The sequence below is a fragment of the Geodermatophilus sabuli genome (assembly GCF_010686765.1).
Taxonomy (GTDB): domain Bacteria; phylum Actinomycetota; class Actinomycetes; order Mycobacteriales; family Geodermatophilaceae; genus Geodermatophilus; species Geodermatophilus sabuli_A.
Window position 1 is genome coordinate 112,379 of the sequence record NZ_JAAGWF010000012.1, and the last position, 57,671, is coordinate 170,049.

A 57,671-nucleotide genomic window follows, 5' to 3' on the forward strand; every position below is an offset into this window, starting at 1 on the left:
TCGCGCTGCCGCCCGACCTGACGCCCACCGGGAGCGTCACGGTCGGCGGGCGGGAACGGCCGCTGTACGTCATCGAGCAGCGGCAGTTCCAGGCCCGGATCCTGCCCCGGTTCCAGACGACGATGTGGGGCTACAACGGGACCTTCCCCGGGCCCACCATCCGCGCGGTGCGGGGCACCCCGATCGTCGTGCGTCAGATCAACAAGCTGCCGCAGCGCCATCCGATCCTGCGTCACGAGTCCACCACCTCCACGCACCTGCACGGGGCGCCGTCGCTGCCGCAGTACGACGGCTACGCCAACGACCTCATGCGGCCGGGCCAGTACAAGGACTACCTGTACGACAACATGGAGGAGGAGCGCACGATCTGGTACCACGACCACGCCGTGCACCACACGACGGAGAACGTCTACTCGGGGCTGGCCGGCCTCTACATCACCCGCAACGCCGCGGAGGGCCAGCTGCCCAGCGGCCGGTACGACGTCCCCCTGGTCATCTCCGACGCCGCGTTCACCAAGTCCGGCCAGTTGCTCTTCGAGGACCACAGCGAGTCGGGCCTGGCCGGTGACGTCATCCTGGTCAACGGCAAGCCGTGGCCGGTCCTGCGGGTCGAGCGCCGGCAGTACCGGTTCCGAGTCCTCATCGCCTCCCTCGGCCGCGGGTACAAGCTCCAGCTCTCCCCTGCCGCGCCGATGACCGTGGTCGCCACCGACGGCGGTCTGGTCCCCGAGCCGCAGCCGGTGACCACGCTGACCGCCGGCATGGCCGAGCGCTACGAGATCGTCATCGACTTCTCGAGGTTCCGCATCGGCCAGCGCGTCGAGCTGCGCAACCTCGGGGTGGACAACGCGATCGACTACGACCACACGAACAAGGTGATGGCGTTCCAGGTCGTGGCCGAGGCCAGTGCTCCTGACCCGGCACTCGCCCTGCCCCCGATCGCCGAGCCGGCGCTCCCGGAGAAGCCACTCATGCAGCTGACGGCGGCCGACGCCGTGCGCACCCGGCGGCTGCGGTTCGAGCGCCAGGGCGGCGAGTGGACGATCGACCGGAAGACGTGGGCCGACGTCGAGGCGTCCGGGTTCCGGGACGTGCTCGCCAACCCCCGGCCGGGAGACGTCGAGCTCTGGGAGCTGGAGAACAACTCCGGTGGGTGGTTCCACCCGATCCACCTGCACCTGGTCGACTTCAAGATCCTGGACCGCGACGGGCGGCCACCGGAGCCGTACGAGCGGGGACCCAAGGACGTCGTCTACCTCGGCGAGAACGAGACGGTGCGGATCATCGCCCGGTTCGGCGGGGCGTTCCCGCAGCCGAACGGGGAGCTGGTCCGCCGGACCGGCCGCTACATGATCCACTGCCACAACACCAGCCACGAGGACCACGACATGATGAGCCAGTTCCGGGTGGGCGCCGACGACCCGGCGAACGACCCGCTGAGCGACCCGCCCAAGCCCTGGCCACCGGCGGCGTCCGGGAGCTCGGCCGCGTCGTCCTCGGCGTCCCCGTCGCCGTCGGCGTCCTCGTCGCCTGCGCCGTCCTCCTCGTCCTCCACCAGCACCCCGACCGGGACGGCGACCACGACGTCGCCACCCGCGACGTCCGCACCGCCGAGTCCGGGAAGCTAGGGGCGGGGGCCGGTCGCCGCCGGGCGATCCGGGTCGGCCGACCACTGGGACCAGGACCCGGGCCACAGCGCCGCCTCGATCCCGGCCACGGCCAGCGCCGCCACCTCGTGCGCCGCGGCGACGCCGGAGCCGCAGTAGGCGGCGACCCGGCGGCCCGGCGTCACGCCGAGGGCGGCGAACCGGTCCCGCAGGGCGGCCGCGGGGAGGAAGGTGCCGTCGTCGGCCAGGTTCCCGGTGGTGGGGGCGCTGACCGCGCCGGGCACGTGGCCGGCCCGCGGGTCGACCGGTTCGGTCTCCCCCCGGTACCGCTCACCCGCCCGGGCGTCGAGCAGCACGCCGCCGGTGCGGGGCAGGGCGCCCGCCGCGTCGATCGACAGCACCGGCAGCCCGCCGGCGCGCAGGGACACGTCGCCCGGCTCCGGGAGGACGTCGCCGGTCTCCAGCGACCCCCCGGCACGGCACCACGCGGCCAGGCCACCGTCGAGCAGCCGGACGTCCCGGAGCCCCGCCCAGCGCAGCAGCCACCAGGCGCGCGCGGCGGCCACCCCGCCCGCGTCGTCGTAGGCGACCACCGGGTCGCCCGTGCCGATCCCCCACCGCCGCGCGGCCGCCTCCAGCCGGGCGACCGACGGCAGCGGGTGCCGGCCGGCCGCCGGGGACGGCGGGTCGCCGAGCTCGCGGTCGAGGTCGACGAAGACCGCGCCCGGCAGGTGCCCGGCCCGGTACCGCTCGCGGCCGTGCGGATCGCCGAGCGCCCAGCGGACGTCCAGCAGCACCGTCCGGCCACGCCGTGCCAGCAGGTCCGCGGCGGAGACCAGCACGGGGGCGGCCGCCGGGCCGGTCACGGGGCGGCGAGCAGCCCGCGCAGCTCCTCGGTCAGTGCCTCGCGGGCCTCCGGGTGCTGGTGCCACCGGGCCGGGGTGGACTGCAGCAGGGAGATCCGCCAGCGGCCGTCCTCGTCGACGGCCACCAGCGTGTGCACCACGTGCAGCCGGGGGTCGAAGTCGTCACCGCCGGGCGGGACCATGCCGGCGTGCGCGAGCAGCACCGCGACACCCGGCGCCATCGGCCGGACGGAGCGGACGACGCCGACGTAGGTGGGCGTCGGGTGGTTGCCGAACACCTGGCGCAGGTCGGCGGCGATGGACAGCCGGCCACGGTGGTGGCTGCCGTCGAAGCCGACGATGTCCCCGTCGTCGGTGAACCCGGCCGCGACCGCCGCCCCGCTGCGCCGGTTCCAGCCGTCGAGGAACGAGGCGTAGAGCGCACGGATCTGTGCGTCGTGGGGGTGCGCTGCCGTCAACTCGACTCCTTCAAAGGACCTGGGACAGGAGTGACGGTAGTGGTCAGGCCGCGCCGACCGTCCGACCCTCGCCGACGGCGAACTGGGTGCGGTACAGGTCGGCATACCGACCCCCGAGCGCCAGCAACTCTGCGTGCGTACCCGATTCCGCGATGCGACCGTCGTCCACCACCAGGATCTGGTCGGCGCTGCGGATCGTGGACAGCCGGTGGGCGATCACCAGCGACGTCCGGCCGGCCAGCGCGCTGTCCAGCGCGTGCTGCACCGCCATCTCCGACTCGCTGTCCAGGTGCGCGGTCGCCTCGTCGAGGATGACGATGCCCGGGCCCTTGAGCAGCACGCGGGCGATCGCCAGCCGCTGCTTCTCGCCCCCGGAGAGCCGGTAGCCGCGGTCGCCGACCACGGTGTCCAGCCCGTCGGGCAGCGAGCGCACCAGACCTGCGATCCGGGCGCCGGTCAGCGCGGCCCACACCTGGTCGTCGGTCGCGTCCGGACGGGCGTAGCGGAGGTTGGCGCCGATGGTGTCGTGGAACAGGTGCGCGTCCTGGCTGACCACGCCGATCGCGTCGCGCAGCGAGTCCAGGGTGACCTCGCGGACGTCCACGCCGCCGATCCGGATGGCGCCCCCGGTCACGTCGTAGAGCCGCGGCACCAGGTTGGCGATGGTCGACTTGCCGGCGCCGGAGTGCCCCACCAGGGCGACCATCTGGCCGGGCTCGACGCGGAAGGACACGTCGTGCAGGACCGCGGTCGGCCCGCCGTGCTCGGGCAGCGAGACGTCCTCCAGCGACGGCAGCGACACCTCCGCGGCCGACGGGTAGCTGAAGGAGACGGAGTCGAACTCGATGGACCGGTCGCCCGCCGGCACGGGGACGGCGTCGGGCGCCTCGCGGATCATCGGCTCCAGGTCGAGCACCTCGAAGACCCGGTCGAAGCTGACCATCGCGCTCATGACGTCCACCCGGACGTTGGCCAGCGCGGTCAGCGGCCCGTAGAGCCGGGAGAGCAGCAGGGCGAGCGCGACGACGTCCCCGGCACTCAGCGAGCCGGCGAAGGCCAGCCAGCCGCCGAGGCCGTAGACCAGCGCGGTGGCCAGCGCCGCGACGAGGGTCAGCGCGGTGAAGAAGGTGCGCCCGTACATCGCCGACAGGACGCCGATGTCGCGAACCCGGGCGGCCCGGCCCCGGAAGGAGTCGGCCTCGGTGTCGGCCCGGCCGAAGAGCTTCACCAGCAGCGCCCCGGCGACGTTGAACCGCTCGGTCATCGTCGAGTTCATCGACGCGTTGAGGCCGTAGGACTCGCGGGTGATCTCCTGCAGGCGGCGGCCGATCCGCCGCGCGGGGAGCACGAACAGCGGCACGAGCACCAGCGACAGGGCGGTGATCTGCCAGGACAGCGCGAACATCACGCCGGCGGTGAGCACCAGGCCGATGGCGTTGGACACCACCCCCGACAGCGTCGAGGTGAACGCCTGCTGCGCACCGATGACGTCGTTGTTCAGGCGGCTGACCAGCGCGCCGGTCTGGGTCCGCGTGAAGAAGGCCACGGGCATGCGCTGCACGTGCTCGAAGACCCGGCTGCGCAGGTCGTAGATCACGCCCTCGCCGATCCGGGCGGAGTACCAGCGGGTGGCCAGCGAGATGCCGGCGTCGACCACCGCGAGGGCGGCGATGAGCAGCGCGATGCGGACGATGCCGCCCGCCGTCCCCTCGAGGTCGGCGATCCGGTTGACGATCCGGCCGGCCAGCAACGGGGTGAGGACGCCGATCACCGCGGAGGCCACGACCAGGAGCAGGAAGGCGACCAGCTCGCGCCGGTAGGGCCGGGCGATGCCGAGGATGCGGCGCACGGTGCCCTTGGGCAGCTGCCGCTCCGTGACCGACGGATCGCGGCGGAACGACCGCATCGCCGACATGGAGGTCATCGAACTGTGCACGGGACGGACCTCCTCTCTGCCGCCGCCAACACCGGGCGGGCGGCGGCTGTTCCGGCCCGGCCGGCCCGCGTCAGCGACCGGCGAGCTCGGCCAGCCGGCGGGTCTGCGCGGCGCGCTCGGCGGCGTCCTGGGCCTCCGGGTCGTTGCGGACGGCGGAGCGCACCAGGGCCGCGGTCTCCCGGCTGGCGCCGACCGGAGCCGCGGTGATCGCGGCGACCAGTTCCGCGACGGCGGCGTGCAGCTGCCCGGCCGGGACGACGGCGGTGGCCAGCCCGATCGCCCGCGCCTCGGCAGCGACGACCGCCCGTCCGGTCAGGCAGATCTCCAGGGCCCGCGAGTAGCCCACCAGCCCGACCAGCGTGCTGGTGCCGGTGAGGTCGGGGACCAGCCCGAGGGTCGCCTCGGGCAGCCGCAGCACGGCGTCCTCGGTCAGCACCCGCAGGTCGCAGGCGAGCGCGAGCTGCGCGCCGGCGCCGATGGCGTTGCCCTGCACCGCGGCCACCGACACGATCCCCGGCGAGCGCAGCCACCGGAAGCCGGCCTGGTAGCCGCGGATCCGCTCCTGCAGCTCCTCGGCCGGCAGCCGGGCCAGGTCCCCCAGCCCGCCGGCGGTGCGCGGGTCGACGAGGGTGCGGTCCAGGCCGGCGGAGAACGACCGGCCGGCGCCGCGGACCACCACCACCCGGACGTCGTCGGGAAGGCCCGCTCCGACGGCGGCCAGGGCGGTCCAGGTGGCGGGGGTCTGCGCGTTGAGCTGGGCGGGCCGATCCAGGGTGACGGTGAGGACGGCGCCGTCCCGGTGCGTGCGCACCCAGCCGTCGCCGGTCGCGGGACGCCCGCCGGGCTGCGGGCCCCCGCTCAACTCTTCTTGCTGTTCCGGTTGGCCCCACCACGGCTGCGGAGGGTGGCACCGGACTCCGACAGGAGACGGTGGACGAACCCGTAGGACCGGTTGGTCGACGTGGCCAGGGACCGGATGCTCTCCCCGCCGTCGTACCGCTTGCGCAGCTCGTCGGCGAGCGTCGAGCGGTCACCGCCCGTGATGCGCTTGCCCTTGCCGAGGTCCGCAGTGCTCGAGTCGACCATGACTCCCCTCCGTCAGCCGCCCACCGCGACGGTGCTGCGCGGTGGTCCGCTCGTCCCCTTGGCGCCGGACCCCACTGGCCTCGGCGTCCCGCATCCCATGATCACCCAGGGCCGCGACGTCGGCCACGCGAGAGGAACCGGTCGGTGTCGGCCGGGGGCGGGGTCCCGCGGACCGCCGGCCGGGTCCTGCCGGCCCGGCGGCCGACGGCGTCGTCGCCTACGCGAGCTCGACGAGGTCGGCGAGGTCCTCGCTCCAGGCGTCCTCGGTGCCGTCGGGCAGCAGGATCACCTTGTCGGGGTCCAGCGCGCGCACCGCACCCTCGTCGTGGGTGACCAGCACGATCGCGCCGGCGTAGGTGCGCAGCGCCTCGAGCACCTGCTCGCGGCTCGCCGGGTCGAGGTTGTTGGTCGGCTCGTCGAGCAGCAGCACGTTGGCGCCGGAGACGACGAGCGTCGCCATGGCCAGGCGCGTCCGCTCGCCACCGGAGAGGGTGCCGGTGCGCTGGTCGACCGTCTCGCCGGAGAACAGGAACGCGCCGAGGATGCGCCGCAGCTCGGTGTCGGTGCTGTCGGGCGCGGAGGAGCGCATGTTCTCGAGCAGGGTGCGGTCCATGTCGAGGGTCTCGTGCTCCTGGGCGTAGTAGCCCACCCGCAGCCCGTGGCCCGCCTTGACCTCGCCGGTGTCGGGTGACTCCGTGCCGGCCAGCATGCGCAGCAGCGTCGTCTTCCCGGCGCCGTTGAGCCCGAGGACGACGACCCGCGCGCCCCGGTCCACCGCGAGGTCCACGTCGGTGAAGATCTCCAGGGAGCCGTAGCTCTTCGACAGCCCCTCGGCGGTCAGCGGCGTCTTCCCGCAGGCCGCCGGGGTGGGGAAGCGCAGCTTCGCGACCCGGTCGTGCACCCGCACCTCGGCGAGACCGGCGGCCAGCCGTTCGGCCCGCTTGTCCATGCTCTTGGCGGCCTTCGCCTTGGTGGCCTTCGCCCGCATCTTGTCGGCCTGGGCGCTGAGCGTGTCGATCTTGCGCTCGGTGTTCGCCCGCTCCTGCTTGCGGCGGCGCTCGTCGGTCTCCCGCTGCTGCAGGTAGCGCTTCCAGCCGAGGTTGTAGATGTCGACGGTCGCCCGGTTGGCGTCCAGGTGCCACACCTTGTTGACGACGGCCTCGAGCAGCTCGACGTCGTGGCTGATGACGATGAGCCCGCCCTTGTGGCCGGACAGGAAGCCCTTCAGCCAGGTGATCGAGTCGCCGTCCAGGTGGTTGGTGGGCTCGTCGAGCAGCAGCGTCTCGGCGTCGGAGAAGAGGATGCGGGCCAGCTCCACGCGGCGACGCTGGCCACCGGAGAGGGTGCGCAGCGGCTGGGCGAGCACCCGGTCGGGGAGGCCCAGGTTGGTGCAGATGCGGGCGGCGTCGCTCTCGGCGGCGTACCCGCCCATGGCCGCGAACTGGTCCTCCAGCCGGCCGTAGCGGCGGACGGCCTTGTCCCGCTCGGCGTCGTCGGCGGGCTCGGCCATGGCGACCTGCGCCTTGACCAGCTGGGCGCGCAGGACGTCGAGCCCGCGGCCGGAGAGCACCCGGTCGCTGGCGGTGATGTCGAGGTCGCCGCTGCGCGGGTCCTGCGGCAGGTAGCCGATCTCGCCCGACACGTCGACCTTGCCGGTGTGCGGCTGCCGCTCACCGGCCAGCGTGGTGAGGGTGGTGGTCTTCCCGGCGCCGTTGCGACCGACCAGCCCGATCCGGTCGCCGGGCTGCACGCGCAGGGAGGCCTCGCTGATCAGGATGCGGGCGCCGGCGCGCAACTCCAGACCCGTCGTCGTGATCACTGAGCCCAGGGTAGGCCCTCCCGGGCCGCGGCACGCCCGATCTCCGGGTGACATGGGCGGCATCGCCGTCCACAGATCGGGTGGCAGCTCCCCCACCTCGGCCCCCCGGCAGGCCACCATCCCCCCATGACCTCGGCGTACGGCGTGTCGTGGCAGCTGCCCTGCCCGGTGTGCGGCCGCGCCGGTCCCGCCCCCGGCCAGGACCCGTGCCCCTCCTGCGGGTTGCCGGCGGCCGGCCAGGCCGCGTTGGTGGTGGCTCGGATCGGCGCGACCATGGACGAGCTGGCCCGCGAGCGCGACCAGCTGCTGGTGACCCTCCGTGCTGCGGCGGCCCCACCTCGCGGAGCGGCCGCACCGGCGCAGCCTGCCGCCGCGCCCGTGGCCCCGCCTCCGCCCTGGCAGCCGCCCGTCGCCCCGCCTCCGCCGTGGCCGCCGTCCGGGGCCCCGCAGTTCCCCGGCCCGCCGTCCGCCCCGCCGCCGATCCGGCGGATCAGCCCCCAGCAGGTGCTGCTCGGACTCGGTGCCCTGCTCGTGGTCGCGGCGGCGATCGCCTTCGTCGCCGTGGCCTGGACCCGGCTGGGGCTGGTCTTCCAGTCCGTCGTCATGGCGACCGTCACCACCGCGACCTGCGGAGTCTCGGCGTGGACGGCGCGCCGTGGTCTGCGGGCGACCGAGGAGGCGCTGGCCGCCTCCGGGGCGGCCCTGCTCGCCGTCGACCTCGGCGCCGCGCACGCGCTCGGACTGGCCGGTGTGGACGCGGTGCCGCTGCGGCTGTGGACGCCGCTGTCCTGTGCCGTCGTGGTGGCGGCGGCGGTCGGCCTGGGCCGGGGGACGCGCAGCACCGTCGCCTGGCCGCTGGTCGCCCTGCTCGCCGCACAGCCGGTACCGCTGCTCCTGCTGCCGCCCGACGTGGTGCCCGGCGCCGCCGGCGTGGCGGTCGCGCTCGCCGTCGCGCTGCTCGACCTGCTGCTCTGCCTGACGCTGCGGCCGGTGCTCGCGCCGGTGGCGGTGGGCCTGGCTGCGGTGTGGGCCGCCGGCGGCGCGCTGGCCGGGGTGGCCGCCGCGTGGGAGCGCGGCCCGGTGGACTCGTGGGCGTCGACCGCGCTGCTGGCCGCCGCCGGCGGGCTCGCGCTGGCGGTGCTCCGCGAGCCGCGCCTGGCCGGGCGACTGCCCGGTGCCGCCGTCGTCGCCGGGACGGCGGCGGGGGTGGCCGCGCTGGCGCTCACCGGGTCGCTGGCGGCCCAGGGCGTGCCCGGGTGGGTCGCGGCCGCACTCCTCGGGGTCGGCCTGCTGACCGCGGCAGTGCCGGCGTCCGGGTCGCCTCCGCTGCTCTGCGCGCTGCTCGCCGGCGGTGCGGTCCTCGGTGGGGGCGGCGGCCTGCTCCTGCTGGACGGCGAGCGGTTCGGCCTGCTCTCCCTGGCGGTGCTGGCCGCGACCCTGCCGCCTGCTCTGGCCGCCGTCCGGGTGCCCGCGCTGCGGCCGGCCGCCGTCGCGGCGGCGCTGCTGTCACCGGCCGCCGCCGTGCTGCTGGCCGTGGCCGGGGAGGTCGTGACGACCGTGGTCGCCGGCCTGCTGCTCAGCGTGCTGGCGGCCATCGCCTTCGCTCTGGCCGCGCTGCGCGCACCGGCCGCCGACGAGCGCACCGCAGCGGCGGCCGGCGCGGTCGCCGGGCTGTGCGCCGCGGGGACGACCGCGGTCGCCGGTGCGTGGGGGCAGACGGCCCTGGCCCTGGCGGTGTCCGGAGCGGCCGCCGGCGGCTACGCGCTGGCCACCTCCCGCCGGGACGTCGGCCAGGCCTCGGTCGCCGTCCTGGTCGCGGCGGCCTGGATCGCCGTCGGTGGTGCGGGCGTGCAGACGCCGGAGGCCTACACGCTCCCGGCCGCCGCCGGGCTGCTGGTCGCGACAGTGCCGCGGCTGCGTGCCGGTGCCCGGTCCTGGGCGGGTGAGGGGCCGGCCGTGGCCGTCGCGCTGGTCCCGTCGGCACTCGTGGTCGTCGCCGAGCCGTCGGCGCTGCGGCTCGTGCTGGTGGTCGCCGCCGCGGCGGCCACCACCGTCGCCGGCACGCTCGTCCACCGACAGGCGCCGTTCGTGGTGGGCGCCGGGGCGCTGGCGTTCGTCGTGCTGGGCCGGCTGTCGCCCTACGCGCCGCTGGTCCCGCGCTGGCTGACCCTCGCCGTCGTGGGCCTGGTGCTGCTCGTCGTCGGCGCCACGTACGAGCGCCGCCGGCAGCAGGCCCGCGAGGCGGTCGCCTGGGTGACCCAGATGCGCTGACCCGGGGCCAGGGCGGGCGGCCTCGGCCCGCCCTACGGTGGACCGGACGCACGGACGCGGGAGGGGGACGGACATGACCCCGCCTCCGCCGCTGCCCTACCAGGCGCGCGGACTGGAGTGGCTGCTCGCCGTCGGCGTGGTCCTCGTGGCCAGTGCGGGAGCGGCGACGACCGCGGCGTTCGGCGGCGACTGGGTGCAGGTCCTGCTGGTGGGGCTGGCGCTCGCGGTGGCCGCGGCGTCCTGGGGTGCCGCCGTCGTGCCGCTGCCCCGCACCGAGGAGGCCCTCGCCGCCGTCGCCGTCACGCTCGCCGCGCTGGGCGCCGATCCCGGCAGTGCCCTCCTGCGCGGGAGCGTGCTGCCCCCGGTGGTCGTGGGCGCCGCGTTCCTCCTGCTCGCCTTCCTCCTGCCCGGTGCCGCGTCCTGGCCCCTCGCCGCCTGGGGGGCGGCGCAGGTCGCGGCGCTGCGGGCGCTCGACGGGATCCCGTCCGGCCTGCCGCTCAGCACCCTCACCGTCGGCATCGCGCTGGCCGGCCTGGCCACCGCGTGCGTGGGCCGCCCGCTGGTCGCCCGACTGGCCCTGCTGTCGGCGCTCCCGTGGTGGGTGACCGGGGTGGTCACGGCGATCCGGACGGCGTGGCTGGGGGCGGGCCCCGGGCGGTGGCTGCCGGTGGCTCTCACCGCGGCCGCCGCGGTCGGGCTGCTGCTGGCCCGGGAACGCCGGCTGCTCGGCCGGCTGCTGCGGCCACCGGCCGCCGTGGCGGTGCTGTCCGGGACCGCGTTCGGCGCCGCCGTCGCCGCCGCCCTGCACTCCCCCGGCCCCGTGCCGGTGCCGCTGGCCGGGTACCTCGGCGTCGGCCTGGCGTCGGCGGCGGCCGCCACGCTGCGGGTCGGGTGGCGCCGCGTGCTGCTCCCGGCCGCGGTCGCGGCCGGAGCGACGCTCACCGTCGTCTGCCTCGCCCAACTGCTGGCCGGCGAGCGCTGGACGGCTCTCACCTGGCTGCTCGTCACGACCGGCGCGATGAGCCTGGGCACGGCGGTGCTGCGGCGCGACGAGCGGCCCACCGCCATCCCGACCGCCGTGGCCTGCTGGGGCCTGGCCGCCCTCTGCACCGTCCCGACCGGCGATCTCGGCGGCACCCGCGGCTCCGCGGTCGCGCTCACCGTCCTCTACGTCGGCGCGCTCGCCGGCGGCCTCGCGCTGGCCACCGACACCCGCCGGGCGACGGTGACGACCGGTGCCGCGTGCGCGGTCGGCGCCGTGGTGCTGCTCGTGGTGATCCGCGCGCGGGGGCAGATGGCCGTGCAGCTCGCCGTCCAGGGGGCGCTGACCTGTGCGTGGGCCTGGCTGCTGTGGCGACGGGCGGTCCGGACGGCGCGGGCGGGCCCGGGGCCGGAAGTGCCGGCGGCCGAGGCGACCGACGCCGACCGACCCGCGGAGGGCCCCGTGGTGGTGGAGCCCGGGCCGCCGCACAGCCTGTTCGCCGTCGCGCACGCCGCCCGGGCACGGGTGCGGACGGCGCGCCGCGCGGTGCACGACCTCCTCGGCGTGGCCGTTCCCGACCCGGACCCCGGATCGACCCTCGCCCCCGAGGCCGAGCGCCAGGAGGCCCAGCGGGAGGAGGCCGAGCGTCGGGGAGCCCGGCGTCAGGAGGCCCGGCGGGTGGAGGCCCAGCGTCTCGCCGCCCACGGCCGGGCCGCACGCCACGAGGCGTCGGTGCCTGCGGCCGCGGGCCCCACCGCCGCGCCTCAGGACGACCCGGAGGCGACGGTCCCCGGTGAGGAGTCGTCTCCCGCCTGGCGGGCGGGCGCCGGCCAGCTGGTGCTGGCGACCTGGACCTGGGCCGCCCTGGAGGAGTGGCACGTCCTGGAGTGGTACACGCTGCCGTTGGCGCTCGGTCTGCTGCTGGCGGCCGGTCCGCGCCTGGTGCGCGGCCGGTCGGCGCCGGCCTGGGGCCCGGGACTGTGGGTCGCCGCTGCGCCGTCGGTCGCCTGGGCGGTCCTCGGGCCCGGCAGCGAGCGACCGGTCGCGGTCGTCGCCGTCTCCGGGGTGGTGCTGGCCCTGGCCGCGTGGCGGTCGGTCCGCGCCCCGCTGGTGGCCGGCGCGCTCACCGCGGTCGTATTGGGCCTCGGGCTGCTCGCCCTGCAGCTGCCGGTGGCGCTGGGGGGAGCCGTCGTCGTCGGCGGCGCGCTGCTCGGCGTGGGGGCGTGGCGGGAGCTGGTCGCCCGGCGGCGGCGCCGCGAGGAGGAGGCCGACCCTCAGCCCGCGCCGGACGCGGCCGACGGGTTCCGCCGCCGCCTCGCCGAGATGCGCTGACGCCCCCGGACGCGCGACGACCCGCCTCCCGGACGGGAGACGGGTCGTCGTGGTGGTCCACGGCCCGCCGCGAGCGTGCGAGCGGTGGGGGGCAGCGGCCCCCTCCCCGGGTCAGGGCCTGAGCAGGCCGGGGAGGAAGGGCGGCCCTCCTGCAGGGGCCCGCCGCGAGCGTGCAAGCGGTGGGGGGCAGGAGGGTCCTTCTAGACGCGGAAGCCCAGGGCGCGCAGCTGCTCCCGGCCGTCGTCGGTGATCTTGTCCGGACCCCACGGCGGCATCCAGACCCAGTTGATCCGGATGTCGTCGACCAGCCCGGGGCCGGGGCCGCCGGTGAGGGCCTGACGGGCCTGGTCCTCGATCACGTCGGTCAGCGGGCAGGCCGCCGACGTCAGCGTCATGTCGATGATCGCGACGTTGGACTCGTCGACGTCGAGGCCGTAGACGAGGCCCAGGTCGACGACGTTGACGCCGAGCTCGGGGTCGACGACGTCGCGCATGGCCTCCTCGAGGTCCTCCAGCAGCGCCGACTTGTAGGCCGGCAGCTCGACGGGAGCGTCGCCGGTGGTCACGTTCTCGGTGGTCTCGCTCATGCCTGGCCTCCGGATGGGGTGGCGGGGTGGGTGACCGACAGGGCTCGGGCGGAGGCGTCCTTCAACGCCATCCAGCTCATCAGCGCGCACTTGATCCGCGCCGGGTACTTGGACACCCCCGCGAACGCGACGGCGTCCTCCAGCTCGTCCTCGAGCTCCTCGGCGACGGCGGCATCGCCCTTGCTCTGCATCAGCGTCATGAAGTGCTCACCGGTCGCCAGCGCCTCCGGCACCGACTTCCCGATGACCAACTCGTACATCGCCGAGACCGACGCCTGGCTGATCGAGCAGCCCATGCCCTCGTACGAGACGTCGGCGAGGGTGTCGCCGTCCAGGTGCACCCGCAGGGTCACCTCGTCACCGCACGTCGGGTTGACGTGGTGGACCTCGGCCTCGAACGGCTCGCGCAGACCGCGGCCGTGCGGGTTGCGGTAGTGGTCCAGGATGATCTCCTGGTACATCGACTGCAGTTGCATCAGCGGATCGCCCTCACACAGTCCCGAAGAACTTCTGCGCCGCACGAATTCCGTCGGCGAGGGCGTCGATGTCGTCGTACCCGGTGTGCACGTAGAACGTCGCCCGGGTGGTGGCGGGGACGCCGTAGCGCCGCACCACCGGCCAGGCGCAGTGGTGCCCCACCCGGACGGCGATGCCCAGGTCGTCGAGCACCTGGCCGACGTCGTGCGGGTGGATGCCCTCGACGGTGAAGGAGATCGCGCCGCCGCGGGCGACGGTGTCGGGCGGGCCGACCACCGTGACGCCGGGGATCTCGGCCAGCGCCGCCAGGGCGTAGCCGGTCAGCGCCTCCTCGTGGGCCAGCACGCGGTCCATGCCCAGGCCCTGCAGGTACTCGACGGCGGCGCCCAGCCCGATCGCCTGCGCGGTCATCGGCACGCCGGCCTCGAAGCGCTGCGGCGGCGGCATGAAGGTGCTGCCCTCCATCCGCACGACCTCGATCATCGAGCCACCGGTCAGGAACGGCGGCAGCGCGTCGAGCACCTCGTACCGGCCCCACAGGACGCCGATGCCCGTGGGCCCCAGCATCTTGTGGCCGGAGAACACGAGGAAGTCCGCACCCAGCGCGGCGACGTCCACCGGCTGGTGCGGCACCGACTGCGCGCCGTCGACCAGCACCAGGGCGCCGACCTCGCGCGCCCGGGCGACGATCCCGCCGAGCGGGTTGATGGTGCCCAGGATGTTCGACTGCTGGGTGACCGCGACCAGCTTGGTGCGCTCGTTGACCACGGTCGTCAGGTCGGAGAGGTCCAGCCGGCCGTCGTCGGTGAGCCCGAGCCAGCGCAGGGTCGCGCCGGTGCGCTCGCACAGCTGCTGCCAGGGCACCAGGTTGGCGTGGTGCTCCATCTCGGTGACCACGATCTCGTCACCCTGGCCGACGGCGTACCGGCGGAACTGCTCCTCCTTGGCCGTGGCCGCGTTGGAGAGGGCGTAGGCGACGAGGTTGATCGCCTCGGTGCTGTTGCGGGTGAAGACGATCTCCCGCTCCGGCGCCCCGATGAACGCGCCGATGGTGGCGCGGGCGGCCTCGTAGGCGCCCGTGGCCTCCTCGGCGAGCTGGTGGGCCCCCCGGTGCGGCGCGGCGTTGACGTTCTCGTAGAACCAGCGCTCGGCGTCGAGCACCTGGCGCGGCTTCTGCGAGGTGGCCCCCGAGTCGAGGTAGACCAGCCGCTTCCCGTCCCGCACGGTGCGGGTCAGGATCGGGAAGTCCGCCCGGATCGCCTCGACGTCCAGAGGCAGGGGCGCCGGCTGCGCCCCTGTGGGACGCGAGACGGTCTGGGTCATGACGGGACGACCTCCGCGGCGGCCTTCTCGGCGCTCGCCTGCTCGTTGGAGTCCTTGACGTAGGCGGCGTAGCCCTCGTTCTCCAGCTTCTCCGCGAGCTCGGGGCCGCCCTCCTCGACGACCCGGCCGGCGACGAAGACGTGCACGAAGTCGGGCTTGATGTAGCGCAGGATCCGCGTGTAGTGCGTGATCAGCAGGACGCCGACCTCGCCTTCGGCGCGGGTCCGGTTGACGCCCTCGGAGACGACCCGCAGCGCGTCGACGTCGAGACCGGAGTCGGTCTCGTCGAGGATCGCGATGCGCGGCTTGAGCAGCCGCATCTGCAGGATCTCGTGGCGCTTCTTCTCGCCGCCGGAGAAGCCCTCGTTGACGTTGCGCTCGGCGAACGCCGGGTCCATCTCCAGGCCGGCCATCTCGGCCTTGACGTCCTTGACCCAGGTGCGCAGCTTCGGCGCCTCGCCCTTGACCGCGGTGGCCGCGGTGCGCAGGAAGTTCGACACCGAGACGCCGGGGACCTCGACCGGGTACTGCATGGCCAGGAACAGACCGGCGCGGGCCCGCTCGTCGACGGTCATGGCGAGGACGTCCTCGCCGTCGAGGGTCACCGTGCCGCCGGTGATCGTGTACTTGGGGTGGCCGGCGATGGAGTAGGCCAGGGTCGACTTGCCCGACCCGTTCGGGCCCATGATCGCGTGGGTCTCGCCCGCGCGGACGGTCAGGTCGACGCCGCGGAGGATCTCCTTGGCGTCGTCGCCCTCGCCCACGGTGACGTGCAGGTCGCGGATCTCCAGCACGCTGCCGTTCTGGGGGGTGGTCACTTCTCGCTCCTCAGTTGCTGGCCATGTCGTCGGTCCGCAGGGCGGGGACGGCGGCGTCGGACTCGGTGTCGACGTACACGTCCTCTCCCTCCACGCGGACCGCGTAGACGGACACCGGCTCGGTGGCCGGCAGGTTGGTGGGCTCGCCGGTGCGCAGGTCGAAGCACGACCCGTGCAGCCAGCACTCGATGGTCGGGGCGCCGTCGAGCTCCTCGACGTCCCCCTCGGACAGCGGGACCTCGGCGTGCGAGCAGAGGTCCTCGACCGCGTAGACCCGGCCCGCGAAGCGGACGACGGCCACGTCCACGTCGGCGAGCTCGACGCGCAGCGCGCCGGGCTCCGCGACGTCGGACAGGGCGCAGACCCGCTCGAAGCTCACGCCGGCTCCACGGGCTGGTCGTCCAGGCCGGGCAGCCCGCCGAGGCGGGCCTCGATGCTGCCCATCAGGCGGTCCTGTAGCTCCGGGATCCCGATGTGCTGGACGACGTCGGCGAAGAAGCCGCGCACGACCAGCCGGCGGGCGGTCTCGGCGTCGATCCCCCGCGAGCAGAGGTAGAACAGCTGCTCGTCGTCGAACCGGCCGGTGGCGCTGGCGTGGCCCGCACCGACGATCTCGCCGGTCTCGATCTCCAGGTTGGGCACCGAGTCGGCGCGGGCGCCGTCGGTGAGCACCAGGTTGCGGTTGAGCTCGTAGGTGCTGGTGCCGGTGGCCGTGGGGCGGATCCGGACGTCGCCGATCCACACCGTGTGCGCGTCCTCGCCCTGCAGCGCGCCCTTGTAGAGCACGTTGCTGGTGCAGTTGGGCACCGCGTGGTCGACCCAGAGCCGGTGCTCCTGGTGCTGGGTCTCGTCGGCGAAGTAGACGCCGAACAGCTCCGCCGTCCCACCGGGGCCGGCGTACTGCACGTTGCTGACCAGCCGGACGAGGTCGCCGCCGAGGGTGACGACGACCTGCCTGAAGGTGGCGTCCCGGCCGACGACGGCGTCGAACTGGCCGCCGTGCACGCTGCCGCGGGCCCACTCCTGGGCGGCGACGAGGGTGACCTGCGCGCCGTCCCCGACGAGGACGGCGACACCGCCGGAGTACCGGGCCAAGCCCGCGTGGTCCAGGACGACGGTCGCCTCGGCGAACGCGCCGACCTCGACGACGAGCTGGCCCCAGACGACCTCCTCGGCGCCGGTGCCCGACAGGCGCAGCGTCACCGGGCGGTCCAGCCGGGCCTCGGCCGGCACCCGGACGACGGCGGCGCCGCCGCTGCGCGCCCGGGTCAGCGCGGCGAGCCGGTCGACCGGCTCGGGCAGGCCCTTGAGCAGCGGGTCGTCGGCCTCGACGCTGGTCAGCTCGACACCGTCGGGGAGGTCGGTGTCCCACTGCAGGTGTGCGTCGCTCGGGGCGCCGTCCAGCAGGGGGCGGATGCGGCGCATCGGCGTGAAGCGCCACTCCTCCTCCCGGCCGGTGGGCGCACCGAAGGCCTCGGGGTCGGTCGAGGTGAACCGCTCGGCCGGGGAGCCGGTCGGCGCCGGACCGCCGTGCGAGTGGGCGCCGGGCGTGGCCTCCCCGGCGGTGCCGGTACCGGCGGCCGGGGTGGTCGGCGGGCCGGCCTGGGTTCCCACGCCGGGAGCGAACAGCTCCCCGGCGAGGGTGGTGGTCGTGTTCTCTGCCGACATCAGCCGACGGCACCTTCCATCTGCAGCTCGATCAGGCGGTTCAGCTCCAGGGCGTACTCCATCGGCAGCTCGCGGGCGATCGGCTCCACGAAGCCCCGCACGACCATGGCCATCGCCTCGTCCTCGGACATCCCGCGGCTCATCAGGTAGAACAGCTGGTCGTCGCTGACCCGGGAGACGGTCGCCTCGTGACCCATGGAGACGTCGTCCTCGCGGACGTCGACGTAGGGGTAGGTGTCCGACCGGCTGATCGTGTCGACCAGCAGCGCGTCGCACTTCACCGTCGACCTCGACCCGTGCGCGCCCTCGTCGATCTGGACCAGGCCGCGGTAGGACGTGCGGCCGCCGCCGCGGGCCACCGACTTCGACACGATCGTCGAGGAGGTGTTCGGCGCGGCGTGCACCATCTTGGCGCCGGCGTCCTGGTGCTGCCCCTCGCCGGCGAAGGCGATGGAGAGCACCTCGCCCTTGGCGTGCTCACCGGTCATCCACACGGCCGGGTACTTCATCGTGACCTTGGAGCCGATGTTGCCGTCGACCCACTCCATGGTCGCGCCCTCGTGCGCCACGGCGCGCTTGGTGACCAGGTTGTAGACGTTGTTCGACCAGTTCTGGATGGTCGTGTACCGGCAGCGCGCGTTCTTCTTGACGATGATCTCGACGACCGCCGAGTGCAGCGAGTCGGACTTGTAGATCGGCGCGGTGCAGCCCTCGACGTAGTGCACGTAGGCGCCCTCGTCGATGATCATGAGCGTCCGCTCGAACTGGCCCATGTTCTCGGTGTTGATCCGGAAGTAGGCCTGCAGCGGGATCTCGACGTTGACGCCCGGCGGCACGTAGATGAACGAGCCACCGGACCACACCGCGGTGTTCAGCGCGGCGAACTTGTTGTCGCCGGCCGGGATGACCGAGCCGAAGTACTCGCGGAACAGGTCCTCGTGCTCGCGCAGCGCCGTGTCGGTGTCGAGGAACAGGACGCCCTGCTCCTCGAGGTCCTCACGGATCTTGTGGTAGACGACCTCGGACTCGTACTGGGCGGCGACACCGGCGATCAGCCGCTGCTTCTCGGCCTCCGGGATGCCCAGCCGGTCGTAGGTCGTGCGGATCTCCTCGGGGAGCTCCTCCCACGAGGCGGCCTGGGCCTCGGTGGACTTCACGAAGTACTTGATGTTCTGGAAGTCGATCCCGGACAGGTCCGAGCCCCAGTCGGGCATCGGCTTGCGGCCGAACAGCTTGAGGGCCTTGAGCCGGCGCTCGAGCATCCACTCGGGCTCGTTCTTACGGCGCGAGATGTCCCGGACGACGTCCTCGTCGATCCCGCGACGGGCAGAGGCACCGGCGACGTCGGCGTCAGCCCAGCCGTACTGGTAGCGGCCGAGCTGGTCGATCTGCTCGTCCTGCGTCAGCGGCGTACTGGTCACCGGCTGCTGGGTGCTGGTCATACGGGCGTCCTCTCCCGGTCGAACGTGAGGGTGGGGCTGGTGGACGGCGCGGTGCGCGGCCCGGCGGAGAGCCGGTGCGCTGCTCGCTCACCTGGTACAGGGCGCACAGGGGACGATCTGTTCCCCGCGCGGATGTGAGTCGGGCCCTCGGCCCGCAGCGGGCCGGGGATGTGCGTGGTGCAGATCCCGTCGCCGTGCGCGATGGTCGCCAGCCGCTGGACGTGCGTGCCCACCAGCCGGCCGATCACCGCGGTCTCTGCCTCGCACAGCTGCGGGAACTCCGCCGCCACGTGTGCCACCGGGCAGTTGTGCTGGCAGAGCTGCCCGCCGCTGGAGATCGCCGAGGCCGAGGCAGCGTAGCCCTCGGCCGTGAGCGCGGCGGCGAGCACCTGCGCCCGGTCGACGGCGCCACTGCCGGCGGCCTGCTCCACCGCCGTCGAGCACCGCTGCTCGAGGCCGGCGAGCTGGGCCTCGGCGACGGCACGGACGGCGTCCGGGCCGCCCTGGGCGGCGACGTAGCGCAGCGCGGTCAGCGCGAGGTCGTCGTAGGCGTGCGGGAACGCCGAGCGCCCCGCGTCGGTGAGGTGGAACAGCCGCGCCGGGCGGCCGCGTCCGCGGGGGGCCGCGCCGCCACCGGACCGCTCCTCGGCCCGGCCGGTGGCCACCAGCGCGTCGAGGTGCCGGCGGACGGCGGTCGAGGAGACGCCGAGCCGGGCGGCGAGCTCGCTCGCCGTCAGCGGCCCGTGCTCCAGCAGCAGCGCGGTGACGCGGTGCCGGGTGCGACCGTCGTCGGCACCGGCCGACGCGCGGGCAGCAGGCGGGGCACCTGCCGATTCGCTTTCCACAACACGAGTGTTACCTATTTCGGGCGACGCGCAACCAAGCCCGTCCTAACTCCCGCGGCACGGCCCCAGAGGTGTGACCAGCACCACGGGGCTCGCCCGCCGGGGCCAGCCGGGAGCCTGCGGGCGGTGGGGGGCGGGCGGGTCCGGTGACTAGCATCGGGACGTGCCGGTCTCTCCTGCCGCCGTCTCGCGGATCACCCTCGCCAACGCGGTCGCCAACGGCGCGATCGTCGTCACCGGCGGAGCCGTGCGCCTGACCGGTTCGGGACTGGGTTGCCCCACCTGGCCGCGGTGCACCGACGAGAGCTTCGTGGCCACGCCGGAGCTGGCCGGGCACGGGGCGATCGAGTTCGGCAACCGGCTGCTCACCTTCGTGCTGGCCGCCGTCGCGGTCGCCACCGTGGTCGCCGTGTTCCGCTCCACCCGGCGCGACCTGCGCGCGCTGGCCGTCCTCGCCTTCCTCGGCATCCCCGCGCAGGCGCTCCTCGGTGGGGTCACCGTCCTCACCGGCCTCAACCCGTGGACGGTCGCCGCGCACTTCCTCGTCTCGTCGGCCCTCGTCGCGGTCACGACCGTGCTGTGGCTCCGGTCGCGGGAGGCGGGGGTCGGCCACCCACTGGTCCGCCGTCCCTTCGCGCTGCTCGTGACGGGGATCGCGGTGGCGACCGCCGCCGTCCTGGTGCTCGGCACGGTGGTGACGGGCAGCGGTCCGCACAGCGGCGACCCGGGGGCCGGCCGTACCGGGTTCGACCCCGAGCTGGTCAGCCAGCTGCACGCCGACTCGGTGTTCCTGCTGCTCGGGTTGACCGTCGCCCTGCTGGTGGCGCTGCACGCCACCGACACCCCCGGGCGCATGCGCCGGGCCGCGCGCGACCTGCTGCTGGTGCAGCTGGCCCAGGGCGTGGTCGGCTACGTCCAGTACTTCACGGACCTGCCGGTGGCCCTCGTGCTGGTGCACATGCTCGGCGCGGTCCTGGTCACCGCGTTCACGGCCCGGCTGGTCTGGTCGGTCCGCGGCCCGTCGTCCGAGCTGCCGCTGGACAGCGCGACCGTCCCGGTCCCCGCCACCCGCTGACCCCTCACCGGTTGGCGCTGACGACGGCCGTCTCGAACGGGAAGACGACCCCGTCGTCGTCGGTGTGCGGAGTCAGTGCCGCGCCGAGGTCGGCCACGAGCGCTCCTGCGGCGGATCGGTCGAGCCGACCGACGACGTCCCCCAGCGGCGAGCTCGCCGTCTCACCGCGGAGCAGGGCCTCTGCCGAGGGGACCCGGACGGTCGACACGACGATCCGGGCGTGCACCCGGGTGAAGCCCGCCCCGGCGACCAGGGCGTGGAGGCGGTCTAGCTCCCCGAGGGCGTAGGGCGAGGCGACCACCACCGCTGCCGCCTGCCCGAGGTGGCGGGCCAGGACGTCGACGAGCAGGCGGTACCCGGGTTGGTGGGAGAGGCTGCGGCAGGTGGACACGCCGAGCCGTCCGCCCGGCACGCCGACCCGGTGGAACTCGGCCAGCGCCGCGGCCGGATCGGGGAAGAACTGCAGGCCCTGCTGGCAGAAGACCACGTCGGCCGTGCCGTCGGGCAGGGGCAGCGCGTCGGCGGCACCCACCTCGTAGCGGATCTCCGGGACGGTCCCCGCACTGACCCGGCGGGCCACCGCCAGCATCGCCGGGTTGAGGTCCACGCCGGTGATCGCACCGGCCGAGCCCACCACGCGGGCCGCCGTGCGGGCGACGATGCCGGTACCGCACGCGACGTCGACGACCCGCTGCCCGCGTCGCGGACCGGCGGCGGCCACGAGGTCCTCGGCCCAGGGAGCGAGCAACGCGGGGACGAGGGTCTCCTCGTAGGCGGTGGCGCCGGCCTCGTCCACCTGCCAGCCGGCGTCGGAGGAGCGGGCTCCAGCTGCCTCGGTCATCGGAGGTCACCTCCGGGTGGTGCCGTCCGAGGTGGACGCCGTCGATCCTCCTCCGGGCGGGGTCGTCCCGGAACGGGGTCCGCCGCCGGCTACACCAGGACGTCGACGATGATCGCGACCGACAGCAGGGCCATGTAGCTGATCGAGGTGTGGAACAGCTGCATCGGCCGGGTCGGGGCGCCCGAGCGGATCCGGCCCAGCAGCCGGTGCGCCTCGACGACGAACCAGAGGCCGAGCGCGGCCGCGGCGGCGGTGTAGATCCAGCCGATGCCGTACCCGTCGGCGACCGGCCACAGCAGCAGCGAGACGGCGACGGTCAGCCAGGTCCACGCGACGGTCTGCCGGCCCACCGACAGGGGGGTGGCCACGACCGGCAGCATCGGGACGTCGGCCCGCGCGTAGTCGGCCCGGAAGCGCATCGCCAGCGCCCAGAAGTGCGGCATCTGCCAGCAGAAGACGACGCCGAAGAAGACCACCGCCGGCCAGGCCAGCGAGCCGGTCACCGCGGCCCAGCCGATCAGCACCGGTGCGGCACCGGGCACGCCGCCGAACTCCGTGCTGCGCCGGGTGTAGCGCTTGAACACCATCGTGTAGAGCACGGCGTAGTAGAAGATCGCGGCGGCGGCCAGGCCCGCGGCGAGCAGCGTCGTCGTCGCGGCGAGCAGGGTGACCGACACGACGGTGAGGACGATCCCGAAGACCAGGGCGCCCCGGGGGCTGACCACCCCCATAGGCAGCGGCCGGCGCTCGGTGCGGTGCATCAGCCGGTCGATGTCGCGGTCGTACCAGCAGTTGACGACGTTGGCCGCGCCCGCGGCGAGGGTGCCGCCGACCATGGTGGCGGTGAGCAGCCGCCAGGAGGGCCAGCCGCCGGCGGCCAGCAGCATCGCCGGCAGGGTGGTGATCAGCAGCAGCTCGATGATCCGCGGCTTGGTCAGGGCCACGTAGGCGCGGACCGTGGCGGTCAGGCGACGGGCCTGGACGGCCGGGCGCTCGGACAGCGCCGTCACCGGGACGCCTCGGGCGCACAGGCGCGCGGGCAGGGCACCACCGGGCACCTGGACAGCACGGGGTCCCTTCCAACCGGGGACAGGAGAACGGGGCAACTGTAGCCCGGCCCCACCCTCGGCCACGGCGGGCATGACTAGGGTCTCGTCACGTTGGTGCTGCGCCTGCAGCGGGTAGGGCCTCGTCGACGACGACGGTGCGTCCGGGTCCTCGGCGAGGGGTCGGGGGCCGAGTCCAGGCCGGATCGCTGGAGCCGGAGCACCGTCGTCCGCCCGGGGTCGGAGGGTCCCCACCGGTCGTCCCGGGCGGTCCCCGCACAGGCCGACCCCGAGGGAGCACCGCCAGATGGGAACGCAGAGCACCGAGTCCGAGGCCCCGGCCGAGGCCGCCACCGACTCGCCGACCGGCAACCCGGCGCAGCCCTCGCCCACCCTCCCCGACGACTTCGGGGACCTCGACCGCCGGGCCGTCGACACCGCCCGCGTGCTCGCGATGGACGCCGTGCAGAAGGTCGGCAACGGCCACCCCGGGACGGCGATGAGCATGGCGCCCACCGCCTACCTGCTGTTCCACAAGTGGCTGCGGCACGACCCCACCGACCCGAACTGGGTGGCCCGGGACCGGTTCGTCCTCTCCATGGGCCACTCGAGCCTGACGCTGTACGTCCAGCTCTTCCTCGCCGGTTACGGGTTGGAGCTCGAGGACCTGCAGGCGCTGCGCACCTGGGGTTCGAAGACCCCGGGCCACCCCGAGGTGAACCACACGCCGGGCGTCGAGACCACCACCGGCCCGCTCGGCCAGGGCGTGGGGAACGCGGTCGGCATGGCGATGGCCGCCCGCCGCGAGCGCGGGCTGCTCGACCCCGACGCACCCGAGGGCCAGAGCCTGTTCGACCACACGATCTGGGCCTTCGCCTCCGACGGCGACCTGGAGGAGGGCGTCAGCGGCGAGGCCTCCTCGCTGGCCGGGACCCAGCAGCTGGGCAACCTCGTCCTGGTCTACGACGACAACCGGATCTCCATCGAGGACGACACGAACGTCGCCTTCACCGAGGACGTCGGCAAGCGCTACGAGGCCTACGGCTGGCACGTGCAGCACGTGGACGACGGCGAGGACCTCGCGGCCGTCGACGCCGCGTTCGCCGCCGCCAAGGCCGAGACCGGCCGCCCCTCGATCATCGTGCTGCGGACGATCATCGCCTGGCCGGCCCCGAACAAGCAAAACACCGGCGCGGCCCACGGGTCGGCCCTCGGCGACGACGAGGTGCGAGCCACCAAGGAGATCCTCGGCTTCGACCCCGAGCGCACCTTCCAGGTGGACGACGAGGTGCTCCGGCACGCCCGCTCGGTCGTCGAGAAGGGCCGCGCCGACCACGCCGAGTGGCAGCAGCGGTTCGACGCCTGGACGCGGGAGAACGCGGACGCCGCAGCCGTCCTGACCCGGATGACCACCCGCACCCTCCCCGACGGCTTCGCCGAGGCGCTGCCCAGCTGGGACGCCGACCCGAAGGGCGTGGCCACCCGCAAGGCCTCCGGCGAGGTGCTCGCCGCCCTCTACCCGGCCCTCCCGGAGCTGTGGGGCGGCTCGGCCGACCTCGCCGAGAGCAACAACACCGCGGTCAAGGGTGAACCGTCGTTCCTGCCGGCCGACCGCCAGACCAAGATGTGGTCGGGCGGCCCCTACGGCCGCACCTTGCACTTCGGCGTCCGCGAGCACGCCATGGGCGCGATCATGAACGGCATCGCCCTGCACGGCGGCACCCGCGTCTACGGCGGCACCTTCCTCACCTTCTCCGACTACATGCGCGGAGCGGTCCGCCTGGCGGCCCTCATGCAGCTGCCGGTGGTCTACGTCTGGACGCACGACTCGATCGGCCTGGGCGAGGACGGCCCGACCCACCAGCCGATCGAGCACTTCGCGGCGCTGCGCGCCATCCCGGGCCTGGACGTCGTCCGGCCCGCGGACGCCAACGAGGTCGCCGTCGCCTGGCGCACGATCCTCGAGAACAACGACCGCCCGGCCGGCCTGCTCCTGTCGCGGCAGAACCTGCCGGTGTTCGACCGGTCCGCCTTCGGGTCCGCGGAGGGCACCGCCCGCGGCGCCTACGTGCTGGCCGACGCGTCCAACGGCGACCCCGAGGTGATCCTGCTCGGCACCGGCTCGGAGGTGCAGATCGCGGTGGCCGCCCGCGAACGGCTCGAGGCCGACGGCGTGCCGACCCGGGTCGTCTCGGTGCCGTGCGTCGAGTGGTTCGCCGAGCAGGACGACGCCTACAAGAACGAGGTGCTGCCGCCCTCGGTCCGTGCCCGCGTCAGCGTCGAGGCCGGCGTGCCGATGGGCTGGCGGGAGTTCGTGGGCGACGCCGGGCGGATCGTCGGCCTCACCCACTACGGGGCCAGCGCGGCGTACTCCGTGCTCTACGAGGAGTTCGGGCTGACCGAGGAGGCCGTCGCCGCCGCGGCCCGGGAGAGCATCGAGGCGGCCGCGTCCGGCCCGGGCGTCCCGGCCGGACCGATCCGGGCCACCGGCGGCCTCCCCCACCCCACCGGCGACCAGTAAGGACCCCGGCCTCCCCACCCTTCGCGAGCTCGGGGCGGGACCCGGGCCGGGGCCGGCATCGCACCCACTTCCTCGAAAGGACCCATTGATGGCACAGAACGAGAACCTGGCCGAACTCTCCGGGGCGGGGGTCGCCGTCTGGCTGGACGACCTCTCCCGTGACCGCATCCGCAGCGGCAACCTGCAGTCGCTGGTCGACGAGCACAGCGTCGTCGGCGTCACGACCAACCCGACCATCTTCGCCGCGGCGATCAGCGGCTCGGAGTCCTACGACGACCAGCTGCACGCCCTGGCCGTCCGCCGGGTGAGCGTCGAGGAGGCGCTCCGCACCATCACGGGCGCCGACGTCCGGGACGCCTGCGACCTGCTGCGACCGGTCGCCGACCGGCAGCCCGGTGACGGACGGGTGTCGCTGGAGGTGGCCCCCGGCCTGGCGCACGACACCGACGCGACCGCCGCCGAGGCGGCGCACCTGTGGTGGCTGGTGGACCGGACCAACCTGTTCATCAAGATCCCGGCGACCGAGGCCGGCCTCCCGGCCATCACGACGTCCATCGCCCGCGGCATCAGTGTCAACGTCACCTTGATCTTCAGCCCCGAGCGGTACCGCGCGGTGATGGACGCCTACCTCTCCGGCCTGGAGCAGCGGCTGGCCGACGTCCCGGACGCCGACCTGTCCGGGATCGCGTCGGTCGCCTCGTTCTTCGTCTCGCGGGTCGACACCGAGATCGACAAGCGGCTGGACGCAGCCGGTGCCGACCCGTCGCTCAAGGGCCGGGCGGGCATCGCGAACGCCCAGCTGGCCTACCAGGCCTACGAGGAGGTCTTCTCCTCCGACCGCTGGCGGGCGCTGGAGGCGAAGGGTGCCGTGCCGCAGCGGCCGCTGTGGGCCTCGACGGGCGTCAAGAACCCCGAGTACTCGGACACGATGTACATCTCCGAGCTCATCGCGCCCGGCACCGTCAACACGATGCCGGAGAAGACGCTGATGGCCTACGCCGACCACGGCAGCGCCGGCACCCCGGTGCAGAAGGCCTACGACGAGGCGACGGCCACGATGACGGCCATCGCCGACGCCGGCGTCGACCTCGACGACGTCTTCCGGGTGCTGGAGGACGAGGGCGTGCAGAAGTTCGTCGACTCCTGGGACGAGCTGACCGAGTCGGTGCGCACCCAGCTGGAGGACAAGGCGTGAGCTTGGCGTTCTCGTGCGCCGGGCTGGACGTGCCGCAGGCCGTCCGGACCCAGCTCGCCGAGGACGACGTCGCCGCGCGACTGGTGGCCGAGGACCCGACCCTGTGGGGCCCGGACGCCGAGAGCGAGGCCGCGGTGCGGCTGGCCTGGCTGGACCTGCCCGCGACCTCGAGGGAGCTGGTCGCCCGCCTGACCGGCCTCCGCGCCGAGCTGCTCGCCGAGGGCCTGGACCGGGTCCTGCTGTGCGGCATGGGCGGCTCCTCGCTCGCGCCGGAGGTGATCTGCCGGACGGCGGGGGTGCCGCTGGTCGTCCTGGACACCACGGACCCCGACCAGGTGGCCGCGGCGCTGACCGATCTCGACCGCACCGTGGTCGTGGTGAGCTCGAAGTCCGGCGAGACCCTCGAGACCGACAGCCACCGGCGGGTGCTCGTCGCGGCCTTCGCCGCGGCCGGGCTGGACGAGCGACAGATCGGCGCCCGGTTCGTCGTGGTCACCGATCCGGGCTCGCCGCTGGCCGACACCGCCGCGGCGATGGGCGCCCGGGCGGTGTTCCTCGCCGATCCGCACGTGGGCGGCCGGTACAGCGCGCTGTCGGCGTTCGGGCTGGTGCCGTCGGCGCTGGCGGGGGCCGACGTCGGCACCCTGCTCGAGGACGCCGCCGACCTGGCCGAGCACCTGGCCAAGCCCGACAACGCGGCCCTCGAGCTCGGCGTGGCGCTGGGGGCGGGGTTCCGCACGGGCCGGGACAAGGTGGCCCTCGCGCCCGGGGACGGCGACCTGGTGGGCTTCGCGGACTGGGCCGAGCAGCTGGTCGCCGAGTCGACCGGCAAGCAGGGGCGCGGGCTGCTGCCGGTGGTCCTCGAGTCCGTGGACGCGCCGGGCGCCACCGCTGCGGACGTGCTGCTCGCCGTCGTCGGGGGCGAACCGGTCCCGCCGGGCCCGTCGATGGGGGTGACCGGCCCGCTCGGCGCCCAGTTCCTCGGCTGGCAGTACGCCACCGCGGTGGCCGGCCGGATCCTCGGCATCAACCCGTTCGACCAGCCCGACGTCGCGGCGAGCAAGGAGCACACCCGGCGGATCCTGGACAGCGGCCCGCCCGACGAGCAGCCGGTGGCCACCATCGGGGCCATCGCGCTGTACGGGGCCAACGGCGCCCTCGACGGCGTGGACCTCTCCCAGCACGACGGGGTGTCCCTGGCCGTGGACGCCCTGCTGGCCGCCGTCCCGCCGCGCGGCTACCTGGCGGTGATGGCCTACCTGGACCGCGCCGGGGATGCCCGCGCCGGCGAGCTGCGCGCGGCGCTGGCGGAGCGCACGGAGCACGCGGTGACGTTCGGGTGGGCTCCCCGGTTCCTGCACTCCACCGGCCAGTACCACAAGGGCGGTCCGCCGACCGGCGTGTTCCTGCAGGTCACCGGAGAGGTGTCGGAGGACCTCCCGGTGCCCGACCGGCCGTACAGTTTCGGCATGCTGCAGGCCGCCCAGGCCGCCGGTGACCGCCAGGCGCTGGCCGACCGCGGCCGGCCGCTGCTGCACCTGCACCTGACCGACCGGGCCGCCGGCATCGTGCAACTGCTCGACGCGCTCTGCTGAACGACGCTCGACGCGCTCTGCGCGACCATCTCGGTCAGGATCAGGTCGAGGATGCGACGCACCTGATCCACCCCGCCGTCCGGTCCACCGCCGCGCCGGACGACGGGTCAACCTCCGACCACGAGGACGGACGATGACTCTCTCGCCACACCGCGGCCCGCGATGATCTCCAACCCGCTGCGCGATCCGCGGGACCGGCGGCTGCCCCGTGTGCCGGAGCCCTGCGCGCTGGTCGTCTTCGGCATCACCGGCGACCTGGCCCGCAAGAAGCTGCTGCCGGCGGTCTACGACCTGGCCAACCGCGGCCTCCTGCCCACCAACTTCGCCCTGCTCGGCTTCGCCCGGCGCGACTGGGGCGACCAGGACTTCGCCGAGCTCGCCCGCGACGCCGCCCGCAAGGCCGCCCGCACCCCGTGGCGCGAGGAGGTGTGGGAGCGGCTGGCCGCGAGCGTCCGGTTCGTGCAGGGGTCGTTCGACGACGACAACGCCTTCGACCAGCTCGCCGACACCCTCGGCGAGCTCGAGGGCAGCCACGGCATCGGCGGGAACGCCGCCTTCTACCTGTCCATCCCGCCGGCCATGTTCCCGACCGTGCTCAAGCAGATGCAACGCACCGGCATGGCCGACAGCACACCCGACCGCTGGCGGCGGGTGGTGGTGGAGAAGCCGTTCGGCACCGACCTGGCCTCCAGCCGGGAGCTCAACGCGCTCGTGGACTCGGTGTTCAGCGCCGACGACGTCTTCCGCATCGACCACTACCTGGGCAAGGAGACCGTCCAGAACCTCATGGCGCTGCGGTTCGCCAACACCCTGTTCGAGCCCATCTGGAACGGCCACCACGTCGACTCGGTGCAGATCACGATGGCCGAGGACGTCGGCATCGGCGGCCGGGCCGGGTTCTACGAGGAGACCGGCGCCGCCCGGGACGTGCTGCAGAACCACCTGCTGCAGCTGCTGGCGCTGACCGCGATGGAGGAGCCGGTCGAGTTCTCCGCCGACGAGATCCGCACCGAGAAGCTCAAGGTGCTGCGCGCGGTGTCGGTGCCCGAGGACATGGCCACCTTCGCCGTCCGCGGGCAGTACGAGCAGGGCTGGCTGGCCGGACAGCGGGCGAACGGCTACCGGCAGGAGGAGGGCGTGGCCGAGGACTCGACCACCGAGACCTACGCCGCCGTCCGGCTGGGGGTGGAGACCCGCCGGTGGGCCGGGGTGCCGTTCTACCTGCGGACGGGCAAGCGGCTGCCGCGCCGGGTCACCGAGATCGCACTGGTCTTCAAGCGCGCGCCGCACCTGCCCTTCGCCGACACCGACACCGAGGAGCTGGGCAACAACCAGCTGGTCGTGCGGGTGCAACCCGACGAGGGGGTGACCCTCAAGTTCGGGTCGAAGGTCCCCGGGAGCGTGATGGAGGTCCGGGACGTGTCCATGGACTTCCTCTACGGCGAGCAGTTCACCGAGGCCAGCCCCGAGGCCTACGAGCGGCTCCTGCTCGACGTGTTGCTCGGCGACGCCACCCTCTTCCCCCGCAACGCCGAGGTCGAGGCCTCGTGGGCGGTGATCGACCCGCTGGAGGAGTTCTGGGCCGGCACCACCCCGCAGGCCTACCGGGCCGGGGAGTGGGGACCGCGCGCGGCCGACGAGATGCTCGCCGCCGAGGGCCGCCGGTGGCGACGTCCGTGACCGGCAGCGCCGTTCACACAGACACCCGAGCCACCGCCCCAGCCGAGGAGACGGCATGACGACCCTGTGGGACACCACCGGCTCCGCCGTGGTCAAGGAGCTGGCCGCCCAGCGCCGCACCGGCGGCGCCGTGCTCTCCGGCGTGGCCCTGACCCTCGTGGTCGTGGCCGACGAGGGCCGGGTCGCCGAGGCCGAGGAGGCGGCCACCGCCGCCGCCGAGCAGCACCCCTGCCGGCTGCTCATCGTGGTGCGCCGCCAGATCGAGGCGCCGGCACCCCGCCTGGACGCCGAGGTCCTCATCGGCGGGCGGCTGGGTCCGGGTGAGGCGGTGGTCATGCGGATGTACGGCCGCCTCGCCCTGCACGCGGAGTCCGTGGTCCTGCCCCTGCTGGCCGCCGACGCCCCGGTCGTGACCTGGTGGCACGGCACGCCGCCGGAGCGCCTGTCCACCGACGCGCTGGCGGTCATCGCCGATCGCCGGATCACCGACAGCTCGATGGCCGAGGACCAGCTGGCCGCGCTGGGCGCCCGCGCCGAGGACTACGCCCCGGGCGACACCGACCTCGCCTGGACGCGCACCACGCCGTGGCGCTCGACGCTCACCTCGACCGTCGACTCGGTCGCGGGCCGTCGGGGCGACGCCGTCGTCGTCCGCGGGGGTCAGGTCGAGGGCGACCCCGGGAACGCGACCGCCCGGCTGCTGGCGGGCTGGCTGACCGCCCGCTGCGGCTGCGAGGTCACCGTCGTCGAGGGCGACCGGCGGCCCGGCCCGAGCGGGGTGTCGTCGGTCGTGCTGCGACTGGACCAGGACGAGGAGGTGCACGTCACCGCCGACCGCCGTGGCGGCGCCGTGATCGCCCAGCCGTACCGGCCCGAGGCGACCGTCGCCCTGCCCGACCCCCAGCTGGGCGACCTGGTCGGGGAGGAACTGCGGCGCCTGGACCCCGACGAGCCCTTCGCCGAGGCGCTGGAGGCCGCGACCGGGGCGTCGGACCTGGCCGCGCGGTCGCCGGAGCGCGAGCACGTGTGGTTCGACCCGGCCCAGGCCGATCCCGACGGCGCTCCGGACGGCGCCGACGAGGACGCACGGGAAGCCGTCCGGTGACCTCGCCACCCGGGGACCGGGCCGCCGCGAACCTGGGCGGGGCGGACCGCCCCGTGCCCGACGTGGTCGTCGAGCCCGACGCCGACCGGCTGGCGCGGGCGGTCGGGTCGGCGCTGGTCGCCCGGCTGGCCGCCGCGCAGGCGGTGCACGGCACGGCGTCGGTGGTCCTCACCGGTGGTGGCATCGGCACCGCCGTCCTCGAGCGGGTCGCCGCGCTGGCCGCCGAGCCCGAGCGGGAGCGGGTGGACTGGACGGCGGTGGACGTCTGGTGGGGTGACGAGCGGTTCGTGCCCGCCGACGACGCCGACCGGAACGAGCTGGGCGCGCGCCGGGCGCTGCTGGACGCCGTCGGGGTGCCGGCCGAGCGGGTGCACGCGATGCCCGCCTCGGACGCCGGGTTCGCCGAGCCCGAGGACGCCGCCGCCTGGTACGCCGGGCAGTTGGCCGCTGCCGCGTCCGAGGGCGGCGGCCTCCCCCGCCTCGACGTCCTGCTGCTCGGCATGGGCCCGGAGGGTCACGTCGCCTCGATCTTCCCGGAGTCGCCGGCCGTCTCCGACGAGCGGCCGGTGGTCGCGGTGCGCGACTGCGCGAAGCCGCCGCCGACCCGGATCAGCCTGGGCTTCTCCGCGATCAACGCCGCCGAGGAGATCTGGCTGATCGTCTCCGGCGAGGGCAAGGCGCCCGCGGTCGCCCGTGCGTTGCAGGAGGACGTCGGGCCGCGCGACCTGCCGGCCGCCGGCGTGCGCGGCCGCAGGGCCACCCGCTGGCTGCTCGACGCCGCCGCGGCCGCCGAGCTGGACACCGGGGGTCAGCCGGTCCCTGCGTGACCGAAGGCCTGGTCCCGGTGCCCTCGGGCGGAGCACACTGCCTGACGGCGCCCCCGCCAGCAGCGCGCACGCGGGCGACCGCCGGTGACGGCATCCCGTCCAGGACAGCGGAGACCACCATGACCCTGCCCACCGCGACCGTTCCCGCCCGCACGGCGGACGCCGGCGCCCGGCCTGCGCCGGTGCACCGGCACCCCGGCTGCTACTGGGACGTCACCCGCGCCGCCTGGGTGCGGTGGACCCCGATGCCGCTGCCCCGTCCGTCGCAGGACTGAGCACGCACCGGCCCCCACGACTCGTCGTGGGGGCCGGGGCCTCGGCTCAGGCGCCGCGGCGGGACCGGAGCTTGGCGAGGGCCTCCTCGAGGAGCGCGTCGCCGTCGGCGTCACTGCGCCGCTCGCGCACGTAGGCCAGGTGGGTCTTGTACGGCTCGGTCCGGGGCGCCGGCGGCGGCGCGGCCTGGTCCTGGCCGGCGGGGAGCCCGCAGCGGGGGCAGTCCCACAGGTCGGGGACGTCGGCGTCGGAGGCGAAGGCCACCCGCGTCTCGTGTCCCTGCGTGCACCAGAACCCGATGCGCCGGCGCGGTGCGGTCTCCCCGCGCTCGGCCTCACCCATCGGCCCCGCGCCGACCCGCGTGCCCCGGATCGCGTTGCCACCAGCCACGAGCGCTCCCTGAGTTCCCGGCGGTCTGCGGCGGTGATCCGGCCGCTCGGGCAGTGTAGGGCCTGGACCGGGCGATCCTGGTCACGATTTGTGCGCGGCCGATACGCCCGGAGAACCCGGCCCCGTCCCGGGTCCCACCCCGACCTCGCGCGAGGTTCGCAGCGGCCCCGTCCCGGGTCCCACCCTGAGCTCGCAAAGGGTGGGGAGGACGGGGTCCTTCTCTCAGACCTTGAGCAGGATGCCGAGGCCGATGACGCAGACGGCCCAGATGAGGAGCGTGAAGACGGTGAGCCGGTTGAGGTTCTTCTCCACCACCGACGAGCCGGACAGCTGCGAGGAGGCCGCGCCGCCGAACATCGAGGACAGGCCTCCGCCCTTGCCCCGGTGCAGCAGGATCAGCACCACGATGAGCGCGCTGGTGAGCACCAGCAGCACGTTGAGGACCAGCTCGATCATCCCCCGAGGGTAACCGACCGCCCGATGACCCCCGGCCGACACGGCAGGGACGACGCGCCGTCGGGTCAGCGCGCGGTCAGCGGACCCCCGCGGTCGCCAGGTCGTGACCGCTGTAGGCGGCCATGACCACCCCGTTGTGCAGCCGCTGACCGGCCAGCAGCTGCACGCGGGTCTCGGCCAGCGGGACGTAGGCGCCGGTGCCGACGGCCGCCGTCGCCACCTCCCGCCACGCCGCGCGGGCCGCCTCCGGCTCGCCGACCGCGCGGGCGGCGTCGACCAGCTGGTCGATGGCGGGGTCGGTGAGCCGGGCGAAGTTGGTGTTGCCCACCGGGCTGACCGACCGGCCGTCGACCAGCGGCACCAGGAACGAGCCGGGCGTGGGGAAGTCGGCCGTCCAGGTGGCCAGCACGAGCCCGTAGCCGTTGGCGGCCACGTTGTCGGGGTTGCCGATGTCGGTGGCGTAGAAGCCGGCGACCGCCAGCGGCCGCACCTCCACCCGGATGCCCACCTCGCCGAGGTGGCCGGCGAGCTCCTCCCCCACCTTCACGCTCAGCGGGGCGTCGGGTACGGCCAGCACGGTGTCGAAGCCGTCCGGCCGGCCGCAGGCGGTCAGTGCCTCGGCGGCGGCATCCGGATCGGCCGTGGGGTCGGTCTCCTCGGGGCCGCCGTCCATCGCCCGCGGCCACAGCTGCGAGGTGCGGACGGCGTTGAGCGAGCCACCGAGCGCCTCCTGGACGGCGGCCCGGTCGACCGCCGCGGCGACGGCCGCCCGGCAGCTGGGGTCGTCGAAGGGCGCGACGTTGGTGGGCAGCGCCAGCAACCGGACCACCCCGCTGGTCACCTCGTCCACGCGGGCGGTGACCGGGACCTCTCCCCCGGCCTCCTCGGCCAGCCGCGCGGTGGTCTGCGCCTGCACGCCGGTGCCGGAGACGTCGACGTCCGCCGACCCGGCCAGCAGCGCCTGGTCGCGCTCGAGCCCGGTGAGCCCGGTGCGGACGACGACCTGATCGGGAAGCGCGGTGCGCACGTCGTCGGTGGCCGGGTCCCATTCGGGGTTGCGGTCGAGGACGATGCCGGTGACCGCATCGACTGCGGAGATGGCGTAGGGACCCGAGGAGACGGGGTCGCGGCCGTAGTCAGCGCCGCTGTCGCTCTCGATCGGCACCGGGCTGCTGGAGGGCAGCGCCATGACGAACGGGAACTCCGGCTGCGGAGTGCGCAGCCGGAAGGTGATCGTGCGGTCGTCGGGGGTCTCGATCGCCGCCAGTCCGAGCCGATCGGGGGCCTCGTCCTGGTAGGGCCCGGCGTAGGGGTTGTCCGGGTCGTCCAGCAGCTCCACCACGTGGGTCGGGCCGCCGACCACGACGTCGGAGGCGAACGACCGCTCGATGCCGTACTTGACGTCCCGGGCGGTGATCGGCCGGCCGTTCTCGAACCGGGTGCCCTCGCGCAGGGTGAACGTCCAGGTGCTCCCCCCGTCGGGGGACGTGCCCAGGTCGGTGGCGAGGTCCGGCACCAGCTGGTCGGTGCGGCCGGGCTCGGCCGAGTAGGTGACCAGCGTGCGGGTGTAGAGCCGCATCAGGTTCCACACGCCCGGCAGGTAGGAGCGCTGCGGGTCGAGGCTGTCCACCTCGCCGGTGACCACCCGGAGCGTCCCGCCGACCGTCTCCGACGGCGCCCGGACCCCGGTCAGCCCGGCGTCCGCACCGTCGCCGAGGACCGGCACGCCGGTGCCGTCGTCGGCGGAGCTGCTGCAGCTCACCGCCACGGCCACCACGAGGACGACGGCGGCGGCGATCCCCGCGATGCGTCCCCGCGTCCCCAGCGCCCAGGCCGGTCGCTCCCGCGTGGTGTCCACCTACCCGCTCCCCGCCAGGCCGGCGGCGGCGGTCAGCCCCCGCCGGCGGCTGTCCGACAGATCTGTGCGAACTCGTCGCCGTCCAGGCTGGCACCGCCGACGAGCGCGCCGTCGACGTCCGGCCCGGCCAGGATCCCGGCCGTGTTCGCGGCCTTCACCGACCCGCCGTAGAGGATACGGACCAGGTCGGCCGTCTCCTGGCCGAAACGCTCGGCGAGCCGGAGGCGGAGCGCACCGCAGACCTCCTGGGCGTCCTCGGGCGTCGCGACCTCACCCGTACCGATCGCCCACACCGGCTCGTAGGCGATCACCACCCCGCCGCCGACGGTCCCCGTGCCGCCGCCCGGAGCGCTGAGCTGCTCGGCCGTCAGGCCCTCGAGCGCGGCGTCGAGCTGCGCGGTGCAGTGCGGCACGTGCTCGCCGGCGCGGCGCACGTCCAGCCCCTCGCCGACGCAGAGGATCGGCACCAGGCCGTGCCGCAGCGCCGCTGCGACCTTGGCGGCCACGACGGTGTCGTCCTCGCCGTGCAGCGCCCGCCGCTCGGAGTGCCCGACGACGACGTACGTGCAGGCCAGCGAGGCCAGCATCGCGCCGCTGACCTCGCCGGTGTAGGCGCCGGAGTCCTGCGCCGAGAGGTCCTGCGCGCCGTAGCCGATCTCGAGCTTGTCGCCGGTGACGAGCGTCTGCACGCTGCGCAGCGCCGTGAACGGCGGCAGGACGACGACCTCGGCCGCCTCCAGCTCGGGCTCCTTGAGGGAGAAGGCCAGCTTCTGCACCAGCCCGATCGCCTCGAGGTGGGTCAGGTGCATCTTCCAGTTGCCGGCGATGAGCGGCCGGCGGCCCTCCCGGCGGACCGGGGTGCCTCTGCGTGCCATGTCCGCTCCCTCAGTCGGCCAGCACCGCGAGGCCGGGCAGCTCCCGGCCCTCGAGGTACTCCAGCGACGCGCCGCCGCCGGTGCTGATGTGCCCGTAGGCGGCCTCGTCGAGGCCGAGCACCCGCACCGCGGCCGCGGAGTCCCCGCCACCGACGACGGACAGCCCGTCGACGGCGCCCACCCCCTCCGCCACCCCGCGGGTGCCGGCCTGGAAGGGGGCCAGCTCGAAGACGCCCATCGGGCCGTTCCAGAAGACGGTGCGCGCCTCGACCAGCTCGGCGGTGAACAGGTCGACGGTGAGCGGGCCCACGTCCAGTCCCATCAGGTCGTCCGGGATCGCGTCGGCCGGCGTCACGCTGGTCTCGGCGTCGGCACCGAACCGGTCCGCGCAGAGGATGTCCACCGGCAGCACGATCTTGCCGCCCGCCTCCGCCAGGAGCCGGCGGCAGGTGTCGACCTGGTCGGCCTCCAGCAACGACTTCCCGACCCCGTGGCCCTGGGCGGCGAGGAAGGTGAAGCACATGCCGCCGCCGACCAGCAGCCGGTCGACCTTCGGCAGCAGGGCCTCGATCACCGCGAGCTTGTCGCTGACCTTGGAGCCGCCGAGGACGACGACGTAGGGGCGCTCCGGGTCCTGCGTGAGGCGGGTGAGCACGTCCAGCTCGGTGGCGACCAGCCGGCCGGCGACGTGCGGCAGCCGCTGCGCGACGTCGTACACCGAGGCGTGCTTGCGGTGCACCGCGCCGAAGGCGTCGTCGACGTAGACGTCGGCGAGGGCGGCCAGCCGGTCGGCCAGCTCACCCCGCGCGGCGTCGTCCTTCGCCGTCTCGGCAGCCTCGAACCGGACGTTCTCCAGCAGGAGGACGTCGCCGTCGGCCAGCGCTCCGGCCCTCGCGCGCGCGTCGTCCCCGGCGACGTCGGCGGCCAGGGGCACCGTCGTCCCGAGCAGTTCACCGAGCCGTGCCGCGACCGGCGCGAGGGAGAACTGGGGGTCGGGTTCGCCCTTGGGCCGGCCGAGGTGAGCGGCCACGACCACCCGGGCGCCGGCGTCCCGCAGCGCCTGCAGGGTGGGCAGGCTGGCCCGGATCCGGCCGTCGTCGGTGATCGCGCGGGTGGACGTGTCGAGCGGGACGTTCAGGTCGGCGCGCACGAGCACGCGCCGACCCGAGACGCCCTCGGCGAGGAGGTCGTCGAGCGAGCGCATCAGAGGGACTTGCCCACCAGCGTCGTCAGGTCGACCAGGCGGTTGGAGTAGCCCCACTCGTTGTCGTACCAGCCGAGCACCTTGACCATCGGGCCGAAGACCTTGGTCAGCTGCGCGTCGTAGATGCAGGACGCGGGGTCGGTGACGATGTCGGAGGAGACGATCGGGGCGTCGGTGTAGGTCAGGTACTTGCCCAGCGGCCCGGCCGCCGCCTCGCGGTAGGCGGTGTCGATCTCCTCCGCCGTGGCCTCCTGGTTCAGCGTCACGGTGAGGTCGGTGGCCGAGCCCGTGGGCAGCGGGACGCGCATGGCGTAGCCGTCCAGCTTGCCCTTGAGCTCGGGCAGGACCAGGCCGATGGCCTTGGCCGCGCCGGTCGAGGTCGGCACCATGTTCAGCGCGGCGGCGCGGGCACGGCGAAGGTCCTTGTGCGGGCCGTCCTGCAGGTTCTGGTCCGCGGTGTAGGCGTGGATGGTGGTCATCAGGCCCCGCTCGATGCCGAAGGCGTCGTTGAGCACCTTGGCCAGCGGCGCCAGGCAGTTCGTCGTGCAGGACGCGTTGCTGATGATCGTCTGCGAGCCGTCGTACAGGCCGTCGTTGACGCCCATGACGATCGTGATGTCGTCGTCGGTGGCCGGCGCGGAGATGATGACCTTCTTGGCGCCGCCGGCGTCGACGTGCTTGCGGGCGTCGGAGGCCTTGGTGAAGAAGCCGGTGGACTCGACGACGACGTCGACGCCGAGGTCGCCCCACGGGAGGGCGGCGGGGTCGCGCTCGGAGAGCACCTGCATGGTCTGGCCGCCGACCTTGATCGACTGACCGTCCGCCGCGACGTCGTCGGGGAGCTTGCCCAGGATGCTGTCGTACTTGAGGAGGTGTGCCAGTGCCTCGGGGCTGGTGAGGTCGTTCACCGCCACGATCTCGATGTCCTGGCCGCTGGCCGCGGCCGCGCGCCAGAAGTTCCGGCCGATCCGCCCGAACCCGTTGATGCCTACCCGGACCGTCACTGCTGACCTCCACGTGTCTGTCGCGTCGGGGGCCGCGCGCAGCGCACAGCCTCGCTCGGCATCGAGCCTAACGGTCCCCGCACGACCCGGCCCGGGCCACCTGACAGGCGACCCGGACCGGCTGGACGGCGGCCCCGTGACGGACCGGAGCGGCCACCCACGCCAGGCGGCTCCCAGCGGGCGGCCCCTGCAGGGGCCCGCCGCGAGCCTGCGAGTGGCGGGGGCAGGGGGTCCTTCGACTACTGGGCCAGCATGTCGTCGGTGACGACCGACTCGGTGTCGGGGATGCCGAGGTCCTTGGCCCGCTTGTCGGCCATGGCCAGCAGTCGCCGTATCCGGCCGGCGACGGCGTCCTTGGTCATCGGCGGGTCGGCGCGCTGGCCGAGCTCCTCGAGCGACGCCTGGCCGTGTTCCAGCCGCAGCCGGCCGGCGAGCAGCAGGTGCTCGGGGGCGTCTCCGGCGAGGATCTCCATCGCCCGCTCCACCCGCGCGCTGGCGGCCACCGCGGCCCGGGCCGAGCGGCGGAGGTTGGCGTCGTCGAAGTTGGCCAGCCGGTTCGCCGTCGCCCGGACCTCACGGCGCATCCGCCGCTCCTCCCAGGCGAGGACGGCGTCGTGCGCCCCCATGCGGGTGAGCAGGGCGCTGATGGCGTCGCCGTCGCGGACCACGACCCGGTCGGCGCCGCGCACCTCGCGGGCCTTGGCGGCGATGCCCAGCCGGCGGGCCGCGCCGACGAGCGCCATCGCGGCCTCGGGACCGGGGCAGGTGACCTCCAGCGAGGAGGACCGGCCCGGCTCGGTGAGCGAGCCGTGCGCGAGGAAGGCCCCGCGCCAGGCGGCCTCGGCGTCGTTGATGCCACCGGAGACCACCGACGGCGGCAGGCCCCGCACCGGGCGGCCGCGCTGGTCGACCAGCCCGGTCTGCCGGGCCAGGCCCTCGCCGTGCTTGGCGATCCGGACGAGGTAGCGCACCCCGCGGCGGATGTTGCCGCCCGCGAGCACGCTCACGCCGCTGGTGTAGCCGTACACCTCGCTGATGTCGCGACGCAGGCGGCGGGCGACCGAGCCGGTGTCCAGCTCGGCCTCGATCACCACGCGGCCCCCGACGATGTGCAGGCCGCCGCTGAAGCGCAGCAGCGCGGTGACCTCCGCCTTGCGCTCGGAGGTCTTGGTGCACTCCACCCGAGACAGCTCGTCCTTGACCATGGCCGTCATCGCCATGCCATCCACCCCCACGTTCCCCCGGGGTTACCTGGCCCCATGTGTGGCGTCCCCTCATCTGCTGCTCGAACCGGTGCCGGTACCAGAGGTTGCGGTACCCGGCCCCGGAATTCCATGCCCTGGCGCCCCGACCGCCCGAGCGTCAGCCCACCCCGGCAGCGGCCCCGAGAGCCGTTGCCAGCCGCGCGGGGTCGTGCCGTGGAGCGCCGCCGAGTTCGGCCACCGGAGCCAGGACCAGCTCGGCGCCGCACTCGCGCACCGCAGACAGGAGACCACAACGGTCAACAACCGAGTCGACATCCGCGATCACCGTGTGCAGCGGCACTCCGCCGAGATGGGCGCGCAGCACCGTCAGATGCTCCTCCGGGGAGAACCCGTCCGTCTCCCCGGGCTGCGGTTCCAGGTTGAGGACGACGACGACCCGGGCCGAACTGGCGGCCAGCGCCGCCCGCAGCCGTGGCACCAGCAGGTGCGGCAGCACGGACGTGTACCAGGAGCCCGGCCCGAGCGAGACGACGTCCGCGGCGGCGATGGCCTCGAGGACGGCGGGGTGCACCGGCGGGTCCGGCGGCGAGACGATGATGTCCCGGACCCGCCCCGGGGTGGTCGCGATCGCCACCTGGCCCCGGATCGTGCGGGTGCGCGCAGGGTCGTCGGGATCGGTGCTCTCCACCCGGGCGACCAGGTCGAGCGGGACGTCGGCCATCGGCAGCACCCGGCCGCGGGCGCCCAGCAGCCGGCACAGGTCGTCCAGCGCCCGCACGGTGTCACCGCCGTGCAGCTCGACCAGGCCGGTGAGCACCAGGTTGCCGACCGGGTGGCCGGCCAGCACACCGCTGCCGCCCAGCCGGTGGTGCAGCAGCGCGGCCATGTCCCGGGTGCGGTCGGCCTCGTCGGCCAGCGCGGTGAGGGCCATCCGGAGGTCGCCGGGCGGCAGCACCGGCATCTCCCGGCGGATGCGGCCGGAGGAGCCCCCGTCGTCGGCCACGGTGACGACCGCGGTCAGCTCCGGGGTGATCCGGCGCCAGGCGCCCAGGGCAGCGGCCAGACCGTGACCGCCGCCGAAGGCCACCACCCGCGGCGGCCGGGTGCCGGCCGCCGCGCCCTGCGCTGCCCCCACTACTCGCGGCCCAGGTCGCGGTGCTGGGCGACGGCGGCGATGCCGTCGGCGGTGAGCCGGCGGGCGAACTCCTCGGCGATCGCGACGCTCCGGTGCTTGCCGCCGGTGCACCCCACGGCGAGGGTGAGGTAGCGCTTGCCCTCCCGCCGGTAGCCGGGGACGAGCAGGCGCAGCACGTCGAGGTAGCGGTCGAGGAAGGGGCCGGCGTCCTCCTGGCCGAGGACGTAGTCGCGCACGTCCGGGTCCTGGCCGGTGTGCGGCCGCAACTCGGGCAGCCAGTGCGGGTTGGGCAGGAAGCGGGCGTCGACGACCAGGTCGGCGTCCAGGGGCAGGCCGTACTTGAACCCGAAGCTGAGCACCGTCGCGGTCAGCGGCGGCGTCTGGCCCTCCCGGGCGAAGGCGTTCTCCAGCGTCGCCCGCAGCTGGTGCACGTTGAGGTCGCTGGTGTCGACCCACAGGTCGGCCTCCCCGGCGATGCCGGTGAGCAGCTCGCGCTCGGCGGAGATGCCGTCGATCAGCCGCCCCGAGCCCTGCAGCGGGTGCTCGCGGCGGACCGACTCGTAGCGCCGGATCAGCACGTCGTCCCGGGCGTGCACGTAGACCACCCGCGGGCGGTGACCGGCCTCGGCCAGCACCCGGATCGCCTCCTGCAGGTCGCTGGAGAACGCGCGGCTGCGCACGTCGACCACGGCGGCGAACCGGCGGACGTCGCCGCGTGCGCCGAGCTCGACCATCGGCAGCAGCAGGGCCGGCGGCAGGTTGTCCACGACGAACCAGCCGAGGTCCTCCAGCACCCGGCCGGCACTGTTCTTGCCGGCTCCGGACAGCCCGGTGACGACGACGACGTCCAGCGGCTGGAGCTCGGTGGCCGACGGGTCGATGGACGGCGGGACGTCGCTGTGCGGGTGGCCGGCGGGGCCCGTCGGCGTGCCGAGGGTGCCCAGCCGGTCGCTGGTCAGCTCGTTCACGAGGCCACCAGCCCGACCTCGGCCGTGGCGCCGGCGCCGGCACGCGGGGCACCGCGCTCGGCCGGGCCGGCGGGCGAGGTGGTCGACTCGACGACCTCGGTCCCGGCGTCCGGCCCGGCGTCCGCGTCCGCGTCCGGGAGGGCGACGGCTGACTGCACCGCCTCCGCGGTCCGCCGGCCGATGCCGGGGACGGCCATCAGCTCCTCCACGGTCGCGGCGCGCAGCCGCTTGAGGGATCCGAACTGCTTCATCAGGGCCTTCCGCCGCGTCTCCCCGAGGCCGGGGACGTCGTCCAACAAGGAGACCAGCATGCTGGTGGAGCGCTTCTGCCGGTGATAGGTGATGGCGAACCGGTGCGCCTCGTCGCGGACCCGCTGCAGCAGGTAGAGCGCCTCGGAGGTGCGCGGCAGGATCACCGGGTCCGGGTCCCCCGGCAGCCAGACCTCCTCCATCCGCTTGGCCAGCCCGCAGACCGCGACGTCGACGACGCCGAGCTCGTCGAGCGAGCGGGCGGCCGCGGCGACCTGCGGGGCACCGCCGTCGACGACCAGCAGGTTCGGCGGGTAGGCGAACCGGCGCGGCCGGCCCTCCTCCGCGGCGACCCCCTGCTCGTCCCGGCGGTCCTGCTCCTCCTTGAGGTGGCGGGCGAACCGGCGGCGGACCACCTCGGCCATCGCGGCGGTGTCGTCGGTGCCGTTGGTGACGCTGAACCGCCGGTAGTCGGACTTCTTCGCCAGGCCGTCCTCGAACACCACCATGCTGGCCACCACGTTGGTGCCCTGCACGTGCGAGATGTCGATGCACTCGATCCGCAGCGGGGCGTCCGGCAGCTCCAGCGCCTCCTGGAGCTCGGCCAGCGCGAGCGAGCGGGCGGTGAGGTCACTGGCCCGCTTGACCCGGTGCCGGGCGAACGCCTCCTTGGCGTTGCGCTCCACCGTCTCCAGCAGGGCCCGCTTGTCCCCGCGCTGCGGCACCCGCAGCGACACGCGACCGCCGCGGAGCTCCTCGAGCAGCTCGGTGTAGACGTCGGCGTCGTCGGGCAGCTCGGGCACCAGCACCTCGCGGGGCACCGCCTCGCCCGCCTCCCCCGCGCCGGTCTGCTCGTCGACGCCGCCGTAGACCTGCAGGAGGAACTGCTCGACCAGCTCGCCGGTGGTGACCGCCTCCACCTTGTCGACGATCCAGCCGCGCTGGCCGCGCACCCGCCCGCCACGGACGTGGAAGAGCTGGACGGCGGCCTCCAGCTCGTCCTGGGCGAAGGCGACGACGTCGGCGTCCGTGCCGTCGCCCAGGACGACGGCCTGCTTCTCCAGGGCCCGTCGCAGCGCCCCCAGGTCGTCGCGCAGCCGGGCGGCCTTCTCGTACTCCATCGACTCGGCGGCCGACGACATCTCCCGCTCGAGCCGCTTCACCAGGTGCTCGGTGCGGCCGGCCATGAAGTCGCAGAAGTCGTCGACGATCTCCCGGTGCTCCTCGGCGCTGACCCTGCCCACGCAGGGAGCCGAGCACTTGCCGATGTACCCCAGCAGGCAGGGCCGCCCGATCTGCCCGGCCCGCTTGAAGACGCCGGTCGAGCAGGTGCGGGCGGGGAAGACGCGGGTGAGGGTGTCGAGCGTCTCGCGGATGGCCCACGCGTGCGCGTACGGGCCGAAGTAGCGGACGCCCTTCTTCTTGGGCCCGCGCATCACCTGCAGCCGCGGGTACTCCTCGTTGAGGGTGACCGCCAGAGACGGGTAGCTCTTGTCGTCCCGGTACCGGACGTTGAACCGCGGGTCGAACTCCTTGATCCAGTTGTACTCGAGCTGGAGGGCCTCGACCTCGGTGCCGACGACGGTCCACTCGACGCTGGCCGCCGTGGTCACCATCTGCCGGGTGCGCGGGTGCAGGCCGGCCACGTCGGCGAAGTAGCTGTTCAGCCGCTGCCGCAGGCTCTTGGCCTTGCCGACGTAGACGACCCGGCCGTTCGGGTCGCGGAACCGGTAGACCCCCGGCGACTCGGGGATGCTGCCGACCGCGGGGCGGTACGTGGACGGGTCCGGCATGACCCCAGGTTAGGTCGGGGGGACGACGGTCCGCCGCAGCGGCCTCCCCCGAACCACACCGGTGTGGTTCGCCGCCTCCCGCGGGCGTTGACAGCCGCGGCCCGCGGGCGCCAGCCTGGTCCCGCACGGGGGCCGGCAGGAGGGCCCGGGCATGGGACGGCACATCAGGTCCGGAGACCGCGCGATCTGGACCGAGCAGGTGGGACGTGGTCCCGACGTCCTGCTGATCGGCGGGCTCGGCGACACCGTGGAGTCCTGGCAGTTCCAGCTCGACGGGCTGGCCGACCGCTACCGCCTGACCGCCTTCGACAACCGGGGCGCCGGCCGCTCCCCCATGCCGGACGGCCCCACCACCGTCGAGGCGATGGCCGACGACGCCGCCGCCGTCCTCGAGGCCCTCGGCATCGCCTCGGCGCACGTCGCCGGCTTCTCCGGCGGGGCGATGATCAGTCAGGAGCTGGCGCTGCGGCACCCGGACGTGGTCCGCAGTCTCGTGCTGCAGAGCACCTGGCCGGCGATGGACCCCCACCTGAGCCAGTGGGTCCGCTTCATCCACTGGCTCGCCGGCGCCGCACCCTCCGAGCGGGCGTTCCTGGAGGGCTTCTTCCTCGCGATCTACACGCCGCGCGCGCACAACGACGGCACGGTCGCGGCGGTCATCGAGGAGGCGATCGCGTTCCCGCACAAGCAGTCGCCGGAGGACACCCAGCGCACCCTGGACGCGTTCGCCGTCCACCGGACCCTCGACCGCCTGGACCGGATCTCCGCACCGACGCTCGTGCTGGCCGGCGGCATCGACCCGACCGCCCACCCCGAGCTCGGCCGCGCCGTCGCGGAGCGCATCGGCGGTGCCGCGTTCGAGGTCTGGGAGACCGAGTCGCACCAGCCGTTCCAGGAGGTGCCGGACCGGTGGAACGCCCGGGTCGACGCGTTCTGGCGCGAGGTGGAGGCGAGAACCGGCACGCCGGCGCCGCGGGACGCCGCGGACGACGCCTGGTCGCCGGACCGCCCACCGGAGTCCGCCCGCCCGGTCGGTACGTCCTGAGGGCTCAGCCCGCGAGCCGCTCCTCCAGCCAGGTCAGCAGGTCGGCGGTGACCTGGTCCCGGTTGGTCTCGTTGAACACCTCGTGCCGGGCGTCGGGGTAGACGTGTTGCTCCACCGGCAGGCCGCGATCCCGGAGGAGGTCGGCGAGGGCGGTCACCTGGGCGGCGTCGGCGCCCCCCACCGGGTCGCGCTGACCGGACACCAGCAGCGCCGGCAGTCCGTCGGGCAGGCCCGCGACGGCCTCCGGGGTGGCCACCCGGACGGCGAGCCCGAACATGGCGGCGGCGTAGCCGTACGTGGGCGGGACGTCGTCGCCGCAGAGCGCGTCGGCGAGGTAGGCGTCCACCTCCGCCTCGTCCCGGGACAGCCAGTCGTAGGACGTGCGCGCCGGCTCGAACGGCCCGTTGAAGTCGCCGAGGACGGCGACCGGCTGCTCGCCCATGCCGGCGTCGAGCGCCGCCTGCAGCTGCGGCAGCATCCCGGCCAGCTGCTCGTTGACGCCGAGGGGGCCCGACAGCACCAACCCGGCCAGCTCCTCGCCCTCCCGCTCGGCCGACGCCAGGGCGATGACCGAGCCGAGCGAGTGACCCACCAGCACGTGCGGGACACCGGGGTACGCCTCGGCCAGCCGGGCCGTGACGAGCCGGACGTCGTCGAGGACCTCCTCGGGGCCCGCGCCGTCGCCGAACCGGCCCCGACCGGTGGACTCGGTGGTCCGCCCGTGCCCTCGGTGGTCCATGGCCGCGACGGCGTAGCCGCGGGCGGTGAGCGCGTCGGCGAGACGCTGGTAGCGGCCGGCGTGCTCGGACAGGCCGTGCACCAGCTGGACGGTGGCCCGCGGGGGGCCGTCAGGCGCCCACTCGCGCAGGGCGAGGCGGACGCCGCCGCCCGCCTCCAGCCAGGTGACCTCCGCAGGCACGCTCGTCATGCCGGTCATCCTCGCGGACCGAGCCGGGCGCTCACCAGTCGCCACCAGGGGGCGTGAACTGGCTGACCGAGAACTCGGCGCCCTGGGGGTCCCGCAGCCGCGCGTTCCGCGTCCAGACGTCGTCGGTCGAGGACACGACGGTCGCGCCCAGCCGCTCGGCGAGCGCGACGCTCGCGTCCCGGTCGGCGACGGTGAACGTGACCTGCCAGCGGGCCGGGACCCCCGCCGGCACCTCGACGACCCCGCCGATGACGTCGGCGAAGCCCGGCGGGGCCGATGCCTGCCGCTCGTGGATGCCGGGGTCGACGGTGGCGGCGAGGTGGTCGCCGTACCCGGGCACCTGGATCATCGTCCCGGCTCCCTGCCCCAGGTCGACGGCGAGCCAGCCGAACAGCGGTCCGTAGAAGGCCGGCACGGTCTCCCCGGCGGGGGTGTGCAGGTCGCTGAAGTTCCAGCTGCCCGGGCTGTTCGTCAGCTGGGCGCCGAGTCGCCGGCGGGGCTGCCAGAGCCGGAACGCAGCTCCCGCCGGGTCGGTGCAGCTCGCCGCCCGCCCGCCGGGTCCGGCGTCCTCCGGGGCGGCGGTCACCGAGCCACCGAGACCGGGCACGGCCGCGGCGGTGGCGTCGGCGTCGTCGACCGCGACGTAGGTGTTCCAGCTCGCCGAACCGGTCGCGGACGGCCCGATCGCGGCCACGTCCTGCCCGTCGAGGGTGGCGATGAGGTAGCTGCCCGGCGCGTCCGGCGGGACGGCATCGGTGAGGACCCACCCGAAGAGCCCGGCGTAGAAGCGGGCCGCCTCCGCGGGTCGGGTTGCTCGGTGTCGATCCAGCAGGTGACACCGTGCGGATAGGTCCTCTGTGGCCTCACTGGGCGCCCCTCTCGGTCCTGGTCCCACGGACGCTAGAGCGGGGGTGTGACAGGTCGCGCGGGGCCGGACCGGCGTCCGGCCCGGCCCCGCGTGGTCAGCTCGCCTTCTTGCGGGCCCGCTTCTTCGGCGCCGCGGCCGCGGCGACCGCGTCCGGGTCGAGGATCTTCGCCAGGTACCGGCCGGTGTGGCTCTCCGGTACGGAGGCGAGGAACTCCGGCGGGCCCTCGGCGACGACCGTGCCGCCGCGGAAGCCACCCTCCGGCCCCATGTCGATCAGCCAGTCGGCGCTCTTGATGACGTCCAGGTTGTGCTCGATGACCACCACCGAGTTGCCCTTGTCGACCAGGCCCTGGAGCACCAGCAGCAGCTTGCGGATGTCCTCGAAGTGCAGACCGGTGGTCGGCTCGTCGAGGACGTAGATGCTGCGCCCGTTGGACCGCTTCTGCAGCTCGCTGGCGAGCTTCACCCGCTGCGCCTCCCCACCGGAGAGCGTGGTCGCCGGCTGGCCGAGGCGCACGTAGCCCAGCCCGACCTCGGTCAGCGTGCGCAGGTACCGGGCGATCGCCGGGATGGCCGCGAAGAAGTCCGCCGCCTCCTCGATCGGCATGTCCAGGACCTCGGCCACCGTCCGGCCCTTGTAGTGCACCTCGAGGGTCTCCCGGTTGAACCGGGCGCCCTTGCACACCTCGCAGGGGACGTAGACGTCGGGCAGGAAGTTCATCTCGATCTTCAGCGTGCCGTCGCCGGAGCACGCCTCGCAGCGCCCACCCTTGACGTTGAACGAGAAGCGCCCCGGCAGGTAGCCGCGCATCTTCGCCTCGGTGGTCTGGGCGAACAGCTTGCGCACGTGGTCCCACACCCCGGTGTACGTCGCCGGGTTGGACCGGGGCGTGCGGCCGATCGGCGACTGGTCGACGTGCACCACCTTGTCGAGCTGGTCGAGCCCGGTGATGGTGCGGTGCCGGCCGGGGACCATCCGCGCGCGGTTGAGCTCGTTGGCCAGCGTGGTGTAGAGGATGTCGTTGACCAGGCTCGACTTGCCCGAGCCGGAGACGCCGGTGACGGCCACCAGCACGCCCAGCGGGAACGTGACGTCGACGCCCTTGAGGTTGTGCTCGCGGGCGCCCTTGACGACGAGCTCGCGGCCGGGGGTGAGCTCCCGTCGCTCCTTGGGGATCTCGATCTCCCGGCGGCCGGACAGGTACTGCCCGGTGAGCGACCGCTCGCTGGCCAGCAGGTCCTCGACGGTGCCGCTGACGACCACCTCGCCACCGTGCTCGCCCGCGCCCGGGCCGATGTCGACCACCCAGTCCGCGGTCTTGATGGTGTCCTCGTCGTGCTCGACGACGATCAGGGTGTTGCCCATGTCGCGCAGCCGGACGAGCGTCTCGATCAGCCGGGTGTTGTCCCGCTGGTGCAGCCCGATCGAGGGCTCGTCGAGGACGTACAGCACCCCGACGAGCCCGGACCCGATCTGGGTGGCCAGCCGGATCCGCTGCGCCTCACCGCCGGCGAGGGTGGCGGCCGGCCGGTCCAGCGAGAGGTAGTCCAGGCCGACGTCGACGAGGAAGGACAGCCGGGCCTGGATCTCCTTGAGGACGCGGTCGGCGATGGCCCGTTCCCGCTCCCCCAGCTCCAGCGCACCCAGCCACTCCGACGCCTCACCGATCGACAGCCCGGTGACCTCGGCGATGGACCGGTCGTTCAGCTTCACCGCGAGGATCTCGGGCTTGAGCCGGGTGCCGTGGCAGACGGGACAGGGCACGTCGCGCATGTAGCCCTCGTACTTGTCCCGCATGAAGTCGCTGTCGGTGTCCTCGTGCCGCCGCTCGAGGAACGGCAGCACGCCCTCGAACGCGGCGTAGTAGCTGCGCTCGCGGCCGTATCGGTTCTTGTAGCGGACGTGCACCTGGTCCGGCGAGCCGTGCAGGACCGCCTTCTGCACCTTGGCCGGCAGCCGCTCCCACGGGTCGTCCATGGAGAAGCCGAGCTGCTGGGCCAGGCCGCCGAGCAGCCGGGTGAAGTACTCGTTGCTCATCGAGGTGGCCCACGGCGCGATCGCCCCCTGGGCCAGGCTCTTCTCCGGGTCGGGGACGACCAGGTCCGGGTCGACCTCCTTGCGGGTGCCGATGCCGGTGCACTCCGGGCACGCGCCGAACGGCGAGTTGAAGGAGAACGAGCGCGGCTCCAGCGCCTCGAACGACAGGCCGTCGTCGACGCAGGCGAGGTGCTCGGAGAAGGTCCGCTCGCGCTGCGGGTCGTGCTCGTCCAGATCGACGAAGTCGAGGACGACGAGGCCGCCGGCGAGGCCGAGCGCGGTCTCGACCGAGTCGGTCAGCCGGCGCTTGGCGCTCTCCTTGACCGTCAGCCGGTCGACGATCACCTCGATCGTGTGCTTCTCCTGCTTCTTGAGCTTCGGCGGCTCGGTCAGCGGGTGCACGGTGCCGTCGACCCGGACCCGGGAGAAGCCCTGCGTCTGCAGCGAACTGAAGAGGTCGACGTACTCGCCCTTGCGTGCCCGCACCACGGGGGCGAGCACCTGGAAGCGGGTGCCCTCGGCCATGGTCAGCACCTGGTCGACGATCTGCTGCGGGGTCTGCCGCGAGATCGGCTTGCCGCAGTTCGGGCAGTGCGGCTGCCCCGCGCGGGCGTAGAGCAGCCGGAGGTAGTCGTAGACCTCCGTGATGGTGCCGACGGTCGACCGCGGGTTGCGGTTGGTCGACTTCTGGTCGATCGAGACCGCCGGGCTCAGGCCCTCGATGAAGTCGACGTCGGGCTTGTCCATCTGGCCGAGGAACTGCCGGGCGTAGGCCGACAGCGACTCGACGTACCGGCGCTGGCCCTCGGCGAAGATCGTGTCGAAGGCGAGGCTCGACTTGCCGGAGCCCGAGAGCCCGGTGAACACGATCAGCGCGTCCCGGGGCAGGTCGAGGTGGACGTCCTTGAGGTTGTGCTCGCGGGCGCCGCGGACGACGAGGCGGTCCATGTGTTCCCTGTCGGTCGCTGGAGCGTGGGATGCGGTGCTGCGCGGCGCCGGTGCCGACCGGTGCCGATGTCGCTCTGGAGACAAGTCGTCGCGCTGGGTGCCTGTTCCGCTACCGGCCCGCGACCCCCGTCATACCGGTCCTCGGCCCGACCGGCCCCTGCACGGGCGGGGACTCAGGCGGGCGCCGCGAGGGCGGGCTGCAGGGGATCGAAGACCGGCGCGTGTCGGCGCCACGGCTGCTGCCGCTCCAGCTCTCCGGCGGTCCAGAGTAGTCGCGTCTCGGCACCCGCGGGACCGGCCAGCTGGACGGCCACGGGCAGCCCGTCGGCCCGCGTGCCGGCCGGCAGCACCAGCGCCGGCAGACCCGCCAGGTTCCAGGCCGCCGTCCACGGCGCCCACCGGGCGTTGGCCACGACGTTGGCCACGAAACCGCGTTCGTGCCAGGGCCGCGCGGGCAGCGGGGGGCCCGTGGTGACCGGGCTGAGCAGCACGTCGACGTCGGCGAAGAAGGCGGTCATCCGCTCGCGGAACCGCTCCGCGGTGGCCGGCCGCACCAGGCCGGCGGCCCGGACCGCCCGGCCGATGCGGGCGTGGGTGCGGCTGCGCGGCTGCAGGTCGGCGAGGTCGATGCCCAGGTGCGCGGCGTCGTCGGCGGCGCCGGCCATCCACCGGGTCAGGGCGCCGGCCGCAGCGCCGGGCGTGATCGGCGGGTCCCGCCGGACGACGGTGTGCCCGGCCGCGGTGAGCGCCGCGGCCACCGTGTCGACCGCGGCCCGCGTCGGACCGTCGGCGCGCACCCCGGGCAGCGGCGAGCGGGTCGAGACCGCGACCCGCAGCGGCCGCCCGGGCGCCGGCGGTGGCACCGGCTCCTGCCCGGTCAGCACGGCCAGCGCGACGGCGAGGTCGGCCACCGTGGTCGTCAGGACCCCGTTCTCCACCATGCCGGACCAGTCGAGCTCCAGGGTCGGGACGACGCCACGACCGGGCTTCAGGGTGAGCAGCCCGCAGGCCGCCGCGGGGAGCCGCAGCGAGCCCATGCCGTCGTTGCCCACGGCGATCGGGACCGCGCCCGCGGCGACCGCGGCCGCGCTGCCGCCGGAGCTGCCGGCCGGCGAGCGGGCGGTGTCCCACGGGTTCCGGGTGACCGTGCCCGGACCGTCGGTGGTGGCGTAGAGGCAGAGCTCCGGCGCGCGGCTGATGCCGACGACCACGGCGCCCGCCGCGCGCAGCCGGGCGACGACCGGGTGGTCCGCCGTCTCCACCCGCGTGGGGCAGGCCGGCGAGCCGTCGGTGCAGGTCTCACCGGCGACCGGGACGTTGTCCTTGACCGCGATCGGCACCCCGGCCAGTGGCATCGAGGCGCGGCCGGGAGCAGCGTCGACCGCCGCGGCCTCGGCCAGCGCCGCCTCGCGCCGGACCACCCGGAAGGCGCCGATCCGGGCCTCCACCGCGTCGAGGTGGGCCAGGTGCGCGCCCACCACCTCCACCGCCGTGAGCTCCCCCGCGCGCACGCGGGCGGCCAGCTCGGTGGCCGGGAGCCCGACGACCTGACCGGCCGCGAGACCTCCGCTAGCGTCCATGCCTGGACCGTATCCGCGGTCGCCGACACTTCTCGAACGGGAGCCTGGGATGAGCGCGGGGACCTACACCGGCGACGTCGAGGTGGGCGGGCCCGCCGACGTCCGGGAGCTGCCGGGGTTGACCATCAGCAAGCTGGCGGTCAGCGAGATGGCCAACAACGCCTACCTGCTGCGCTGCACCGCGACCGGCGAGGGCCTCCTGGTGGACGCGGCCGCCGAGCCCGACGCGCTGCGCGCGCTGATCGGTGACGGCGGTCTGCGCACCGTCGTCACCACGCACGGCCACTGGGACCACCACCGCGCACTCCCCCAGGTCGTCGAGGCCACCGGCGCGACCACCGTCGCGCACCCCGCCGACGCCGGGGACCTGCCGGTCCCCGTGCAGCGCCCCGTCGAGCACGGCGACACGGTGACCGTCGGCGAGCAGACCCTCGAGGTGGTCCACCTGCGCGGGCACACCCCCGGCAGCATCGCGCTGGTGTGGCGGGGGCCGGGTGACGCCGGGACGCACGTCTTCACCGGTGACAGCCTGTTCCCCGGCGGGGTGGGCAACACGCAGCAGGACGCGCAGCGGTTCGCCAGCCTCGTCGACGACGTCGAGCAGCGGCTGTTCGGCGCCCTGCCCGACGACGCCTGGGTCTACCCCGGCCACGGCAAGGACACCACGATCGGAGCCGAGCGCCCGCACCTCGCCGAGTGGCGCGCCCGCGGCTGGTGATCGGCGTGGCCTCCACCGACGACGAGGTCGAGTTCCTGCACTCCCACGGGATCGCCCGGCTCGCGACGTCGGGCGAGGACGGGCAGCCCGACGTCGTGCCCGTCGCGGTCGAGTTCGACGGTGCCTCGTCCTGGGTCGGCGGTTCCGGCGCGAGCGTCCTGCGGACCCGCAAGGTGGCCAACGTGCGAGCCGGGCGTCGCGAGGTCGCCCTCGTGGTGGACGACCTGCCGTCGTCCGACCCGTTCGTCGCGCGCGGGATCCGGGTCTGCGGCGTGGCCGACGGTCCCGTGGAGCGGGTCGGGATGGTGGGCCCCGGCCTGTACCTGCGCATCACCCCGCAGGTCTCCTGGAGCTGGGACATGGCCGGCGAGCCGGTCGGCGACCCGGTACGAGACGAGGCGGGCGGTCCACGACGGCGCCGCTAGCGAGGCGGACGGCCCGGGGTGACCGGCGACGACGACCGTCCGGGCGCGGCCTTCAGCCCCGGTGCCGCCACCGCCGTCCGTCGCGGGCGATCAGCTCGGCTGCCTCCGGAGGTCCCCAGGTGGCGGCCTGGTACAGCGGGATCGGCCGGGGGTCCTGGGCCCAGTACCGGAGCACGGGGTCGACGATGCGCCAGGAGCGGCCGACCTCGTCGGCGCGGATGAAGAGGGTCGGGTCCCCGATGAGCGCGTCGAGGATGACCCGTTCGTAGGCGTCGGGAGACTGCTCCTCGAAGCTCTGGTAGGAGAAGTCCATCGACGCCTTCTGCACGCGGAACGCGTGGCCGGGCACCTTCGCGCCGAAGCGCAGGCTCAGACCCTCGTCCGGCTGCACCCGGACGACGAGCGCGTCCGGCTCGAGGTCGGCGTCCGTCCCGGGGAACAGCGGCAGCTGCGGGGGCCGCCGGAACTCCATGGCCACCTCGGTGACCCGCGCCGGGAGCCGCTTCCCGGTGCGCACGTAGACCGGGACGCCCGCCCAGCGCCAGTTGGAGATGTCCAGCCGCAGCCCGACGAACGTCTCGGTCGAGCTGAGCGGGTCGACGCCGGCCTCGTCCCGGTAGCCGGGCATGAGGTCCTCCCGCGTGCCGCCGCGGGTGTACTGGCCGCGCACCGCGTTGGCGGCGATCTCCGCCTCCTCGTCCAGGGGCCGGATGGCGCGCAGCAGCTTGACCTTCTCGTCCCGGATCGCCTCCGGGTGGAACGAGGTGGGCGGCTCCATGAGGAACAGCGACAGCACCTGCAGGACGTGGTTCTGGACGATGTCCCGCATCGCCCCGGTCGTCTCGTAGAAGCCGCCGCGCTCACCGACCCCGAGCGTCTCGGCGACCGTGATCTGCACGTTGTCCACCCACGTGCGGTTCCAGATCGGCTCGAAGACCGAGTTCGCGAACCGGAGCGCGAGCAGGTTCTGCACGGTCTCCTTGGCGAGGTAGTGGTCGATGCGGAAGACCTGGTCCTCGACGAACGCCGTCGAGAGGTCGGCGTACAGCGCGCGGGCGCTCTCCTCGTCCCAGCCGAAGGGCTTCTCGACGACGACCCGCACGAAGCCGTCGCCGTCGGGGGTGCCCAGCCCCGCCTTGCCGAGGCTGACGGCGATGGGCCCGAACAGCCGGGGCGGCGTGGCCAGGTAGTGGACGCGGTTGCCCGCGGTGCCGTGCAGGCGGTCGCAGTCGGCGAGCACCTCGGACAGGCGCTGGTAGGTCGCCGGGTCGTCGTAGTCCCCGGCGACGTAGCGGGCGGCGGAGGCCAGCTCGTCCCACCGCCGGTTGCCGTCACTGGTCACGCTGCGACGGCACAGGTCGCCGAACTCCCCGTCGGTCATCGCCGTCCGGGCGACGCCGACCAGGGCGACCTCCGGCGGCAGCGCCCCGTAGGCGGTGAGCCGCTCCAGGGCCGGCAGCAGCTTGCGCGCCGTGAGGTCCCCCGAGGCGCCGAAGATCACCAGGACGCAGGCGGGGGCGCGGCGGTCCAGACCGGTCGTCATCGTGGGTGCCCCGCCGCGGCGCTACTCGTCGTCCTCTTCGAAGAGCGCGACGAGCTCGTCCGCCGTCCCGGCCACGTGCAGGGGGACGACGGACACCGTCCAGTCCGGGCGCCGCTGGTCGATGCCGAGCGCGAGGTCCCACGCCGCGCGGGCGGTCAGCGGCCCGAAGCAGGCGTCGTCACCGTCGTCCCCGATCGCCACCTCGACCAGCCAGGTGTCGGAGAGGTCCGCGGCCAGTTCGGCGAAGTCGGGGTCGGTGCCGTCCTCGGGTTCCGGGGAGTCGGCCTGGACCGGGTAGATGAGCGCCATGCTGCACCCTCTCAGAGCTGGATGCCGCGGGTGAGGGCACCGTCCACGACCAGGTTGGTACCGGTCGTGAAGCTGGAGACCGGGCTGGACAGGAAGACGACCGCCTTCGCCATCTCCTCGGCGGTGCCCATCCGCCCCGTGGGGTTGAGCGCGAGGGAGTCGCGGAACAGGTCCGGGTCGCCCCGCTCGATGCCCTGCCAGAAACCGCCCGCGAAGTACGTGTTGCCCGGGGAGACGACGTTGGCCCGGACGCCCCGGCCGGCGAGCTGGAACGCCAGGCCGGCGATGTAGCCGACGATCGCCGTCTTCATCGTCCCGTACGGGCCGGAGGCGAAGTCCGCCTCGCGCCCGGAGACGCTGGAGATGGCCACGATCGAGCCGCGACCGCCGGCCTCCAGGTGCGGCAGCGCGGCGGTGGCCAGCCGCACCGTGCCCATGAGGTCGACCTCGAAGGATGCGTACCAGTTCTCCTCGCCGGGCCCGGCCGCCAGCGCGCTGACGTTGGCGACGACGGCGTCCAGCCCGCCCAGCCGCCCCGCGGCGGCCTCGACCCAGCCGGTCAGCGCCGGCCCGTCCCGGACGTCGAGCCGGACGCCGGTGGCCCGCCCCCCGCGCTCCGCGATCGCCTTCTCCATCGCCTCGATCTCCGCGGCGTCGCGGGCGCAGAACTCGACGACGGCGCCCTCGTCGACGAAGGCCTCGACGATCGCCCGGCCGATGCCGCGGGTGCCGCCGGTGACGAGCACGCGGGAGTCGGTGAGCTGCAGGTCCACGGGTCCTCCAAGGGGGTCAGAGCAGGGCCGCCGCGCGGCGCCGCAGGTCGTCGTGCAGCCCGCCGTAGGCCGCGGCCCGGGGCAGGAGTGTCTTGCGCGCCTTCACGACGGCGCTGTAGTTCGCGTCGACGACGTTGGCGATGGGCGTCTCGGTGATCTGCGAGAGCAGCTGGTAGGCGTCCATCGGGTGCAGCCCGTAGAGCTCGCCGAACCAGCGCACCAGCTCCACCTGACCGATCCGCCAGGCGTCCTCCAGCGGCCGGCTGGACCCCACGGTCATCCAGTGCGTGTCGTCCTCCAGCCGTGGCCAGGCCGGGGCGCCCCCCTTCACCAGCTCCACGATGACGGTGGTCGTCATCGCGCCCTCGACGGCGGTCCCGCACGCCTCGCCCTCGCCCTGCCGGTAGTGGCCGTCGCCCACCGAGAACAGCGCGCCCTCGACGTTGACGCCGAGGAAGCAGGTGGTGCCGGGGCGCATCTGCGGGGTGTCCATGTTGCCGCCGAAGCGCTCGGGGACCAGCGAGCTGCGCACCTCGCCGCCGGGCGGCGCGACGCCGACCGTGCCCAGCATCGGCTCCACCGGCAGGGCGATCTCCAGGTCGGTGTGCCGGGCGGCGAAGGTGACGGTGTTCGCGGCCCGGTCCAGCTCGTAGATCCAGGTGGTGTCGGGCAGCGGGTCCTGCAGGGTGGCGACGCGGTCGGTGCCGGTCAGCCCACCGAAGAACGGGATCGCCGCCGACGCGCCCCAGTCGCGGGCCGGCTCCATCGCGACGAAGTGCAGGGCGAGGGTGTCGCCGGGCTCGGCGCCCTCGACGAAGAACGGGCCGGTCTGCGGGTTGACGAAGCGCAGGTCCACCTTCTCGCTGGAGAGGTCGGAGGTCTTCCGCAGGACACCGCAGAACGCGTCGTCGGACCAGACGCGGAGCGCCGTCCCCGGGGTCACCCGCCGCAGCGGGGCCACGCCGCCGAACGTGAACGCGTACTGCTCGACGCTGGGCACGACCTCGACGACGTCCATGCCGCAGCCTAGGAACCCGCAGGTGGGGTCGGCAACCAGCCGGTCCCGGGCCGCGACCTGACCCGGTCGGGCGTCAGCTCCCCCACCGACGGGACGCCGAGCAGCTGCAGCGTGCGGGTGATCTCGCGGGTCAGCAGATCGGCGACCCGCTGGACCCCGCGCTCGCCGCCGGCCATGAGGCCGTACAGGTAGGCCCGGCCGACCAGACAGGCGCGGGCGCCCAGCGCGACGGCGGCGACCACGTCCGCCCCGTCGAGGATGCCGCCGTCCAGGTACACCTCGGCCCGGTCCCCGACCGCCGCCACGACCGCGGGCAGCTCCTCCAGCGGCGTCGGGGCACGGTCGAGCTGGCGGCCGCCGTGGTTGGAGACGACGACCGCGTCGGCCCCGGCGTCGACGACCGCCCGTGCGTCCTCCGCCGTCTGCACGCCCTTCACCACCAGCGCGCCGCGCCACGTCGCGCGCAGCGCCGCGACGTCGGCCAGCGTGGCGGCCGGCTCGAAGACGCGGTCGGCCAGCTCGGCGACCGTGCCGCCCCAGGAGCGCAGGGAGGCGAACTCCAGCGGCGCGGTGGTCAGCAGGTCGATCCACCAGTGCGGGTGACGGGCGGCGTTGGCCGTCGTCCGCAGCGTCAGCGCCGGCGGGATGGTGAACCCGTTGCGGACGTCGCGCAGCCGCGGGCCGGCGACCGGGGTGTCGACGGTGAGCACGAGCGCCTCGTAGCCCGCGCGCCCGGCGCGCTCGACCAGTGCCGCGCTGGCGTCGCGGTCACGCCACAGGTAGAGCTGGAACCACCGGCGGGCCGCGGGGGCGGCGGCCGCGAGGTCCTCGATGGTCGTCGTCCCCATGGTGGACAGGGCGTGCGGGATGCCGATCCGCTCGGCCACCCGGCCCACCGCGATCTCCCCCTCGGTGTGCATGAGGCGGGTGAACCCGGTGGGCGCGAAGACCAGCGGCAGCGCGGACGGCCGGCCCAGCAGCGTCGTCGACGGGTCCACGACGGACACGTCGCGCAGCACGCTGGGGCGGAACTCGACCCGCGCGAACGCCTCGCGGGCGCGGCGCAGGCCGATCTCGGCACCGGCCGCGCCGTCGGTGTAGTCGAAGACCGCCCGGGGGGTCCGCCGGCGGGCCAGCTCCCGGAGGTCCCCGACGGTGGCGGCGGCGGCCAGCCGCCGGTCGGTGGCGTCCCCGGGCAGCCGACGGGGCCGGATCAGCTCGCGCAGCTCGGACCAGCGGGGTCTCCGGCGCTCGACCACTCCGACCTCCTCCGACGGCGTCCGCCCACCCTGCCAGCACCGGCGGGGCGGCAGGTACGGGTGGGACGGCGGCGGCCCCGCTCGCGGCGCTCCACCGCGCACGTGTCGCAGCCCGGAGTTAACGTGCGAGTAACAGTGACAGCCGTCACGTCTCGATCATCGACAGGCAGGTCCGATGCTCTACACCGCGTACGAGGTCAATCGCAGGGCCGGCGCGCCCGTCGTGGCGGCGTCCGGACTGACCGCCCGTGCGCTGTCCGCACTGCCGCCCCGGCTGGGCGGCGCGACGGGGGTGCGGCACCTGCGGGCGGTCTGCGAGATCGCCAGCCGGGCGCGGCCGACCCACGACCGCCCCGACTACGGGATCACCTCCGTGCAGGTGGCCGGCCGGCCGGCCGCGGTGACCGAGCACGCGGCGTCGCGGACGCCGTTCGCCACGCTGCTGCACTTCCGCAAGCCGACGGTGACCGGTCAGCCGCGGGTGCTCGTCGTCGGTCCGATGTCCGGGCACTTCACCACGCTGATCCGCCCCACCATCCGCACGCTCCTGGCCGACCACGACGTGTACGTCCTGGACTGGCACAACGCCCGCGACATCCCCGTCGAGCACGGCCCGTTCGGACTCGACGAGTACGTCGAGCACGTCATGGAGGCCCTCCGGCAGCTCGGACCGGGCGCGCACGTCGTCGCGGTCTGCCAGCCCGCCGTCCCGGTGCTCGCGGCGGTGTCGCTGCTCGCCGCGGCGGGGGACGAGGCCCAGCCGAGCAGCGTCACCCTGATGGCCGGTCCCGTCGACACCCGCGTCAACCCGAACCGGATCAACGAGATGGCCGGCACCAAGCCGCTGTCGTCGTTCGAGCGGCGCGTCATCGACACCGTCCCGGCGCGCTACGCCGGGGCCGGGCGGCGGGTGTACCCCGGCGTCGTCCAGCTCACGGCGTTCATGTCGATGAACCCGAAGCGCCACCTGAGCGCGCACGTGCAGATGTACCGCGACCTCGTGGCCGGCAACACGGCCCGGGCGGAGTCCACCCGCGCCTTCTACGAGGAGTACGGCGCGGTGATGGACGTGCCGGCGGAGTTCTACCTCGAGACGGTGGGCCGGGTCTTCCAGGAGCACCACCTGCCCACCGGCCGGCTCACCTGGCGCGGGCAGCGCGTCGACCCGTCGGCCATCCGGCGGACGGCCCTGCTGACCGTCGAGGGCGCCCGCGACGACATCTGCTCCCCGGGGCAGACCGAGGCGGCGCACGCGCTGTGCACCGGCATCCCGGCGGAGCGCAAGCGCCACCACCTGCAGCAGGACGTCGGCCACTACGGCGTGTTCAGCGGGTCCCGGTGGGAGGCCGAGGTCTACCCGGTGCTCCGCGACTTCGTCGCCGAGCACGCGTCGGAGCAGGCCGCCGC

50 protein-coding genes (2 of these 50 running past the window's edge) are annotated in these 57,671 nt (G+C 74.4%); 15 read left to right on the forward strand and 35 right to left on the reverse strand.

What is annotated here, in order from left to right; genetic code table 11:
• Positions 1-1,628: the 3' portion of a multicopper oxidase family protein gene (locus GCU56_RS12845; protein ID WP_163482131.1), read on the forward strand. It extends 154 nt beyond the left edge of the window; only the last 1,628 of its 1,782 coding nucleotides appear in the window; its start codon lies beyond the left edge, outside the window; the stop codon is at positions 1,626-1,628.
• On the opposite strand, the gene GCU56_RS12850 is transcribed toward GCU56_RS12845, so the two are convergent.
• The 6 genes from GCU56_RS12850 to GCU56_RS12875 form a co-directional block, all read right to left on the reverse strand.
• On the reverse strand, positions 1,625-2,473 hold the full coding sequence (locus GCU56_RS12850) for a sulfurtransferase (protein ID WP_345771817.1): 849 nt from the start codon (positions 2,471-2,473) through the stop codon (positions 1,625-1,627). The genes GCU56_RS12845 and GCU56_RS12850 overlap by 4 nt on opposite strands.
• A complete protein-coding gene (locus tag GCU56_RS12855; protein ID WP_204332012.1) occupies positions 2,470-2,931 on the reverse strand; it encodes an SgcJ/EcaC family oxidoreductase in 462 nt (153 codons plus the stop codon). The genes GCU56_RS12850 and GCU56_RS12855 overlap by 4 nt, the downstream gene beginning before the upstream one ends.
• A gap of 43 nt (positions 2,932-2,974) precedes the next feature.
• Entirely contained in the window at positions 2,975-4,867 is a 1,893-nt protein-coding gene (locus GCU56_RS12860; protein WP_345771818.1) for an ABC transporter ATP-binding protein, read from the reverse strand.
• A 70-nt stretch (positions 4,868-4,937) separates the two neighbouring features.
• Positions 4,938-5,729: an enoyl-CoA hydratase/isomerase family protein gene (locus tag GCU56_RS12865; protein WP_204332013.1), complete on the reverse strand. Its 792-nt coding sequence runs from the start codon at positions 5,727-5,729 to the stop codon at positions 4,938-4,940.
• Positions 5,726-5,953 (reverse strand): helix-turn-helix domain-containing protein, encoded by a 228-nt coding sequence (locus GCU56_RS12870; protein WP_163482133.1) that lies wholly within the window; start codon positions 5,951-5,953, stop codon positions 5,726-5,728. The genes GCU56_RS12865 and GCU56_RS12870 overlap by 4 nt, the downstream gene beginning before the upstream one ends.
• 217 nt (positions 5,954-6,170) lie before the next feature.
• Positions 6,171-7,772, reverse strand: a complete 1,602-nt coding sequence (locus GCU56_RS12875) for an ATP-binding cassette domain-containing protein (protein ID WP_163482134.1) — start codon at positions 7,770-7,772, stop codon at positions 6,171-6,173.
• Between the two features lie 126 nt (positions 7,773-7,898).
• On the opposite strand from GCU56_RS12875, the gene GCU56_RS12880 reads away from it, so the two are divergent.
• A complete protein-coding gene (locus GCU56_RS12880; protein ID WP_163482135.1) occupies positions 7,899-10,043 on the forward strand; it encodes an SCO7613 C-terminal domain-containing membrane protein in 2,145 nt (714 codons plus the stop codon).
• 73 nt (positions 10,044-10,116) lie between these two features.
• Positions 10,117-12,357: an SCO7613 C-terminal domain-containing membrane protein gene (locus tag GCU56_RS12885; RefSeq protein WP_163482136.1), complete on the forward strand. Its 2,241-nt coding sequence runs from the start codon at positions 10,117-10,119 to the stop codon at positions 12,355-12,357.
• Positions 12,358-12,557: 200 nt separating this feature from the next.
• Here the strand turns inward: GCU56_RS12885 and GCU56_RS12890 are convergent, their stop codons facing one another.
• The 8 genes from GCU56_RS12890 to GCU56_RS12925 are packed head-to-tail and all read right to left on the reverse strand — an operon-like array spanning position 12,558 to position 19,517.
• The gene (locus GCU56_RS12890; RefSeq protein ID WP_163482137.1) at positions 12,558-12,944 is read right to left on the reverse strand and encodes a metal-sulfur cluster assembly factor; all 387 of its coding nucleotides are present in this window, start codon (positions 12,942-12,944) and stop codon (positions 12,558-12,560) included.
• Entirely contained in the window at positions 12,941-13,420 is a 480-nt protein-coding gene (gene sufU, locus GCU56_RS12895) for a Fe-S cluster assembly sulfur transfer protein SufU (protein WP_163482138.1), read from the reverse strand. The genes GCU56_RS12890 and sufU overlap by 4 nt, the downstream gene beginning before the upstream one ends.
• A gap of 13 nt (positions 13,421-13,433) precedes the next feature.
• Positions 13,434-14,744 carry a cysteine desulfurase gene (locus GCU56_RS12900; protein ID WP_163482139.1) on the reverse strand — a complete coding sequence of 437 codons (1,311 nt, stop codon included), beginning with the start codon at positions 14,742-14,744 and terminating at the stop codon, positions 13,434-13,436.
• Entirely contained in the window at positions 14,741-15,562 is an 822-nt protein-coding gene (sufC, locus tag GCU56_RS12905; protein WP_163482140.1) for a Fe-S cluster assembly ATPase SufC, read from the reverse strand. Before sufC ends, GCU56_RS12900 begins: the two co-directional genes overlap by 4 nt.
• 10 nt (positions 15,563-15,572) lie before the next feature.
• A complete protein-coding gene (locus GCU56_RS12910) occupies positions 15,573-15,941 on the reverse strand; it encodes a Rieske 2Fe-2S domain-containing protein (protein WP_163482141.1) in 369 nt (122 codons plus the stop codon).
• On the reverse strand, positions 15,938-17,230 hold the full coding sequence (sufD, locus tag GCU56_RS12915) for a Fe-S cluster assembly protein SufD (RefSeq protein WP_163482142.1): 1,293 nt from the start codon (positions 17,228-17,230) through the stop codon (positions 15,938-15,940). Before sufD ends, GCU56_RS12910 begins: the two co-directional genes overlap by 4 nt.
• On the reverse strand, positions 17,230-18,672 hold the full coding sequence (gene sufB, locus GCU56_RS12920; RefSeq protein ID WP_163482143.1) for a Fe-S cluster assembly protein SufB: 1,443 nt from the start codon (positions 18,670-18,672) through the stop codon (positions 17,230-17,232). The genes sufD and sufB overlap by 1 nt, the downstream gene beginning before the upstream one ends.
• Positions 18,669-19,517, reverse strand: coding sequence for a helix-turn-helix domain-containing protein (locus GCU56_RS12925; protein ID WP_163482144.1), 849 nt, complete (start codon positions 19,515-19,517; stop codon positions 18,669-18,671). The genes sufB and GCU56_RS12925 overlap by 4 nt, the downstream gene beginning before the upstream one ends.
• A 163-nt stretch (positions 19,518-19,680) precedes the next feature.
• Here GCU56_RS12925 and GCU56_RS12930 point away from each other — a divergent pair, with 163 nt between their 5' ends.
• Complete coding sequence (locus tag GCU56_RS12930) at positions 19,681-20,592, forward strand: COX15/CtaA family protein (protein ID WP_163482145.1); 912 nt, start codon at positions 19,681-19,683, stop codon at positions 20,590-20,592.
• Positions 20,593-20,596: 4 nt separating this feature from the next.
• Here the strand turns inward: GCU56_RS12930 and GCU56_RS12935 are convergent, their stop codons facing one another.
• Complete coding sequence (locus GCU56_RS12935) at positions 20,597-21,433, reverse strand: methyltransferase domain-containing protein (RefSeq protein ID WP_163482146.1); 837 nt, start codon at positions 21,431-21,433, stop codon at positions 20,597-20,599.
• A gap of 89 nt (positions 21,434-21,522) precedes the next feature.
• A complete protein-coding gene (locus GCU56_RS12940; RefSeq protein WP_163482147.1) occupies positions 21,523-22,443 on the reverse strand; it encodes a heme o synthase in 921 nt (306 codons plus the stop codon).
• A 343-nt stretch (positions 22,444-22,786) separates the two neighbouring features.
• Between GCU56_RS12940 and tkt the strand changes: the two genes are divergently transcribed.
• The 7 genes from tkt (at position 22,787) to GCU56_RS12975 (ending at position 31,677) form a co-directional block, all read left to right on the forward strand.
• The gene (gene tkt / locus GCU56_RS12945) at positions 22,787-25,000 is read left to right on the forward strand and encodes a transketolase (protein WP_163482148.1); all 2,214 of its coding nucleotides are present in this window, start codon (positions 22,787-22,789) and stop codon (positions 24,998-25,000) included.
• 88 nt (positions 25,001-25,088) lie between these two features.
• Positions 25,089-26,195 carry a transaldolase gene (tal, locus tag GCU56_RS12950; protein ID WP_163482149.1) on the forward strand — a complete coding sequence of 369 codons (1,107 nt, stop codon included), beginning with the start codon at positions 25,089-25,091 and terminating at the stop codon, positions 26,193-26,195.
• Positions 26,192-27,790: a glucose-6-phosphate isomerase gene (locus GCU56_RS12955; RefSeq protein WP_163482150.1), complete on the forward strand. Its 1,599-nt coding sequence runs from the start codon at positions 26,192-26,194 to the stop codon at positions 27,788-27,790. Before tal ends, GCU56_RS12955 begins: the two co-directional genes overlap by 4 nt.
• Positions 27,791-27,952: 162 nt before the next feature.
• Positions 27,953-29,470 (forward strand): glucose-6-phosphate dehydrogenase, encoded by a 1,518-nt coding sequence (gene zwf / locus GCU56_RS12960; protein WP_163482151.1) that lies wholly within the window; start codon positions 27,953-27,955, stop codon positions 29,468-29,470.
• A 55-nt stretch (positions 29,471-29,525) separates the two neighbouring features.
• Entirely contained in the window at positions 29,526-30,575 is a 1,050-nt protein-coding gene (locus GCU56_RS12965) for a glucose-6-phosphate dehydrogenase assembly protein OpcA (RefSeq protein WP_163482152.1), read from the forward strand.
• The gene (gene pgl / locus GCU56_RS12970) at positions 30,572-31,402 is read left to right on the forward strand and encodes a 6-phosphogluconolactonase (protein WP_163482153.1); all 831 of its coding nucleotides are present in this window, start codon (positions 30,572-30,574) and stop codon (positions 31,400-31,402) included. Before GCU56_RS12965 ends, pgl begins: the two co-directional genes overlap by 4 nt.
• Positions 31,403-31,521: 119 nt before the next feature.
• The gene (locus tag GCU56_RS12975; protein ID WP_163482154.1) at positions 31,522-31,677 is read left to right on the forward strand and encodes a hypothetical protein; all 156 of its coding nucleotides are present in this window, start codon (positions 31,522-31,524) and stop codon (positions 31,675-31,677) included.
• Between the two features lie 46 nt (positions 31,678-31,723).
• Here GCU56_RS12975 and GCU56_RS12980 read toward each other — a convergent pair whose 3' ends face one another.
• From GCU56_RS12980 to uvrC, 10 genes are all read right to left on the reverse strand, one after another.
• The gene (locus tag GCU56_RS12980; RefSeq protein WP_163482155.1) at positions 31,724-32,065 is read right to left on the reverse strand and encodes an RNA polymerase-binding protein RbpA; all 342 of its coding nucleotides are present in this window, start codon (positions 32,063-32,065) and stop codon (positions 31,724-31,726) included.
• Positions 32,066-32,287: 222 nt separating this feature from the next.
• The gene (secG, locus tag GCU56_RS12985; protein WP_204332016.1) at positions 32,288-32,521 is read right to left on the reverse strand and encodes a preprotein translocase subunit SecG; all 234 of its coding nucleotides are present in this window, start codon (positions 32,519-32,521) and stop codon (positions 32,288-32,290) included.
• A 76-nt stretch (positions 32,522-32,597) separates the two neighbouring features.
• Positions 32,598-34,379 (reverse strand): ABC transporter substrate-binding protein, encoded by a 1,782-nt coding sequence (locus GCU56_RS12990; protein WP_163482156.1) that lies wholly within the window; start codon positions 34,377-34,379, stop codon positions 32,598-32,600.
• Between the two features lie 32 nt (positions 34,380-34,411).
• Complete coding sequence (gene tpiA / locus GCU56_RS12995; protein WP_163482157.1) at positions 34,412-35,254, reverse strand: triose-phosphate isomerase; 843 nt, start codon at positions 35,252-35,254, stop codon at positions 34,412-34,414.
• A 10-nt stretch (positions 35,255-35,264) separates the two neighbouring features.
• Complete coding sequence (locus GCU56_RS13000) at positions 35,265-36,458, reverse strand: phosphoglycerate kinase (RefSeq protein ID WP_163482158.1); 1,194 nt, start codon at positions 36,456-36,458, stop codon at positions 35,265-35,267.
• Positions 36,458-37,462: a type I glyceraldehyde-3-phosphate dehydrogenase gene (gene gap / locus GCU56_RS13005; RefSeq protein ID WP_163482159.1), complete on the reverse strand. Its 1,005-nt coding sequence runs from the start codon at positions 37,460-37,462 to the stop codon at positions 36,458-36,460. The genes GCU56_RS13000 and gap overlap by 1 nt, the downstream gene beginning before the upstream one ends.
• 239 nt (positions 37,463-37,701) lie before the next feature.
• Positions 37,702-38,682: a DNA-binding protein WhiA gene (gene whiA, locus GCU56_RS13010; protein ID WP_163482160.1), complete on the reverse strand. Its 981-nt coding sequence runs from the start codon at positions 38,680-38,682 to the stop codon at positions 37,702-37,704.
• Positions 38,683-38,824: 142 nt separating this feature from the next.
• The gene (locus tag GCU56_RS13015) at positions 38,825-39,802 is read right to left on the reverse strand and encodes a uridine diphosphate-N-acetylglucosamine-binding protein YvcK (RefSeq protein ID WP_163482161.1); all 978 of its coding nucleotides are present in this window, start codon (positions 39,800-39,802) and stop codon (positions 38,825-38,827) included.
• Positions 39,802-40,770: an RNase adapter RapZ gene (rapZ, locus tag GCU56_RS13020; protein WP_163482162.1), complete on the reverse strand. Its 969-nt coding sequence runs from the start codon at positions 40,768-40,770 to the stop codon at positions 39,802-39,804. Before rapZ ends, GCU56_RS13015 begins: the two co-directional genes overlap by 1 nt.
• Entirely contained in the window at positions 40,767-42,812 is a 2,046-nt protein-coding gene (uvrC, locus tag GCU56_RS13025; RefSeq protein WP_163482163.1) for an excinuclease ABC subunit UvrC, read from the reverse strand. Before uvrC ends, rapZ begins: the two co-directional genes overlap by 4 nt.
• Before the next feature lie 151 nt (positions 42,813-42,963).
• On the opposite strand from uvrC, the gene GCU56_RS13030 reads away from it, so the two are divergent.
• The gene (locus GCU56_RS13030) at positions 42,964-43,857 is read left to right on the forward strand and encodes an alpha/beta fold hydrolase (protein ID WP_163482164.1); all 894 of its coding nucleotides are present in this window, start codon (positions 42,964-42,966) and stop codon (positions 43,855-43,857) included.
• Between the two features lie 4 nt (positions 43,858-43,861).
• Here the strand turns inward: GCU56_RS13030 and GCU56_RS13035 are convergent, their stop codons facing one another.
• The 4 genes from GCU56_RS13035 to GCU56_RS13050 all read right to left on the reverse strand — a co-directional run bounded on the left by GCU56_RS13035 (position 43,862) and on the right by GCU56_RS13050 (position 50,219).
• The gene (locus tag GCU56_RS13035; protein ID WP_163482165.1) at positions 43,862-44,785 is read right to left on the reverse strand and encodes an alpha/beta fold hydrolase; all 924 of its coding nucleotides are present in this window, start codon (positions 44,783-44,785) and stop codon (positions 43,862-43,864) included.
• A 31-nt stretch (positions 44,786-44,816) separates the two neighbouring features.
• On the reverse strand, positions 44,817-45,680 hold the full coding sequence (locus GCU56_RS13040) for a VOC family protein (protein ID WP_345771819.1): 864 nt from the start codon (positions 45,678-45,680) through the stop codon (positions 44,817-44,819).
• Positions 45,681-45,747: 67 nt separating this feature from the next.
• Positions 45,748-48,639: an excinuclease ABC subunit UvrA gene (gene uvrA / locus GCU56_RS13045; protein ID WP_163482166.1), complete on the reverse strand. Its 2,892-nt coding sequence runs from the start codon at positions 48,637-48,639 to the stop codon at positions 45,748-45,750.
• Between the two features lie 173 nt (positions 48,640-48,812).
• On the reverse strand, positions 48,813-50,219 hold the full coding sequence (locus GCU56_RS13050; RefSeq protein ID WP_163482167.1) for an amidase: 1,407 nt from the start codon (positions 50,217-50,219) through the stop codon (positions 48,813-48,815).
• Positions 50,220-50,268: 49 nt separating this feature from the next.
• Here GCU56_RS13050 and GCU56_RS13055 point away from each other — a divergent pair, with 49 nt between their 5' ends.
• Both GCU56_RS13055 and GCU56_RS13060 read left to right on the forward strand, forming a co-directional pair.
• Positions 50,269-50,937, forward strand: coding sequence for an MBL fold metallo-hydrolase (locus tag GCU56_RS13055; protein ID WP_163482168.1), 669 nt, complete (start codon positions 50,269-50,271; stop codon positions 50,935-50,937).
• Between the two features lie 5 nt (positions 50,938-50,942).
• Positions 50,943-51,362 (forward strand): PPOX class F420-dependent oxidoreductase, encoded by a 420-nt coding sequence (locus GCU56_RS13060; RefSeq protein WP_204332018.1) that lies wholly within the window; start codon positions 50,943-50,945, stop codon positions 51,360-51,362.
• A 52-nt stretch (positions 51,363-51,414) separates the two neighbouring features.
• Here GCU56_RS13060 and zwf (GCU56_RS13065) read toward each other — a convergent pair whose 3' ends face one another.
• The 5 genes from zwf (GCU56_RS13065) to GCU56_RS13085 are packed head-to-tail and all read right to left on the reverse strand — an operon-like array spanning position 51,415 to position 56,264.
• Positions 51,415-52,905, reverse strand: coding sequence for a glucose-6-phosphate dehydrogenase (gene zwf / locus GCU56_RS13065; protein WP_163482169.1), 1,491 nt, complete (start codon positions 52,903-52,905; stop codon positions 51,415-51,417).
• 21 nt (positions 52,906-52,926) lie between these two features.
• Positions 52,927-53,214, reverse strand: coding sequence for a hypothetical protein (locus tag GCU56_RS13070; RefSeq protein ID WP_163482170.1), 288 nt, complete (start codon positions 53,212-53,214; stop codon positions 52,927-52,929).
• Between the two features lie 11 nt (positions 53,215-53,225).
• Positions 53,226-53,987, reverse strand: a complete 762-nt coding sequence (locus tag GCU56_RS13075; RefSeq protein ID WP_163482171.1) for an SDR family oxidoreductase — start codon at positions 53,985-53,987, stop codon at positions 53,226-53,228.
• Between the two features lie 16 nt (positions 53,988-54,003).
• Positions 54,004-55,005: an acetamidase/formamidase family protein gene (locus GCU56_RS13080; RefSeq protein WP_163482172.1), complete on the reverse strand. Its 1,002-nt coding sequence runs from the start codon at positions 55,003-55,005 to the stop codon at positions 54,004-54,006.
• A gap of 8 nt (positions 55,006-55,013) precedes the next feature.
• A complete protein-coding gene (locus GCU56_RS13085) occupies positions 55,014-56,264 on the reverse strand; it encodes an alpha-hydroxy-acid oxidizing protein (RefSeq protein WP_163482173.1) in 1,251 nt (416 codons plus the stop codon).
• 175 nt (positions 56,265-56,439) lie between these two features.
• On the opposite strand from GCU56_RS13085, the gene GCU56_RS13090 reads away from it, so the two are divergent.
• Positions 56,440-57,671: the 5' portion of a polyhydroxyalkanoate depolymerase gene (locus GCU56_RS13090; protein ID WP_163482174.1), read on the forward strand. The gene runs 7 nt beyond the window's last position; only the first 1,232 of its 1,239 coding nucleotides appear in the window; it begins with the start codon at positions 56,440-56,442; its stop codon lies beyond the right edge, outside the window.

Coding starts and splice junctions, on each gene's coding strand:
- GCU56_RS12870 (WP_163482133.1), bottom strand. CDS start 5,953: ATGGTCGACTCGAGCACTGCGGACCTCGGCAAGGGCAAGCGCATCACG.
- GCU56_RS12880 (WP_163482135.1), top strand. CDS start 7,899: ATGACCTCGGCGTACGGCGTGTCGTGGCAGCTGCCCTGCCCGGTGTGC.
- GCU56_RS12885 (WP_163482136.1), top strand. CDS start 10,117: ATGACCCCGCCTCCGCCGCTGCCCTACCAGGCGCGCGGACTGGAGTGG.
- GCU56_RS12890 (WP_163482137.1), bottom strand. CDS start 12,944: ATGAGCGAGACCACCGAGAACGTGACCACCGGCGACGCTCCCGTCGAG.
- sufU (WP_163482138.1), bottom strand. CDS start 13,420: ATGCAACTGCAGTCGATGTACCAGGAGATCATCCTGGACCACTACCGC.
- GCU56_RS12900 (WP_163482139.1), bottom strand. CDS start 14,744: ATGACCCAGACCGTCTCGCGTCCCACAGGGGCGCAGCCGGCGCCCCTG.
- sufD (WP_163482142.1), bottom strand. CDS start 17,230: ATGTCGGCAGAGAACACGACCACCACCCTCGCCGGGGAGCTGTTCGCT.
- sufB (WP_163482143.1), bottom strand. CDS start 18,672: ATGACCAGCACCCAGCAGCCGGTGACCAGTACGCCGCTGACGCAGGAC.
- GCU56_RS12935 (WP_163482146.1), bottom strand. CDS start 21,433: ATGACCGAGGCAGCTGGAGCCCGCTCCTCCGACGCCGGCTGGCAGGTG.
- tkt (WP_163482148.1), top strand. CDS start 22,787: ATGGGAACGCAGAGCACCGAGTCCGAGGCCCCGGCCGAGGCCGCCACC.
- tal (WP_163482149.1), top strand. CDS start 25,089: ATGGCACAGAACGAGAACCTGGCCGAACTCTCCGGGGCGGGGGTCGCC.
- zwf (WP_163482151.1), top strand. CDS start 27,953: ATGATCTCCAACCCGCTGCGCGATCCGCGGGACCGGCGGCTGCCCCGT.
- GCU56_RS12965 (WP_163482152.1), top strand. CDS start 29,526: ATGACGACCCTGTGGGACACCACCGGCTCCGCCGTGGTCAAGGAGCTG.
- GCU56_RS12975 (WP_163482154.1), top strand. CDS start 31,522: ATGACCCTGCCCACCGCGACCGTTCCCGCCCGCACGGCGGACGCCGGC.
- secG (WP_204332016.1), bottom strand. CDS start 32,521: ATGATCGAGCTGGTCCTCAACGTGCTGCTGGTGCTCACCAGCGCGCTC.
- tpiA (WP_163482157.1), bottom strand. CDS start 35,254: ATGGCACGCAGAGGCACCCCGGTCCGCCGGGAGGGCCGCCGGCCGCTC.
- GCU56_RS13000 (WP_163482158.1), bottom strand. CDS start 36,458: ATGCGCTCGCTCGACGACCTCCTCGCCGAGGGCGTCTCGGGTCGGCGC.
- whiA (WP_163482160.1), bottom strand. CDS start 38,682: ATGGCGATGACGGCCATGGTCAAGGACGAGCTGTCTCGGGTGGAGTGC.
- uvrC (WP_163482163.1), bottom strand. CDS start 42,812: ATGCCGGACCCGTCCACGTACCGCCCCGCGGTCGGCAGCATCCCCGAG.
- GCU56_RS13030 (WP_163482164.1), top strand. CDS start 42,964: ATGGGACGGCACATCAGGTCCGGAGACCGCGCGATCTGGACCGAGCAG.
- GCU56_RS13035 (WP_163482165.1), bottom strand. CDS start 44,785: ATGACGAGCGTGCCTGCGGAGGTCACCTGGCTGGAGGCGGGCGGCGGC.
- uvrA (WP_163482166.1), bottom strand. CDS start 48,639: ATGGACCGCCTCGTCGTCCGCGGCGCCCGCGAGCACAACCTCAAGGAC.
- GCU56_RS13050 (WP_163482167.1), bottom strand. CDS start 50,219: ATGGACGCTAGCGGAGGTCTCGCGGCCGGTCAGGTCGTCGGGCTCCCG.
- GCU56_RS13055 (WP_163482168.1), top strand. CDS start 50,269: ATGAGCGCGGGGACCTACACCGGCGACGTCGAGGTGGGCGGGCCCGCC.
- zwf (WP_163482169.1), bottom strand. CDS start 52,905: ATGACGACCGGTCTGGACCGCCGCGCCCCCGCCTGCGTCCTGGTGATC.
- GCU56_RS13070 (WP_163482170.1), bottom strand. CDS start 53,214: ATGGCGCTCATCTACCCGGTCCAGGCCGACTCCCCGGAACCCGAGGAC.
- GCU56_RS13080 (WP_163482172.1), bottom strand. CDS start 55,005: ATGGACGTCGTCGAGGTCGTGCCCAGCGTCGAGCAGTACGCGTTCACG.